The following is a 49,893-nucleotide window of genomic DNA, read 5'->3' as shown; positions in this document are numbered from 1 at the left end:
TAACTCCTAACTCCTAACTCCTAACTCCTAACTCCTAACTCCTAACTCCTAACTCCTAACTCCTAACTCATAATTATTTACCATGCCCAATTCCCAATTTTTGAATTATGTTTTCTATCGACGTTGAACAAAGACAGTACGAAACTTACATCTTGACTGACGAAAAGTCTCAGTCTCAATTGGAAGTGCTGCCCAAACGTGGCGGTATTATTACAAAATGGCGCATTAACGGTCAAGAAGTTTTTTATCTTGATGAAGAACGATTTAAGAACCCGGAAATGAGCATTCGCGGTGGAAATCCGATCTTGTTTCCGATTTGCGGCAATTTACCTGATGATAGCTACACTTTAAATGATCAGCAGTTTACGCTCAAACAACATGGTTTTGCTCGTAATTTACCTTGGTCTGTCAGCGAAGAAATTACTGTAGATAATGTTTGTCTTAAGTTGACTCTCGACAGCAACGAACAAACTAAAAAAGTTTATCCTTTTGAATTTCAAGTCAATTTTACCTACCAACTGCATGGTAATACGCTGACGATACTCCAGGAATTTACCAACAAGTCTTCCGAAGCAATGCCTTTTTCGGTGGGTTTTCATCCTTATTTCTTGACCCATGATAAAAGCCAGCTAGAGTTTGATATTCCGTCTGTTGAGTTCCAAAAGAAAGATAGCCAGGAAATCCACTCGTTTAACGGTAATTTCGATTTTAGTAGCGATGAAATTGACGTTGCATTTAACAAGTTGAGTGCAAAATCTGCCACCGTCACAGATAAGGGTCGTAATTTGAAAATGACGCTGGAATACGACGATAATTTTTCAACTTTGGTATTTTGGACGGTTAAGGGTAAAGATTTTTATTGCTTGGAGCCTTGGAGCGGACCGCGTAATGCCATGAATACAGGAGAACATCTAACTGTATTAGAACCTGGTGCGACTCAATCGGCAACAATTCGTCTCACGGCAAAATTTTCCTAGCACCCCCTTTACAAATGGCTAGGGTTATGTGCTATTATTCATAAGTCAGTCGCGCAAAAACGCGAAGGGTGGCTAACTCAATGGTAGAGTACTCGGCTTTTAACCGATTTGTTCTGGGTTCGAATCCCAGGCTACCCATGTAAAGATAATAACATAATTTCTTTATCGTTACTTCATTGTTTGGGACAAGAAGATAGATGATTGATAACTATGCCCCATGCCTTTTTACATAGAAATTTTTTTATATAGGTACACGCGAATAGTTATAATTTCCTATAAGTTGAGAATTATCTTAAGATTAACGTAAAGATGACGCTTGTCTTAAACGGATTAGCGAATAACCAAATTAGGAGGAATATCTATGGCGCTCGTACCAATGCGTCTGCTGCTTGACCACGCTGCTGAAAATGGCTATGGCATCCCGGCTTACAACGTTAACAACCTGGAGCAAATCCTGGCAATTATGGAGGCTGCTGTAGAAGCTAATAGCCCTGTGATTTTACAGGCTTCTCGCGGTGCGCGTAAGTATGCTGGAGAAAACTTTTTACGTCACCTGATTTTGGCAGCAGTGGAAACCCATCCAGATATTCCCATTGCGATGCACCAAGACCACGGTAACAGCCCTGCAACTTGCTACTCGGCAATCCGCAACGGTTTTACCAGTGTGATGATGGATGGTTCTCTTGAAGAAGATGCGAAGACCCCAGCTAGCTTTGAGTACAACGTGAATGTTACTGCTGAAGTAGTAAAAGTAGCTCACTCGGTTGGTGCTAGTGTGGAAGGAGAACTCGGTTGTTTGGGTTCTTTGGAAACCGGAATGGGTGAAGCTGAAGATGGACACGGTGCTGAAGGAAAACTCAGCAGAGAACAGCTTTTAACAGACCCTGATGAAGCTGTTGAGTTTGTAGAAAGAACTCAAGTTGATGCTCTAGCAGTTGCGATCGGAACCAGCCACGGTGCTTACAAGTTTACTCGTAAGCCTACTGGTGAAGTTTTGGCAATCAGCCGAATTGAAGAAATTCACAAGCGTTTACCCAATACTCACCTTGTAATGCACGGTTCTTCTTCCGTTCCTCAAGAGTGGTTGGATATGATCAACAAGTACGGTGGTAAGATTCCTGAAACCTACGGTGTACCTGTTGAAGAAATTCAGAAGGGTATCAAGAGTGGTGTACGTAAGGTAAATATTGACACCGACAATCGTTTAGCAATCACCGCTGCTTTCCGTGAAGCTGCTGCGAAAGACCCATCAAACTTTGACCCCCGTCACTTCCTCAAGCCTTCTATTAAGTACATGAAGCAGGTTTGTTTAGACCGCTATGAAGCGTTTGGTACTGCTGGTCATGCTAGCAAGATTAAGCAGATTCCTTTAGATGAGTTTGCGGCTAAATATGCTAGTGGTGAACTTACTGCGAAAACTAAGTCTGCTGCAAAAGTATAATTTTAATTAAATAAGCAAGTAAATAGGGACACGCACTTGATGGTGTCCCTAGGTTACTGAGGATTCTGCAAAAAATGACCAAACCGGGTAAGTATTGTTCCCCGGTTTTTTGTTGTGTAAATTGCTGTTTACTGGTGAAGAGAAGTTTGCTGCAATATGGCTCAAGGATTGGTTTCTATTCTATTTGTGAGGAAAAACCTTGAATTGGGGGATTCTCCCTCAAACCCCTGATTGGATGAAGTTGATCTGTTTTTATAGGAGTGGCAATTTTTCACCTGTAAGTACGTTAAATTATTTTTTTCCTATTCCCTATTACCAATTACCTATTCCCTCTTATACGCAAGAACCAAAACTATTGAAACGAACCGTTAGGAAAGTGGTTGAGGTTTGCTGAATTCTGTGATGTCGTCTGATGGTAGTGGAATAAACTCTTCTTCTTGGGGTACTTTACTAAAACGCTGTTCTTTCCAGTCGCGTTTTGCTTGTTCGATGCGTTCGGGACTGCTAGAAACAAAGTTCCACCATTTATAGCGATCGCCTACTGATTCACCACCAAATACTATACAGCGAGCTTCTGTGTTTGCACTAACTTTTACTTCGTCACCAGAATTTAGTACTGCTAATTGATGTTGTTCTAATGGTTGATCGTTAATAGATAAACCGGAAGTAATACTGTAAATTGCTCTTTGGCTGTATAAGTCAGGTAAAGTAAATTGTGTATTCGCTGCTAACTGTACGTCTAAGTAAAACATTGGCGATACAGTTTCAACTTTGGAAGCACGATTGTAAGCTTTACCGACAATTAGCGTCATTTTTACACCGTTTTCATCCCATACGGGTAAATTATCGGCTGGATAATGACGGAACCAAGGTTCGGTTTCTTCGTGTTCGTCGGGGAGAGCAACCCAAATTTGAATTGCGTGTAATGTTGCTTCGCGATTTCTCGAACTATCGGGGGAGCGTTCCGAATGAACTATACCCTTTCCCGCACTCATCCAGTTAACTGCACCTGGTTGAATTTCTTGGACGGTACCCACACTATCACGGTGCAACAATTCTCCTTCGAGCAAATAAGTTACGGTGGCTAAATTTATGTGAGGATGGGGTCTAACGTCTACACCTTTACCAACGGGGAAAACAGCAGGTCCCAAATGATCGAAAAAGATAAACGGACCGACCATTTGGCGTTCTTTATTGGGAAGACAGCGACGAGCTTCAAAACCGCCTAAATCTTTGAGATGAGGTTGGATAATTTGATTAATACCGGACATAGGATATAAATATTTATTGCTATAGATGCCTTAATTAGATTTTACGACGAGTTGTGACTCTTAATCTTTAACTAGTCAAGGTTCCATACCAGCATCACGCAATCGTTTTTCTAACTCTTCTAACCGTTTCAAAGCAGTTTCCTTGGCTTCTCTTTCTCGTTCCTTCGCTTGCCGTTCTTGCTGAACTAATTCACTTCCCCACAGTAGCAAGTGACCTGCTTCGTCCCACCACCGCAACCAGTAACCTTCGCGGTTTTCTCGTATACCTTGCCAAACCCCGATAAATAAATGCATCTCATTCAACCAGTAACGGTTGTTTTCATCGGAGGAACGCAAATCATATCCCGATTCATCTAAGTGATGTACTTCCAAAGAACCGCTTTCCGGCTCAAAAATAATATAGTTCGGTACTTGCAAAATTTGCTCGTAGTAAAACCACTTTCCGGGGGGATAAGTGCGTTTACTCGAATATTCTGTCCCTTCTGTATCCGAGAGAAATTCCATTACTACTACCGGAATTTCACCTTGTAGGTGGGGGGTATAGCTGCGTTTAACTTCTTCTCTCGTCACGCTAATTTGCGGTATATAAGCCCAATCGGGAGCTTTTACGACAACTTTGTCATTCACATTCGCGCAGATGCCGTAATTCGTCGTCACCAGAGCAGTGGACGGCAATCTTGTTGCTAATTCTAAGCTTTCGGTGAGTGCCGCAGCAATGGGGGGTTGATTGACATTATCCACTGGTTCATCGTCTAAAATGAAGTCTTCGGGGAGTAGTTCCCAAGTAATATTATAGGGATGAATGGTAGCAATCATAATAACTGCAAGTGAGTGAGGGATTGAGTTTTAGTATAGCGATATTATTAATTAGAAGCGGTACTAATAATTATTCAATCAAAAATTAAAAACCCAAAACTCATGGGAGCATCCCAATTGTTGAAAAATATTTGGTAGTGCGAGCATCTTGCTCGCTCGGGAGCGCCAGCGAGCAGGATGCTCGCACTACAAAATTAAAAATTTGGGATTCTCCCAAACTCATCAACTCCATACCACCTCAGTACCTTGTCCCCAGAAGCCATCATACTTAGTAACCCGGACATCTCCTAACACTTTTGTTTGACAAGATAAACGGCGATCGCTATTACCAGAATGAGGAGGAAGTCCTAATCTTGTTTTCTCGTTCCATTGAGGTTCTGAAACCGAACCAACTACTTTAACAGCACAGGTACCGCAAGTTCCCAGACCTCTACAGTTAATGGTTTTTGCATTGCCGTTATAAACGTCAATTCCATGCTCTAGCAAGACTTGACGCAGATTACTACCGGATTCACATTCAAAAGTTTTTCCTTGAGCAGTTACTTTAGGCATTGGTGATTCCCCTGGTTAAAAAAATATTTTTCACGTTAAGTAAAGTCTTTCGATATCTTCAATTGTAGAGGTTTATTTAATCAAAAATTCAAGATCGAATAATAGGTTTATGGGTAAGGAAGACCTACAGGATTACAGGTCATAGTAATTACAGTATATTTCTTTTGCAAGGCAATAACTTCTTCTCGTTGTTTTTCAACCGCTCCTTCTGGTGGTGGAGCACCTCCACAAAATTGTAAATCGAAGAAAACAATCTCTTTACTTTGAGTATCTACAAGCCGATTATTTTTGCAACTCGCTTGTAATTCTTTGAGCTTTTCAGAGATAGTAACTTTTTTTAATTTATTAGCTTCTTCTGATGTAGTTGCAACACCTTCTACTGAAACAATATCTGTTAACTGTCTTGATTCTGGTAAACAAGTTAGTAATGCTGATTCTTCTTGACGACAAGCACTCATAACAAGTAATGGTAAAAATACAAGTGTCAATATGGATAATCGGGAAACTAATCTATTTTTGCTGTCAAAGTTTTTCATTGTATTCTTAATTAATAACTGCTTCCACCGCACGACGAACATATTCAGACCACGATTCAGATGTCGGTGGAAATATTAACCCATAAAGCATCATTCCACTCATCACGTCAAATACAAAATTAGCATCTAAATCTGCTCGAACTTCATTTCTAAGTTTCGCTCTTTTAATAAAAAGACGTTGTACTGCAACGTCTCTACATTATTATCTATTTCCCAATTACCAATACCCAATTATCTATTTTTTCGTGACAAAATTAGCAAAACTATACTCATTGACGCGATTCCAGTTATAAAGCTGCTCTCGAAAACCTTGCCATTGTTCGTAAATTTTCTTAAAGGTTGCATCTTTACTTGCACTATCTTCTAATTCTTCAATGCTGGCTTTTTGCGCTGCTATTAATATATCGTTGCTATAAGCAACTAATTTGGTACCGCTTTTAGTTAACTCGGTTAATGCTTGTCCATTCAAAGCTTCATACCTTGCCAACATATCAATGTTTGCTTCATAAGCCGCAGCTTGAAAGATTTGCTTGTATTCTTCGGGTAGTTTTTGCCAAGCACCACGGTTAACTAATACATCTAAACTTGAACCGGGTTCCCACCAACCGGGATAATAATAAAATTGCGCGGCTTTATTTAAACCTAGTTTTTGATCGTCGTAAGGTCCAATCCATTCTGCTGCGTCGATCGCACCTCTTTCCAACGCTAAATATATTTCTCCTCCGGGTAAAACCTGTACGTTAACTCCCAAACGGGACATGACTTTCCCACCCAATCCGGGAATCCGCATTTTTAATCCTTTCAAGTCAGCAAGGGATTTGATCTCCCGTTTGAACCATCCCCCCATTTGAGTTCCACTATTACCAGCAGGGAAATAAATAATATTAAAATTATCATAAATTTCCTGTATTGCTTTTTGTCCCTCTCCGTGGTAAAGCCAAGCATTTTGTTGCTGTGCGGTTAAACCAAAAGGTACGGAAGTTGCAAAAGCTAAAGCGGGGTTTTTACCGATGTAAAAATAACTTGCTGTATGTCCGCACTGTACTGAACCTGTTTGCACTGCATCAAGCACTTCTGTAGCACCTGCTAATTCTCCAGCAGGAGAGGGAATTATAGTAAAACGTCCGTCGGTCATTTCTTTAACGCGCTTAGCGATTGTCTCCGGACCGCTGTAAATTATTAAAGACTGGGGCCAGCTAGTTGCCATTCTCCAACGCACATTAGGCAAACTCTTACCTACCGCAGGTCCCTTACTACTACAGGAAACAATAGTCGTAGCAGTTGCAGTTGCGATCGCGGTTTTCTTGATGATTTCTCGACGTTTCATATGATACTTGCTAAAAAAAACATTTCCAAAGTTGCTGTTGCATTTTAGAACAGATTTATATGGAAAATAAGCAATTTTTACACCTATCAAAATAAACGTTACAATTTCCGTTTCATGGTAAAACCTGAAGCAAATAAAGTTACAAGACCAAATATTAAACTTGGTTCAGGAATGGATTTTTGAGAAACTTTAGAAGCAATTGGAAGTTGACGAATTGCAAAGGAATTATAGAAATCGTTTCCTTCTAAATCGTCGGGAACGTTTAGGGAAAATGTGAAATCCACCGATTCACCGGGCGCTACGTTACCGCCAGACCAGTTAAGATTAAAAGAACCATCGGGGTTGACTTGGGAAAATTTCGACGAGGTAAGTTGAGCGTTATTAAAACTGGGAATTGCAAAGCCGCGAGGAACTAAAATTACCGCAGGGGATGCGAAGTTATCTCCACCTAAGCCACCATCTGATAAAAACCCAATTTCAAAATTAAAGCCGTCCCAAGTTGCTTGAGTACTATTTACAACTGTTTCACTCAGTAAATACTCTGTAGTTCCACCAGAAGCCTCAACAAATAATTTGGTGTCAATAGGAGCAATCTCGCGGAAAGTTTTAGGAGTACAGGATAAACCGGGATTGTTAATTTGGTTCCCACTACCGTTAGGAAAAGCTGTATCTACGGGAGTTTGCACCTGCGAACAAAACACATCCCCTTGACCAGTACCCCCTGGAGGGCTGATGCTGGTAATTATTCTGGCTTGTGCAATGCTGTTAAAGGTTAGGGAGATGGTTAAGGTGGTTGCGAGAGTTTTAATGATTTTTTTGATAGTTCCCATGAAGTTTATCTTTAAAATAGATTTGATTCTCATGGTATTCGCTGAGGCTAAAAATTACTAATATTTTCGGTATTTACTTAATAATTCGTTTATTTAACCGCAGAGACGCTGAGTACGCAGAGAAAAGAAAAGAGAGAGAAGAATGAATTTAGATCGATCGCTTACTGAAGAAAGCTTTAAGTTGGGTTTGAAAGAACTTGCTACCAAAGACGAAGATTTTGCGGAAATACTCGAAAAATGGGGAAATCCACCGAGATGGGAAGAAGATGCGGGTTTTTCGGGATTGGTGCGAACGATTTTAGGACAGCAGGTTTCGGTTGGTTCTGCAAATGCGACTATGAAGCGTTTGTGCGATCTGGGACCTCTGACACCGGAAAATTTACTCGAATTAGATGATACCCAGTTAAAAGCTTGTGGAATCAGCCGTCAAAAAATAGTTTATGTCAAAGAATTAGCTACAGCAATTACCAAACAAGAACTAGATTTACAACAATTAGCGATTGCTGACGACACAACTATTAGAAACCAACTCAAGCGGATCAAAGGAATCGGTGATTGGACGGTTGATATATATTTATTGATGTCTTTACAGCGTCCGGATGCGTTTCCTAAAGGTGATTTGGGAGTAATTGCTGCTTATCAAAAATTAAAAAATTTATCAACACGTCCCACCCCAGATGAGCTTGAAATTATCGCCGAAAAATGGCGACCTTGGAGAGCGATCGCTGCTAGGATTTTATGGCACTATTATTTGAATAGGTAATTGGTAATTGTTAATTGGTAATTGGTAATTGATAACTCCTAACTCTTATACTGATAAATGATAACTGCTAACTGCTCACTGATAACTGATGATAATTAATCCTGAAGAAGTACCAATTCAACAAAGTACAAATTACCCAGAGGAATTCAAATCGATAGTTGCGGGAAGATTTCGTCAGCGGTTGGGAAATTTTGCCGGATTGAAGAATTTTGGCGTAAATCTAGTAAAGTTATCACCTGGAAGCGCTTCTGCATTAAGACATTGGCATTCACATGAAGATGAATTTATTTATGTTTTAGAAGGGGAATTAACTATAATTACCGACACGGGGGAAGAATTTTTAACATCGGGAATGGCTGCTGGTTTTCCAGCAAATGAAGCCAACGGACATCATTTAGTCAACCGTTCTGAGCAAGTTGCAGTTTATTTAGAAATTGGCGATCGCGTTGATAATGACACTGTATATTATCCCGATAATGATTTAATTGCTAAACCTGGTGATGGTAAATCAATATTTACTCGTAAAGATGGGACGAGTCATGGTTAGTTATTAGTTTATCATTTATCAGATTTATGCTTTTTAAATAATAAATCAGATTTGGTTGATTTAGTTTTAGTTTTTTTAAAAAGTCCTTTTTGTTGATAACGCTGTGTCAAAAAATGTGATGCTACTTTCCACGCAATAATACCAACAATTATACTTATCGAAAAAGAAAGTATAAAATGCAAAACGTCAAAAGGTATGTCAATATATTTTTTTATAAAATTTAAGAAAATCCTTTGTTTTCCTGAAAAAGCACCTGCTTCATAACTAGACGCAAAATTTCCCGCAAAAGCAATACCAATACCCAAGCTCGTAATTGTAGTTTGTAGTTCTCGTTCTCTATTTGCCTGTTCAATTGCTATCTGTCCTCGGAGTGCATCAACTACATTATCAACCAAATCAATACCGTGTTGAAAATATGCTAACTCCGCTGCAATTTGGTCTTTGAAGGAACGACAAGCTCTTTCTCCAAAAAAAATTAAAAATCCTAAACTTTCATTAGGAAAAAAGCTTTTCATCTCCCGGATTTTATCAGTATAGTTTCGAGTATTATCAACTATAGTATTTTGATGGTCTTCTATATCTCTCAAAACATTTGCATATCTAACTGACATTTGGGTCAATTCGATTAAGTCCTGAGATATTTCTATTAAATTAAAATTGTTTAGTCCTTTTTTTAGAGATGAATTTGTAATCATTCCTTCTAACTTTTTTTCTATTTTAAGATTTCTAATTTTTGCTTTGTTAGTATGCATCCTTGTTTCTTTATAAGCATTAATTATTTTAGTCCTAAACAAAAACAAATCTAATAAATTACTATAACTTTTTTCCACAATGTTTTTTTCATCTTTATCGTTAATTAACCAAATTAAAACATGGATATAATTATCTAACTGCCTAAAAATACCATATTCAAAAATTGGTCTACCTAATAACTTTCCGGCTCTATTAAATGCCGATTTTCTAAATCTAGTATCCTCGCAGAATAAAGCTTCTAGATATTGGTCGGCAATATTATTTTTTAACCATTCTAAAGATTTATTTCTATCCTTCCCGGTTAATTTAGCTGTAATTAGTATTGTCTGACCTAAAAATGGATTGCTATTTTCTTGAGATAAAAACAAACAGTTATCTGGATTTAGTTTATATTGTTTAATTTCTTCAATAGTAATTTTTGTGTTTTCCAATTTTTGTATTGGATAAAAACTTAAACCTAATGCGTAACTTTCATAAAGCTTTAATGGGTAGATTTCTGCTTGAATCTCCTGTTTTTGCTTAATAGAGATTGGAAAATAATTATCAATATCATAACTGTATATTTTTTTATCTACAGGAATATCAATAAAATCTGGCTTTTCTGTATGAGATAATTTCTGGTTAATGAGAATTTCTGTTACTAATTTTGTATTTTCTTGCTGCAAAAAATCTTTCAGGTTGAATTTATAAGATAATTTTCTTTGAACAATGCGATCGCACTGTTTCCATAACCAATCAGTATCTATATTTTCTACGTTTCCTAATAATTTATCTGATTTGGGAACGCGGGAATATGCAAATAGGTGAATTGTGGGAAGATAAATTTTACAACTCATTTTTTATGATGATTAAACGATAATATAAAATATTAGATACAACCTTGATACATGACTCAAGCAATTAGATAACTGAGGTTACAATTAAACTGGTTAAAGACTATGTATTATTGGCATTACGTTACATTAGTAAATGAATAAACTTATTATTACTTAACTGGTAGTAATTACTTTGTATAAAGCCACACTTCTATAATATTTATCACGATATTTTTATAATTGTCTTACCTTAGATAAAATAAATCCTTAACCGCTCATGACTTATCCTCCCGCACCTTGGACGCTCAAAGGCTATGCAGTTCAGACTTTACAGTTAGTTAATATCGAGCAAGCTTCCAAATTTATTCCCTCGGAGTTAAAAATTATTTCCTTTTTACCGGGAAAAACTTTGGGAGGTATCTATATATCTTGCTATGACGGCTCGTTATTAACATACAACGAATTGATAGTGGTTCCAGGATTTGTAAGCTATCAAGGAAATATTGGTGCTTGGATTTCCCACATTTATGTTGATAATCAAGATTCAGTCGCTGGAGGTAGAGAAATTTGGGGTTTACCTAAAGAAATGGCAGAGTTTTCTTGGAATGACGGTAGTGTCAGGGTTAGTCAAAATAATCGTGAATTATGCACTTTACGCTATCAAAAAGGTTTGTTAAACTTATCTATTTGGTGGCAACAAGGATTAAATGCTAGCAGCTTTAGCGGTTTGGGTTCTGAATTACTCTTATTTGAAAATCAGTTTAAAACACAAGTTGGTTTGCTTAAAGGTAATTTAGAAATTCCTCAAGCAAGCCCTTTTGCATCTTTGAAATTGGATAAACCTTTATGTACTTTAGACTTACAAAAACTAGAATTAATTGCTGGTGTTCCAAAGGTTGTAGGAGCAAAACAGCCAAATATAAGTTATAACTGATAATCAAATCTCCAGCAAACAAATTATGAAAGTAAAACACCCAATTAACTTACATAAAGGTTCAACATTTATATTTATTGTCGCGTTAATGGTAATCTATCAAAATTTTACTATTGGTACTTGGGTATATTTAGCGCTTCACGGTACTTATGGGATATTGTGGCTATTGAAAGACCGAATTTATCCCGATAAACAGTGGGAACAAGAAATTCCTTTACCTGTTGGGATATTAGGCTTTTTATTCATCAATCTATATTGGATAGCACCATTCATTTTAATTAGTAGCGGTTCGGTTCCTACTCCACCTTTGATTGCTGCGGCAATTTCGATTAATATCTTCGGAATATTTCTGCATTATAGTAGCGATGCTCAGAAATATTATACCCTCAAATACAAATCTGGGTTAATAACAGAAGGCTTTTTTGCTCGCTGTCGTAATACTAATTATTTGGGAGAAATCTGTATTTATTTTAGTTTTGCTTTGTTAGTTCAACATTGGCTACCATTTGCAATTTTAGGATTATTTGCAGCCATACTTTTCGTTCCTAATATGCTCAAAAAAGATAAATCTTTGTCTCGTTATCCAGAGTTTGCAGAATATCAAGCTAATTCTGGATTGTTATTACCTAAATTGTGGGGAAATACTCAAGTAGATACAGCACAGGTTAAAAGCAATTAGTCAGTCAGGTACTCAAAGTCCCTATCTAATAGCTAAAGTCCTCTCAAGAGGACTACAAAAAAAGAAAAAAATATTAAATAATTTAATCCAAAATACACAGTTTTGAGATATGAATTTACTTTGTTGTTAATGCTTAAAATAGTTTTATGAATCTCAGAAATAATTTAGATATTACCGTACCAGAAACTCTAATTCAACGCTTACAACAAACCAAAGAAGCTGTAAAAGAAAATTTTAATGATTTTACCGATGATTGGAAGCAAACAGCAATTCAAGGTACGCAAAATGCTATGGATAGATTTAATAACACTATAGAAAACACAAAAGCTTCTTTAGAACAAAATTTACCACAGGTTGGAATACAAAATGTTCTTACTTCTTCGGTCTCAGATTGGTACGATCAACATCCGGCATTTTCAAAAGTTATCACATTATTTAACTGGTCAATAAGTCATCCTATTATTAGTTTCATTCTAATTGTATTTAGCTTAGCTATTTTTTGGAGCCTAATCAAAGCAATTGGTCGTTTAATTGAATCTGCGAGTTTATCGATACTACAAATACCTTTAAAGTTATTCCAAGCTCTAATTAAATATATTTGGCGATCGCTAAGTAAGTTTAGCAATTTCACAACTCAAAAAAATACCGATACAAAAATACTAGAGAAAACTTCCAAACATCAAATACAAAATATTACTGCTTATCAAATAGTTCCCTGTAGCAAACAGCAAAGATTAAAAGATATTTCTGCAAGGTTAGAAGATATTCAACGGGAACAGCAAGAACTTTTACAAGAAGCCGCAGACATCTTGGATTCGGAAAGAATTAATAGTTCGGTTAATTAGCCGTTGGTTACAATGTTCCCAAGTTGAGAATTTGGGAACGAGGAACGAAAGTCATGAGTAATGCCGTATTTTCAGTTGTGATCGCGCTTGTTTCTTAGAGTTAAGCTACCTGTATTATGTACTACAATAATAATACACAAATATATTTACATCTTTTATGGCAGAAATTACCAAAGAACAAATTGAAGCAACTTGGGGGGTGCATCCAGCACGAATAATTACTTTTAACGAACTGTATCAAGGACTTTTAGAAAATGTCAAAGCCAGAAATATTATCCGTATTATTGATGGTAATTTAGAGCTTTTTAACTATACCACCCACGCACAATATAATGCCAATTGGAATGTTTTTACGCTGATTGCGAGGGGATTAATTATTGATGTAAAAAAGCAAACGGTAATTGCAACTCCTTTCCCTAAATTTTTTAATTTTGGTGAAGCAAAAGTTTGGGATACTGACAAAGTTCCTGGGGAAATTCTGGTTTCTCAAAAGTATGATGGTTCTTTGGGTATTATCTTTTTTGATAACGAAAAATGGCGAGTAGTAACGCGAGGTTCGTTTAATTCTGACCCTGCTATTTGGGGGCAAAAATGGTTAGATGAAAATGTAGATACTCGTGTATTAGAAGTTGGAAATACCTACCTCTTTGAAATTATTTATTTAGGAAATCGAGTTGTCGTACCTTATGATTTCCAGGGAATGGTTTTACTCGGTGCTTATAATATAAATGGATGCGAATATAGTAGAGAGCAAGTCGAGATATTAGCGGATAAACTGAAAATAAAAGTTGCAGAAGTAGAGATATTTGAATCAGTTAATAAGTTGATGCAATCAGCCCAAACCTTGGATCGATACAGCGAAGGATGGGTAATTCGATTTGCAAACGGACATCGTTTGAAGGTCAAAGGTGCTGAATATTGTCGTCTCCATCGTGTAGCATCCCAAGTAACACCGTTAGCATTGTGGGAAGTATTGATGGAGGGTGACGATCTCGAAGCGATACGAATGGAACTACCCGAAGAACATTTGCAGCAATTTGATCGAATCTGCTCGATTTTATCAGCTAAGTTAGAATCGCTAATTGAACAGATTGCAGATAATTGTCAGCGTACACAGCATATTTCGGATAAAGAGGTCGGTTTGGCTTTAAATAAAGGTAAATGGGAGGATGGTACCCCGGTTAGTGAAATAGAAAGAAAGTTTCTATTTGCAGTTAGAAAACAAGACTTCTTTAATAACGTTCGTCAAAGGGGACATCGCTGTCGTAAAATGGCGTTTGAAATCTTCCGTCCTGCTGGAAATCAATTAAATTAAATGACTATCTAATAGAAAATATTATTTAGATATAGATAAAATAGGAATTTACTACCTTAAAATTGGTCAATACGCTTAAGAAATCCAGATTATCGTCTTTTACAATGTAAAAAGCGTTTTTTTTAAATCTGGTAATTTTGTGCAGATTTTGGGAAACCTAAATATATGACTTCTTAATATAGTATGTTTTTGCTTTATTTAATACAAGGTTAAGAGTAAGAGGTTAAAGCCTTTTAAATATATCCAGTTATATTGGTAAAGCAAATGAGTAATTTTTCTTAGTGTTCCCAGTTTTGAGGCTGTTCGCTGATGATTCAGATTAATTTTAATAAATTTTTAACTCAAAAAGATATTACTTATCTGATAACAAATATTTTCGCAACCGATGGAACATCTTTCTATATTATTAATACCGATGGGAAAGTCCTCTATGGTACGTATCAAGAGCAATTAACCGAAAGATATCCGGTTGAATTTTCTGATCGTATTTGTGCTTGGGTGGTTGGTGATTCTAAGGCTTTATCAGTTTCGCAATTGCTTTCTTTTTTAGTTAAACAAGAATGTGAAAAAAAGTCATTAGCAAAGGAATTATTAGAAAGATATGAAGAAATAGATTTATTTGATGAGCTATCTACCCAAATTACTAATAGTTTAGATATCAATCAAATTGCTCAATTAGTTTTAGAAAGAATTAGTACAATAATTAAATGTAATGTTGGTGTTTTTTTATTATTAGATTCTCCAACGGGTCAGCTTCAACCTTTATCTAAATTTGGTGATGTTAGCTGTTTACAATTTCCGATAACTTTAGGTAAAGGTATTTTAGGTGAGATAATTGCAAGAGGAAAGGGAGAGATAGTTAATAATATTTGTGATAGTTTAAATTGTGTTGATAATGATAAATCAACTCAAACCATCGCTTCATTAATTTGCGTTCCTTTGAAGAGTAAAGATCGGGTAATTGCCGCGATCGCAGTTGGTAGTCAAACACAAATTAACTATACTACCGAAGAGTTTAAAGTATTAAATATCTTTGCTACTCAAGCAGCGATCGCCATTGAGAAAGCGCTACTATACGAACAAAGTGTAAATGCGGCAAAATGCGCTCAGGAACAGACTAAACAGCTACAGCATACTTTAGATAAATTGCAGCAAACTCAAGCTCAGTTAGTACATAGTGAGAAAATGTCTAGCCTGGGACAAATGGTAGCTGGGATTGCTCATGAAATCAACAATCCTGTCAATTTTATTAAAGGTAATATTGGATATGGTTTCAATTATGCTCAAGATTTAATTGAATTGATAAATCTATATCAAGAAAATTATCCGCAACCTATACCAGAAATTGAAGAAAAAATAGAAGAGATTAACTTTGATTTTATTAAAGTAGATTTTCTACAACTACTTAACTCTATGAAAGTAGGAGTTAATCGAATTAAAGATATTGTCCGTTCTTTAGGAATTTTCTCGCACCTTGACAAAGCAGAAATTAAACCTGTTGATATTCATGAAGGGATTGATGGAACTTTGTTGATTTTACGTCATCGTTTGAATGCGAATGAAAAAAGACAATCTATTGAAATAGTTAAGGAATATGGTGAAATACCTGTAGTAAACTGTTATGCAGGACAGTTGAATCAAGTATTTATGAATATTCTTAGCAATGCGATCGATGCTTTACAAGAAAAGGGAGATTTGATCGTAATTCGCACTCAGATAATGAGTGATAATTGGGTAAATATCTCTATTATTGATAACGGACCGGGAATAGCTGAAGATATTCAAAAAAAACTATACGACCCCTTTTTTACCACAAAAGAAGTTGGTAAAGGTACGGGTTTAGGTATGGCAATTAGCTATCAAATTATAGTAGAAAAACATGGTGGAGTGTTGAAATGTTTATCGGAATTAGGTAAAGGAACAGAATTCAGTATTCAGATACCAATTGAGCCTAATTAAGAGATATATTATTCCGAACTTCAGAAAAATAAAATATTTTTTGCATTCTCGTGTTATTTCCGGAAAGTTAATGGGAAAACTATTAACAAGTACTTTTAATATAAAAAACATGAGTTCAAATAGTTTATTAACCCTAAAATCGCTGCAAAAGCCAAACTACAGATGGTTAAAAAGTCTGAAAGTAAATCATAAAATTGCCCTGGGATATGCAGTTGCTTTAGGAATCTCCTTTTTTGGAACTATTTCCGGAATAATAATTGGCAATTATTTGGAAAGAGAGGCTTTAGAAAAACAAGAATACGCTTTAAATAAAACTATTGAATTCCATCGTCTGCAAACAGGAATTTTACAGATTAGAACCCATCAACAACAGTTAATCCCATTAACCAAGCAGTCAGAAGATTTTAAGCAAGAGTATGGTCATATTATCAAGCATTCACAAGCAATTCAAGAAAGTTGGTCGAAAATCAAATCTATAACGGAAGAAGACAAATATTATCACTCGATCACAGAAATAATAAAATTAAATAATTTCATTCAATCCTACGAAGGTGTTCCAAGAAAATATTTACAATCGTTAAATCAACTGGTTCAGGAAATTACTGTCCTTAATTTAGATTCAACAGAAAATATTACAACTGCTCAAAATGAGCTTTTAAAATTTACTAATAGCAGTTTGGCAATTAAATTTGATGGAATTTCCGACGATTTGACCGAAATCATCCATTTTTTCTATCAGGAAGCAGAAGAAGCAAAAAAAGATTTACAATATTCAATTTACTTCCGTAATCTGATTGCTTTAAGCGGTGTTTTTATATCTATTATTATTGCCATTTTGTTAGCTAGACGTATCAGTCGAGCTATATCATCCCCGATTATTGAATTAACAGATTTTGCTAAAAAAGTAACTGAATTAGAAGATTTTAATTTACAAACTTCAATTAGTACAGAGGATGAAATTGGCAGTTTAGCATCTTCTTTCAACCATTTAATTAACCGAGTCAACCAACTGATTGCAGAACAAAAATCAACTACAGCAAGCTTAAGAGCTATTATTAACAATCTACCGGATGGTTTATTAGTCAGCGATAGCAACGGTAAGATAATCAAGTACAATCCTGCTGTCACCAAGATGTTTGGGTTAGGAACTGAAGATGTAGATATTAGAGGAATTTACTGTGAAGAATTTATTCCTGAAATAGTAGAACTAGTAAACAAAGTTCAGCAAAATCCTACAGTTGTGCTGACAACAGAATTAAAATTAAATGATAATCAAATTGTTAAAGCATCTGTTACCACAATTGTAGAGACTGATTGTCAAGGTTCACATTGTAAATGTTTGGGTTCAATTATTTTGTTCAGAGATATTACTTTGGAAAAAGAAATTGATGCAATGAAAACAGATTTTATTTCCACCGTTTCTCACGAATTGCGAACCCCCCTAACTTCTGTACTAGGATTTGCATCTATTATTCAAGAAAAGTTAAATGAAGATATTTTTCCTTTACTACCTACTGAAGAACGTAAAACTCAAAAAACTATTAGAAGAGTCAAGGACAATATTAATATTATTATTTCTGAAGCCGAACGTCTTACCGCTTTAATTAATGATGTATTAGATATTGCTAAAATGGAAGCAGGAAAGCTTGATTGGAAGCGAGAAAAGCTGAGTATTGAAAAAATAATTAACCGTTCTTTAGAAGCTATCTCATCTTTATTTATAGCCAAAAATTTAGAGCTGATTAAAGATATCGATCCAGAACTACCCCAAATTGATGGTGATGAGAACCGTCTTATTCAAGTATTAATTAATCTCATATCAAATGCTATTAAGTTTACTGATGAAGGTTCTATTATTTTTAGTGCTAAAGCCATGAATAACAATATAGTTGTGAGTGTCATTGATACGGGTTATGGTATATCTCAAGAAGACCAACCTAAAGTATTTGACAAATTCAAACAAGTAGGAGAAACTCTGACTGATAAACCCCAGGGTACGGGTTTAGGACTACCAATTTGTAAACAAATTATTGAACATCACGGTGGTAATATTTGGGTAGAAAGTGAATTAGGTAAGGGTAGTAATTTTTCGTTTTCTATCCCAATTTCTACAGTTACTGCAATTAATGAATTTGACAAAATCATTAATTTAGATAGTCTTGTCAAACAGTTAGAGGAACATTCTTACAAAAACACTCCTATTTCTAACGCACAAAAAACTATCCTAGTTGTTGATGACGATGCTAACATCCGTGAACTACTCAAGCAGTGTTTACAAGCTCAAGATTACACGGTTAGAGAAGCTAAAAATGGTTTAGATGCAATCAATCAAATCAAAACTGAAAAGCCAGACTTAATTATACTTGATGTCATGATGCCTCAAATTAATGGTTTTGATACTGCTGCTATAATTAAAAATGACCCGATAACAATGGATATTCCCATTATTATGTTATCTATTTTTGAAGATAAAGAAAGGGGATATCAGTTGGGTATTGATAGATATATGACTAAACCAATTAATAGTAATAATTTAATTCAAGAAATTGGTTTGTTGCTATCTCAAGGAGCATCAGCTAAAAAAGTTTTAGTAGTAGATACAACAGCTTCTACCTTATTAACTTTATCTGCAATACTTAAGGCTCAAGGTTATAACGTTGTAGAAGCATCTAACGGTGAAGAATGTATCGAAAAGGCTTTATCTATTAAACCTGATATGATTATCGTTGATTCCGTTTTATCTCAAGAGCATGATTTAGTTAAAACATTACGCTTTGAGAAAGGGTTAGAGAACTTCTTTTTTATTCTATTAGGTGATAGTGAAAAATCTAATTAGTTATGAATATTATTAATCAAGTTTAGACATAATTATACTAATAGGACTTACGCAACTGGCACATTTTTTTGTAGGGTGCTGTGACACTTTGATTGATTTTTAACGGAATAATCAGGTTTTTAGTGTCACGCACCATCCGAGTCTTGTGACAATCGCGTAAGTCCTGACTAAATCAAAATAAGAGGTAACTATGGATAAGAAAATTTTAATTGCAGACGACGAAGCGAATATTCGGATTTTAATGGAACAAGTTTTAGAAAAATTAGAAGATGAAGGTGTTGAATTACTGCTTGCCGAAAATGGACAACTAGCTTTAGAAACAATCAAAGATGAAAAGCCAGATTTAGTCTTTTTAGATATGATGATGCCAAAAATGAACGGTTTAGACGTATGTCGGACTGTCAAAAAAGAATTAAAGATTCCAAATATTTATATTATTATGTTGACAGCTAAAGGACAGGAGAACGATAAAGAAAAAGGTTTAGAAGTTGGTGCGGATTTATATATGACTAAACCTTTTCGTCCCAAAGCTATTTTGGAAAAATCACGGGAAATATTGGGAATATAGCCAGTTAGTTAAGTATTCATTTTTACCATAATACTTTTATTTCTCTCATTTAAATATAATGATTGATTTGTAGGGTGTGTTAGCGATCGCAGTAGCAAAGCTGAACCCGTAATGCACAATCGATTTATATTTTCATGCTGTCATTATCCGTGTTTCCACTAATTGATGAATATAAAATTGCTGAATAAGCTGGTAAATAACGAACAATATAGATTTATTTATTAACTAATTTTTATATGAACGATAAAAATGTTTCTATTTCCTTAGATTGCGATGATGATGTAGTGCTTTTTGAAAAAGATACTTTTAAAGTCAGTCGATTGAAAGAGTTGACTATCAGAGAAGTAAGAAAAAAGATTATAATCCAAATCCATGATTCCACAAACAAATCTGGCAGAGAAGGTATTAAATCTTTTTTAAAAACAATCACTATAGGAGAAGAAAATTTAACTTTCAATTACATCCAATTTGAAACTATTAAAGATTGTCAAATTCTTCAAGTTAATGGTAAAGGTTGGCAGAAAGGAAAACTTAATATTGAAATATGTATATCACCTGATACTAATAAACCCGATAAAGTGAATTTAGAATTCTTCCCCGAACAACCTATTAAACCAGAATCACCTTTAGATGATATTCGTAAGATGATACAAGTAATAGATGGTGCGTGACGCTACAAATCTTATAACCACAATTAATATTTATCGCAGCGTCACACACTAGGCTGTTGACTTTGTGGGTTTTTTTGGGCTAAAAGTTCATACAGTTTTTGTGTTGGCTTTTGACGGTCGGCAGAGCCGACTGTCATGGGTTCCCAGCCGGAGGCTGGGAACCAGTTAATGCATGAGCCAAAAACGGGTAAATTCTATCAAAGTCAACACCCTAGTCACACACCCTACAAGATTATAAATTAACTAAGGATTTACAACCCGCGCAGGCGGGTTTTGTTTGTGTAGCAGTGGTTTCAACCGCCAGGTCAAGCTTTTAATTAGTTAGAAATAACATGACATCACCTTCTTTAACAATATAATTTTTTCCTTCAGCGCGGACTAAGCCTTTTTCTTTTGCAGAACCTATCGAACCAGAAGCAACCAAATCCTCATAACTCACAGTTTCTGCACGAATAAATCCTTTTTCAAAATCGCTGTGAATTACACCTGCTGCTTGCGGTGCTGACATTCCAGCTTTGATTGTCCAAGCACGAGTTTCTTTTTCACCAGAAGTAAAATAAGTCCGTAAACCTAATAAGTCATAAGTAGTGCGAATCAAGGATTTCAAACCACCTTCTTTTACACCCAAAGAGTCGAGAAAATCACCTCTTTCTTCGTCCGATAATTCGACCAATTCCGATTCTACCTGTGCGGAAACTACGACTACCTGAGCATCTTCTTTTGATGCAATTTCTCGCACTTCTTCTACATATTTATTCCCAGTTGCCAAATCATCTTCAGAAACATTTGCAGCGTAAATAATTTTTTTCGCACTCAATAGTGTCAAAGGCTTAATTATTTCTGCTTCTTCTTCACTTAACTCGATTTGACGAACCGATTTACCTTCATTCAATTCTGCTGCAACCTTTTCCAACACCGACATCTCGAACTGAGCATCTTTATTCGATCGCGCTTGCTTGCGAGTCCGATCCATGCGACGCTCAACTTGGGTCAAATCTGCTAAAACAAGCTCCAAATTAATAACTTCAATATCTCTAGCAGGGCCAACCGAACCAGAAACGTGAATTACGTCATCATCTTCAAAACAACGCACCACATGAATGATCGCGTCAGTTTCCCGAATGTTGGACAAAAACTGGTTTCCCAATCCCTCACCCTTACTCGCACCCTTGACCAAACCAGCAATATCTACAAACTCTACCCGTGCTGGAACAATTTGCTTTGCAGAAGAAATCTTTGCTAAAACTTCTAAGCGTTCATCCGGTACCGAAACAATACCGACATTCGGCTCAATGGTGCAAAAAGGAAAATTAGCAGCTTCAGCCTTAGCATTAGCTACCACAGCATTGAATAAAGTAGATTTTCCCACATTAGGAAGTCCGACAATCCCGGCTCTTAGCATTTTGAATTTTAGATTTTGGATTTATAACTCACAGGTTATCTTAAATCCAACAGCAAATTGTTTCAAACAGGTTGGGGAATTGGTTGCGGTTCTGGACTGGGAACTGGTTCGGGTACGGGACTCGGTATCGGTTCCGGCATCGGTGGTGGTGCGGGTGCTGGTGTTGGATTTGGTCCGGGTATAGCAATTAGTTGAGGAAAAGTCATTGTCAGTTCAAATTAAGTTATTCTACCTTCTTAACTTAAATAGCGATCGCGCTTATTGACATCCTCCTAAAGGTTATGTCGAATTAGGGAATTGAGGATGGGGCATGGGATATTAATAAATGATATTTATATTTGATGTACTTTCACCTAAAAATGGTTAAATAATTGCTAAAACTGCTTACCAGTTTCTGTCGCATATGGAAGCACGACCCAGGGAAATTCTACGTTATATTACAATCGATGGCAAAGTTCCTTTTACCGAGTGGCTTGATAAACTTAAGGATAAGAAAGCCAAAGCTAAAATAAAAGAGAGACTTACAAGAGTTAGTCTTGGTAATTTAGGAGATTATAAATCAGTCGGAGAGAACGTTTTTGAACTAAGAATTGATTACGGTTCAGGCTATCGGGTTTACTTTGGTATGAGCGGTTCGACAATTGTGCTTTTACTTTTGGGTGGAGATAAAAGTACTCAAGACAAAGATATTCTTAGAGCAAGGGAGTATTGGGTAGACTATGAAGAAACTGAAAATGGCAACGAGTGATAGTTACCAAAATTATTTAGTAGAATCTCTCAAGGATAGCGAAGAAGCTGCTGCTTATATTGAAGCAATATTAGAAGTAGAAAACCCCGAACCTCAATTACTATCATCAGCACTCAATGATGTGATTGATGCACGCTTAAGGATGAACAATCTTTCCGAAGCCGCAAAACTTAATTGGGAAACACTTAAGCAACTATTGGTTTTGAGCGGTGGTGCGGAAATTTATCAATTGGTAGCGCTATTAAATACACTCGGTTTTTCATTGGTAGTAAATTTTCAAGAAGAAGAGAGTTGATAAAATTTACATTGATAATTGCTACTCCCTTCCCGCTTTATAATTACCTATGTCTCTTTCCTCTGCGCTCTCTGCGTCTCTGCGGTTTTTTTATCGGTAATCTTCTACGGGGAAGTAATTGATTCAATATGCTAGATCAAAATCAAACTCCTCTACTCGATGCTCTAATAACTAACGTTAAACGTCCCCACGCACCCTTCTATACCCCCGGACACAAGCAGGGAAAAGGAATTTCGCCAAAACTCGCCAAAACTTTCGGTAAAGCTGTATTCCGCGCCGATTTAACCGAATTAACCGAATTAGATTGTCTTTTCACACCCCACGGAGTTATTCAACAAGCCCAACAACTTGCAGCCGAAGCATTTGGTGCATCACAAACTTGGTTTCTTGTCAATGGTTCCACTTGCGGAATAGAAGCGGCAATTCTGGCAACCTGTGGCGATCGCGATAAAATCATTCTCCCCCGCAACGTTCATTCTTCGGTAATTTCGGGTTTAATTCTCTCCGGTGCGATACCAATTTTTATCAATCCCGAATACGATCCAATTTTAGATATAGCTCACAGCATCACGGTTCAAAGTTTAGCAAAAGCATTGCAACAACATCCCGACACCAAAGCGGTGATGATGGTTTACCCGACATATTACGGAGTATGTGGAGAGATTCGAGAAATTGCCAAACTTACCCATGAATACAATATTCCCCTATTAGTAGACGAAGCCCACGGCGCACATTTCGCATTCCATCCCGAATTACCCATTTCAGCTTTAAATGCAGGTGCCGATTTAACCGTACAGTCCACCCATAAAACCCTCGGTGCCATGACTCAAGCTTCAATGCTGCACGTACAAGGGGAGAGAATAAATATTGACCGTATCAACAAAGCCTTACAACTTTTACAGTCTACCAGTCCCAGCTATTTACTACTAGCTTCATTAGATGCAGCACGGCAACAAATAGCACTCCACGGCAAAAAATTACTTACCGAAACTTTGCAGCTTGCAGATCGAGCCAGAAATAAAATTAGTCAAATACCCGGATTATCAGTTTTTGAATATTTTAATTTAGACAAAACCCGCTTAAGCGTAACCGTTTCCGAGTTGGGAATAACAGGATTTCAAGCAGAAGATATTTTAGAAGAACTTAACGTTATTCCTGAATTTGCTTCACTGCAACATCTGACATTTATTATTAGCTTGGGTAACACAGCAGCAGATATAGAACAATTAGTAAAAGCTCTTACTACCTTAGCGAAAGAATATAGTAAAAACCTCACCCCCTTCCCCTCTCCTTGTCAAGGAGAGGGGTGTCTGACAGCACGGGATGAGGTTATTTTCCAGGCAGAAATTACAGAGCGATCGCCACGTCAAGCATTTTTCGCTCCTACAGAAACCATATCTATCGAACAAACAATAAACCGTACCTGTGCCGAAATCGTCTGTCCCTACCCACCAGGAATTCCTGTATTAATGCCAGGAGAAATCATTACCACCACAGCATTAGAATATTTACAAAAAGTACAGGCGATGGGTGGTTTTATCAGTAATTGTGCGGATACTACTTTGCGTACTTTGAAAGTAGTTAAGGAGGGGTAATTGGTAATGGGTGATAGCGAGCAATAAATTTATAAATCCTTTCTTCTCACTTCGATAACTCTTTTCCAATTCCCAATTACCAATTACCAATTACCAATTCCTATTTCTTCAAAACTACTTGAAAAGAATTCAAATATCCTCGAATGCTTTTACCAAGGTATTTTTCTTGTTCTTTAGTAGTAATTACCATTGCTTGATATAAACGTCCTTCGGCGAAAAACATCCGGTTTCTGGTGATTTTACCGGCGGAGTTGACGTATTCGATTTCTTTACCGGGCTGATTATTAGAACTACGAATGTTTTGCTGACTGACTAATTTGGATTGCGTGGTTTCTAATGCCATATCTCGCGCATTGTTCAACACGACATCAGGATTTGCTAAACTGCCGTAACTATGGGGAAAGTCGTTGTATGCGACCACATAGGCTACTTGCTGTTTGGGAGGTTGAGCGAGAAAGATGTTTAAATTAATCTCTCCCATGAAGGTTTTTTTGGTTTCACTCATTGATTTGGGCATTCCCGGCATCAATACCTTAAAGCTACCGTCTGGGGAATTAAATACTTTCCATTGTGACTTGGTTGCTTGAGCTACGGCTGTTTGCTGTATTCTTACTTCCACTGCTGCAAGGCTACTAAATACCAAACCGGCGGCAATTAGGGGTAAAAAAGCTTTGTTTGTCATAGTTATTGCTTAAGAAGATGCTGATATTACTTATGCTGTTCGCTCCCGTTATAACCTAGAAGCATTAATTGCAGCACCTATTAAACCAACTTGGGAATTAAGAATTATATGTACGGGTATGTCTTGCAGGATGCTTCGCATTCTACCTTTGCTACTGAAATTCAATAAAAAGTTGCCGTTTTGTATCAAAGGCAGGATTTTTGGTCCAATTCCACCAGCGATATACAAACCACCGTAGGGTAGTAGTTTAAGGGCAAGATTCCCCGCTTCCGCACCGTATGCTTCCACGAATAATTGCATAGTTTGTTCGCTAAGGCGATCGCGACTTTCCAGAGCAGCCATACCAATTGCGGCACCGGGGTCTACAGTTTTTTCTTGTCCTGCTTCTCTTTCCCAAGTCGTCACCACCTGAGCAACTTCTGGAGATTCTACGGCAATTTTGCGATCGCGTAAAAATTGATAAATTGAGACGATTCCCATCCCTGAAACAACTCTTTCTACCGATACCCGCTGGATATCGTGTTTATCAAGGAGATACTTCAACAGTTGAAATTCCAATTCGGTACGAGGAGCAAAGTCAGAATGTCCCCCTTCAGAAGGGAATACTTGATGAGCAGTTCCAGCTTTAATTAAAAATCCTTGTCCCAAACCAGTACCCGCACCAATGATACCAATAGGAGCTTCCGGGTCAGGTTTACCTGCTTGTAAAGTTAAAATATCTTGCTTTTCCAAACCCAAAATACCATAGCCCACAGCAGCAAAATCGTTGATTAAAGTAACGTGAGCAATACCTAATTCTTCTTGCAAACGCGAACTATCGAGAAACCAAGCCAGATTAGTTAACTTAGCAGTATTGTTGACAACCGGACCCGCGATCGCAAAACAAGCCTTTTGAGGTGTAGCTGAGTTCGCTGCAGCTAAAAACTGCTTCACAATCGGCACTAAATCGGGAAAATTCTTACTGTCATAACGTTCTTCATGCAAAGTACGTAATACAGGCTTAGATGACGCTTCAACCAGACGCAAAATAGTTTTTGTACCGCCGATATCACCCGCTAATAACAATGTCATAATAATTTTGGATTACTTGTTAGTTGCTATTTCTCATCCTACGCGAGCATCTGACTCACACTTCAATCATTCGTAACAAGGCTACGGTTAAGAGTTCTTAATAACTATTTAATTAACAAAACTACAGCATAAGCACAAATCCCTTTCTCTTCACCAACAGGGCCTAATTTTTCATTAGTAGTAGCTTTGACACCAACTTGATTTGGTTCGATTTGCAAAACAGCGGCTAAGCGATCGCGCATTTTTTCAATGTAAGGTTTTAACTTAGGACGTTCTGCTACCACAACAGAATCAATATTACCAACACGCCAACCTTGTTCTTGAATTAAATGATTAACTTGATCTAAAAGCATCAAACTATCAGCACCAGCCCATCGAGCATCGCTAGGGGGAAAATAATGTCCGATATCCCCCAAAGAAAGCGCTCCCAACATCGCGTCCATAATCGCATGAGTCAGCACATCAGCATCGCTATGTCCCAACAAACCTAGAGAATGAGCAATTTCCACACCACCCAAAATCAACCGACGTTCGGTAGTTAAGCGATGGATATCGTAGCCGTTTCCAATACGAACATTCATAGTATTTTGGATTTTGGATTTTGGATTTTAGATACTTCGGCAAGCTCAGCACAAGTTTTAGATTTTGGATTGAGAATAGTGAAAAGTTAGGAGTTGTAAATTATTTCTCTCCTTGTCCCCCCATCACCCCATCACCCCATCACCTCATCTCCCCATCTCCCCATCTCCCCATCTCCCCATCACCCCATCACCCCATCTCCCCATCACCCCATCTCCCCATCCCCTCTCCCCCTTTCCTCCTCCCAGGCTTTATATAAATCGGGACGACGTTTGCGGGTTCTGGCGACTTGTTGTTCGTAACGCCATTGTGCAATTGCAGCATGGTTGCCGGATAATAAGACATCGGGGACTTTGCGATCGCGAAATACGGCGGGACGGGTGTATTGGGGATAATCAAGTAATCCTTCTTCAAAGCTTTCTAATTTTAAAGATTCCGTTTTACCTACCGTTCCGGGAAGCAAACGTACTACACCATTCATTAAAGCCATAGAAGGAATTTCACCCCCGGTAAGAATAAAGTCTCCTAGGGAAACTTCGCGGGTGACTAAATCTAATACTCGCTCGTCCACTCCTTCATAATGACCGCAGATGATGACTAATTGGTCGTAATTGCTCGCCAATTCTTTTAATAAAGGCTGATTGATGGTTTGTCCTTGGGGACTCATCATAATTACTTCTCTTCGACTCATGACTGGTAGCGATTCCACAGCGGAAAATATGGGACCGGGCTTCATTAACATTCCGACACCTCCACCGTAAGGTTCGTCATCGACCTTTCGATGTTTGTCAGTGGTGAAGTCTCGCGGGTTGACAAAATGCACGCTAGCAATTTGTTTGGCGAGCGCTTTACCAATTAGTCCCGAACCCAAAACGGAAGTAAAACAATCAGGAAATAGCGTAACTATATCAAAACGCACAGTATTTCGTATTGAAGGACACTAATCTTAAAATGAAACCAGCTTCTAGATGCAGAAGTCTTGGTGAACTAAATTACATACAAACTTAATTAGGGTATATGAAAGTACACCCTTGTCGAAACTTTTCTGTGAAAACGAAAGTTTTTCTAATTACTTAATTTATGTTTAAATATTGTCACATCTAACTTTAAATTAAAATTCTAACCAAGTTAACAACATGCTCGGGATGCATCCTGTATTGCCACACAATTACTTTTAGATCGGTACTCGATCCCAAACACTTTGCCTCGGCGGGTGCAGGAAAGAAAAAAATGAATTGTGAAATATACTCTGCGCTGGCTTGATAAGATGACAAGGGGCGTTATGTCTCCGGGACGCTGCTGACGATGAGGCTTTAAATAAAAAGCACGAGCCGTACAACGAAAGTTAGAGCCTCGCAATTGCCATAAACCTTCAACGGTAGGACATTAAAACATACTTAAAATGTCCCCATTATCATACTTTTGCGAACTGTCCGCGAAGTAAAACTCACCTTCCGGTTGTTGACAGGAGAAAAACAATGCGGCAACTAAAAGCTAAATGGCTGGAAATGACCACACCCCAAGCAACTAAAACCGCCGTTCTGGTTATTGGAGGCGCAGAAGACAAAGTTCACGGACGAGAAATTCTGCGGACTTTTTTAGACCGTGCTGGTGCAAAAGATGCCCATATTACTATAATTCCCTCTGCTTCTCGGGAACCGAGTATTATCGGCGCTCGCTACGTAAATATTTTTGAAGAAATGGGAGTAAAAAAAGTTGAAATTTTAGATATTCGAGAACGCGACCACGCTCACGACCGTTATTACAAAGAATCCCTCGAACAATGTACCGGAGTTTTTTTGACTGGAGGAGACCAATTACGCCTTTGTGGTGTGCTGGCTGATACACCAGTAATGGATATTATCCGAGCAAGAGTGAAAACGGGAGAATTAACCTTGGCGGGTACCAGCGCTGGTGCTGCGGTTATGGGACATCATATGATTGCTGGAGGCGGTAGTGGGGAATCTCCCAACCGTTCCTTAGTAGACATGGCAACCGGCTTGGGATTTATTCCAGAGTTGATTGTTGACCAGCATTTTCACAACCGCAATCGTATAGGACGTTTAATGAGTGCCATAGCTTCTCATCCTGATCGCTTAGGTATAGGCATTGACGAAGATACTTGTGCCATGTTTGAAAAAGATGGTTGGCTCGAAGTTATGGGCAAAGGAGCGGTGACAATTATCGATTCAAGCGAACTAACTCATACCAACGAACCTCGTGTTGGAGCGACAGAACCTCTTAGCCTGCACAACTTACGAGTACATATTCTCGGTCATGGCGATCGCTACCATCTTTACGGGCGTACCGTGTTGCCATCTGTGGGGCGAATATCGAGCTGAACGAAAAAATTTTAGATTTTAGATTTTGGATTGGATATGAATGGTTTGGAGCAAAAACGTTTGAACTCGGTCATAAATTTAAATACGTCCGAAAAACAAGCGTTATGACCGGATATCGGGTAACGTGGCTTCATTAATTTCAGTATTTTCAACAATCTAAAATCGTAAATCCAAAATCCAAAATTGAGTGACGGGAATACGTATGTGTGGTTACACTGGGTTGACCGCGATATTTGACGGTTGCGGCAAGTAAGTCACAACAAATTGATTACGATGTAAGAATAAAAAACTGTTATCCAAAAACAGTTATGCGGTCAATTCCAGTAAGAAACTATAAATTTGGTTCCGAATCTCCATCTACCCTTAATCATGAGAATCCTCAAGATCCAGACTTTACGCGGCCCAAACTACTGGAGCATTCGACGCCACAAATTAATCGTCATGCGCCTCGATTTAGAAAACCTCGCCGAGACACCTTCTAATGAAATCCCCGGTTTTTACGAAGGATTGGTAGAAGCGTTACCAACTTTAGAAGGACATTACTGTTCCCCTGGCTGTCGTGGTGGTTTTCTGATGCGCGTGCGAGAAGGCACTATGATTGGTCATATTGTTGAACACGTAGCGCTAGAACTTCAGGAATTATCTGGAATGCGGGCGGGTTTCGGTCGCACCCGCGAAACTTCAACTCCAGGAATTTATCAAGTAGTTTTCGAGTATTTAAATGAAGAAGCCGGACGTTACGCTGCAAGGGCTGCGGTACGGTTATGTCAAAGCATTGTCGATCGAGGTCGCTATCCCAAGGCTGAGTTAGAGCAAGATTTGCAGGATATCAAAGACCACTGGCGTGATGCTTCTTTGGGTCCTTCTACAGAATCAATCGTTGACGAAGCCACAAGAAGAGGTATCCCCTGGATGCCTTTGGGTTCGAGATATTTGATTCAACTCGGTTATGGAGTCCAGCAAAAGCGCATTCAAGCCACAATGACAGCTAATACCGGCATTTTAGGCGTAGAACTTGCTTGTGATAAAGAAGCTACCAAACGCATTCTTGAAGCTTCTGGTGTCCCAGTACCCAGAGGTATGACAATCAATTTTTTCGATGAGTTGGAAGACGCAGTTAATCATATTGGCGGCTATCCTATCGTCATCAAGCCCCTCGATGGCAACCACGGACGCGGTATTACTATTGATATCAGAAACCGGGAAGAAGCTGAAGCCGCCTATGATGTTGCCAGAGCCGTTTCTCGCTCGGTAATTGTTGAGAAATATTATGTCGGACGCGACCATCGCGTATTAGTCGTGGATGGTAAAGTTGTTGCAGTCGCCGAGCGCGTACCGGCTCATGTAGTGGGGAACGGTAAATCTACTGTTGCCGAACTACTTGAAGAAACCAACAATGACCCAAATCGCGGCGACGGTCACGATAACGTTCTAACTCGGATTGTGTTAGACCGTAACAGTTATGAGCTAATGGAAAGACAAGGCTATACCCTTGATAGCGTTTTAAATAAAAATGAAATTTGTTATTTACGAGCAACGGCGAATTTATCTACAGGCGGTATAGCTGTAGACCGTACCGATGAAATTCATCCAGAAAATGCTTGGTTGGCTCAACGGATAGTTAAAATCATTGGCTTGGATATTGCCGGAATTGATATTGTTACCACCGATATTACTCGTCCGTTGCGAGAAGTTGATGCCGTCGTTGTTGAGGTGAATGCCGCTCCGGGATTCCGGATGCACGTTGCTCCTAGTAAGGGGATTCCCCGCAATGTCGCCTCGGCTGTGATGGATATGCTATTCCCGAATGATAAAACTCATCGCGTCCCCGTGCTTAGTATTACCGGAACTAACGGTAAAACTACTACTACTAGGTTGCTTGCTCATATTTTTAAACAAACGGGTAAGGTCATCGGGTATACGACCACAGATGGAACTTATATCGGAGAATACTTAGTAGAAGCGGGAGATAACACCGGACCCCAAAGCGCTCAATTAATATTACAAGACCCGACAGTAGAAGTTGCCGTGTTGGAAACAGCGCGGGGAGGTATCCTGCGTTCGGGATTAGCTTTTGAAGCGACTAATGTAGGTGTGGTATTAAATGTAGCTGCCGACCATTTGGGATTAGGCGATATTGATACTATTGACCAACTGTCGCATTTGAAGAGTGTAGTTGCAGAAGCAGTATATCCCGACGGTTATGCAGTTTTAAACGCCGACGATCGACGAGTTGCCGCAATGGCGGAAAGAACAAAAGCCAATATTGCTTACTTCACCATGAATCCGGAATCGGAACTAGTCAAGGGGCATATCCAAAAAGGTGGAGTGGCGGCGATTTATGAAAATGGCTTTTTGTCAATATTAAAAGGAGATTGGACTCATCGCATAGAAAAAGTCGATAATATCCCTTTGACAATGGGCGGACGTGCGCCGTTTATGATTGCTAACGCTTTAGCAGCATCTTTAGCTGCTTTCGTGCAGAACGTTTCTATAGAAGAAATTCGAGCAGGTTTAAATACTTTCCGGGCTTCGGTGAATCAAACACCCGGACGGATGAATTTATTTAACTTGGGTAAACATCACGCTTTGATCGATTATGCTCACAACCCGGCTTCTTATGAAGCATTGGGGCAATTCGTGCGTAACTGGACATCCGGACAGCGTATCGGTGTAATTGGGGGACCTGGCGATCGCCGCGATGAAGATTTTGTGATGTTGGGTAAATTAGCTTCTTCGATTTTCGAGTGCATCATCATTAAGGAAGATGACGACACGCGAGGCAGACAACGAGGTTCTGCTGCGGATTTAATTACTCAAGGTATTAGGGAAGCAAACCCCAATTGCCTGCATGAAACAGTTTTAGACGAAAGCGAAGCAATTAATAAAGCTTTGGATTTAGCAACCGATGATAGTTTGGTGGTAATTTTACCAGAAAGCGTTAATCGTGCAATTAAATTAATTAAAGCTAGGGGTGTAATAGAAGAAGAAAACCCTCCAATGTACGATAGCGCCACTCCTAAAGATAAACAAGTAGGAGAAATATCTTCAGTGTTAAATTCTTTATGAAAAGTTAGGGATGATGAGTAAAGAGTTATGGATTGCGTCGAAACGCTTTATTAATAACTTTTTACCCATCATGTTTATTTATAGGTATTATTGCTGTTCTTCGTTATTTTCGCGATCGCTTTCATTGCGATTATCTTTAAGTTCTTCCTTAAAACCCCGCAGAGTCTTTCCCAACGCGCTCCCTAATTCGGGAATTTTTTTTGGTCCAAAAATCAAAATCGCCACAACCACAATTACAGCCATTTCCGGAAAACCCAATCCAAACATAGCGCCTCTTTAAATCAAGATTCTTTTATCTATAGTAGAGTGCGAGTGTAGATGCAGGGGAGAAGAATTAACTAGGTGATCTTAGAAGATATTGGGAGCGATCGCCATAACTTGGGATATGGAAAGCAACAATCCCGATGATTATCACAATCGCCAATTATTTATTCAAACTTTAGCTGATAAAAGAATTTTAGAAGATCGGAGATTGTAAGTTAATTATTTTGCTGGGATATGCCAATTGTTATATGCTGAAACTATAGCGCTATAGTTTTTAGTGGATGATGGTTGGAACAACAGAAGCTGCAAAATTACTCAAAATTTGTACTCAACGAGTACGACGATTACTCAAAGAAGGCAGAATCAAAGGAGCGAGAAAAGATGGTCGATTTTGGAAGATTCCTTTATTTAATGGAAAACCCAAAGTTACAAAAGGTCGTAGAGGTCCGAAGCCTAATTGGCGAAAGCGGATTTCAAAGGCATTAACTCGCATTTGCGTGAACCAGCACACTATCAGAAGTAATAGTAAGCATGGTACGAATAAGCCTGTAGTTAGGGTTGAATCAGGAAAAAGCACTCGTTATTATCACGATATTGAAATAATTGGAAATTGTCGGGTCGTTTATCGTCCGAACAATCCCCTCACTTGCGGTGCGAAGGTTTGGATGGAAGTGGAATCGGATGGGATGGTTATTTGTTTGCAAGAAACGTAATCCTAACCATAGAACAATATCGTCCGAACACCCAATAGCGATCGCCAATGCTGCTGTCTTTGCTCAATCTAAATTCACGGGTAAGTTCAACCAATCGCTCAACTCCGCAGCTAACCATTTGAGTTCGGATTCGTTCGCGATCGCACCACCATCTTGAAGTTTATATTTGCGTACTCCTGTACTAATAATTAATTGAGCGAGAACCTGAGTTTTTTCTCCGTTCGCATCTTTGACGAAGTGTTTGGGAATATAAGTTAATTTATGAATATCTCTTTTATGTGATGCAGCAGGACGTTGATATTTAAATCCAAATATTTCGTAAAATTTAGCAATTCGCTCTTTGTTTATAGATAATCGAATCTTTCCCCATAAAGAAAAGATAAAACTGTAGGTGAGCAGTAAACCAGAACCCCAAAATGGTAGAGAAAGAATCGCAAATAGTAAATTGATCGGGAAAACACCGCTATTAACAGCACCAACCGTCCATAGTAAAGTTAGTGAATTCCAAGCAGTTGTAAACAGACCCAAAAATATCAGCGATGGATGAAAACCAATTGGTGGAATCAATATTTCTAAATTATCTTCGCTTTTATGAAGTGTAATTCTGCTTCCAGATGGTTGGTTAAGGTTAATTCCGTTAGGATTAGATTTATTTTGCAAGCTGTTGACTAACAACTCCTGATTTTTGGGAATCCAATTTTGACCATCCCAAGACCAATCACCTCGTTTAGAAAAGGAATTTAAAAAATAATTTGGATTTAATTTTGGCTGCTGTAATGCAGTTAATGCTTGAGTAGCAGATGATAGACGCTTTTCTAAAGTGGGTTCGGTAATAGCTTTTAACCAATTAGTAAATTCATGGCTCAAAGAAGTAAAATGCTCAAACTCAATCCGTCCATCTTTTTGAGGTAAATCTGCTGGATGAATACCCGTTACCAAATAAATTAACGTCGCACCCAAACTGTAAATATCCGAAGCTGGTACAGCGCGATCGCCAAACTGTTCGAGAGCCATATATCCATAGGTTCCCACCACGGTGCGGGTGCCAAATTCTCTGACAGCAGCGTTTTGTACCGACCCAAAGTCAATTAAATGCACTTCTCCAACATAATTCCCAGACCGATTTCCTAATAAAACATTACTCGGCTTAATGTCGCGGTGAATTACGGGTGGAATCTTAGAATGTAAATAAATTAAAATATCTAACAGCTTGGTTGCGATTTGTTTTACTTCCGATTCCGTAAAAGTACGTCCAGATTTGATCGATTCTTCTAAAGTTGGTGCCGGAATATAAATTTGTACTAAAGCAAATCCAGATAATGTTTCGACTTCAAAATAATCGATATAGCTTGGAATCGAGGTATGTGATAAATTTTGTAAAGTCCGAGCTTCCCGTTCAAACAACTTGAGGTCATCCCATTGAAAATCGTTGTCAAAAGAAAGTAACTTAATTACAGCTAGCTCAAGAGTGTGTAAATCTCGGACTAAAAAAGTTTTTCGCCCATTTTTTTTCCCCAACAGAGAAAGTATGTGGTAGCGATTAGCCAATACTTCACCAATCATCTGGATGCACCTCCGCTTGAGCTTTAATAATCATTTTCGCTATAAACGGCTTTTCTCGCCAAATTTTTACAGCATCAAACAAGTTATTATCAGTAGTCAAAGAAAATTATTTATATTTTATTATGACGAATAAACCGTGGTCTTAGCGGGAATACCCTTGAGTCAGCGAGAAATCCGATCATTACTAATTTCCCAACTGCGACTGCAACCAGAAGATGTACTATGGAATATTGGTGCGGGTACAGGTACAATTGCCAGCGTTTTGGAGTAGAAAACCTAATTGAAGTACCAAGCTATGCATTGTCAATTAAACTCGCAAAAAGCATTCCTCCCGCCGCCTCCATAGGGGTAGGACGGGGGACTCCTGCCAGTTGATGTTGAAGGAGGACGCTTTGTTACGGAAATCCTACAAACAGTGTGGAAGTACTTGCCTTATCATGGTCGAATGGTAGCAACATCTGCTAATGTGGAAAGTCTGTATGCTATTCCCCAAAGCTTCCCCATGCAAGCGAGAAACGTTGAAGTTGTGCAATAGAGCGGTTAATCGTCTCTAAACACGGGGTTTTAGCCAAATCTTCACTGCCCTAAACCCAATTTTTATCCTCACCGGCGAAAAATTAGATTGATTGGGAATTGAGAAATGTTCTAACAATTGTTGCTACTCATGTATTTGTAAAATCTGGTGCAGGAAATGGGGGGAAGAACATTTACACCACCTTTAAGCAAAATCTAAAATCCAAAATCTAAAATCTAAAATTCTATTGTCTATGTCTTTGTCTCGGATTTTAAGTGGAATTATTGCGATCGCTCTAGCTTTAGGTGCCACTATGCTGGGAGGATGGTATTTCACATTTTTATATGTCATCATCATCTTTTTAGGGCAGCGAGAATATTTTAATTTAGTACGAGCCAAAGGCATAGCTCCAGCAGCGAAGATTACAATGGTTGTCAGCCAAGTTTTGCTCGTAATTTGTACACTAAATAGCAATTTAGCTGACGCTGTAATGCCTGTAGCCGGTACATTTATTTGCTTTTATCTGTTGTTTCAGCCGAAGATGGCATCAATTGCCGATATTTCCGCTTCAATCCTCGGCTTGTTCTATACGGGATATTTGCCTAGCTACTGGGTACGCTTGCGAGCGATCGATACGGCAAATTTCAGCAATATACCTTTAGGAGGTTACATTCCATCTTCCCTTACGGCATTTATCGGGAGAGACAATTTTTCCGCTTTACCATTAGGTTTAGGTGCAACTTTACTTACTTTTATGTGTATCTGGGCTGCCGATATCGGCGCTTATTTCGTAGGTAAATATTTTGGTAAAACACCTTTATCTGGTATTAGTCCGAAGAAAACTGTAGAGGGAGCAATTTTTGGAATTACGGCAAGTATTGTAGTCGGAATTGCAGCAGCTTACTACATTGATTTACCGAAATTTTATCTGACGGGTGCCGCATTAGGTTCGCTCATTGGTATCGCCAGTCTTTTAGGTGACTTAACTGAATCCATGCTCAAACGTGATGCAGGTGTTAAAGACTCAGGAGACCTGATTCCCGGTCATGGAGGAATTCTAGACCGTACCGACAGCTATATTTTTACTGCTCCATTAGTTTATTACTTTATCACCCTGCTATTACCGCTACTGAATTAAAGGGATGGGGAGATAGGCAGAAATTAATTACGAATTATTTTTTATACCCAATTCCCAAATTTAATATTTTTGTTTATTATGGATTCACATTTATCTTTCCTCGGCAAATAATTTTTCCGGGGATAAGTTGTAGTTCTTGAATTTCTACGTCAGACCCTAAGTTAATATATTCCCCGTTATGGCTTTCATGTAGGACTTTTGTATTGCTTGTAACAATTAGGGGTGCAATGATCAACTCATGGTGACTGAGTAATTTTAATCCAAGACAAATATCTAAGGGTTGGGGATTGTTTTCTTCATCTATGATGCCGAAGATTTCAAGTATTCCATCTTTAATCGTGACTTTTTGCCAACTAGTTGACTTGGAAAGTGAACCATATTCTGGTAGAAGTTTAATCAGTACATCATTTAAAGCAGTTGATAGTAATTTACTAGACAAAGAAGCAGATAAGTCAGCTTCAAGTTGATTTAATTCTCCAGATACTGGTACTTTTTCTAACAACCGCAACTGTTGTCCTTTGAGAATAGAACTGATATTAATACGAATATTTTTTGCGAGCAAATTTACAAAAGATAAATGAAGACCTTGGTATACCGCGCTTTGTGCAACAATAGATACGGATGGTATGCTGCCAGAAATGATTTGGCGATCGCCACCAATAATCTCGACTTGAAGTTGCTCAACGTGACTTACTTGTGTTCTTAGCCACAATTTGATTGCTGCGGTTAGAACGTTTGTAATCAATCTAAACTTATTTTTTTTCAGCATTTGGTCGCTAGAAGCATAGTGAGGTTAATTGAAAATTGATAATTGAATGAATAAACAATTATTAACTGTATCAAAACAGCTTTTCAATTACAAAATATCAATACTATATTTTTATTTAAGTGTGAACTGATGGGATATCAGTAAATATACATGGAGGCTCGGGTACAAAAAATTATTTCACAATGGGGTATTGCCTCACGTCGTCAAGCGGAAGAAATGATTAAACTTGAACGGGTGAGGGTAAATGGTGTATTAGCACACTTAGGGCAGAAAGTAGACCCCGAAACAGACAATATTACCGTTGATGGGAAAACAATTTCTGCTTCAAAGCGTCCGGTGTTAATTTATTTGTTAATGAATAAACCGCGTGGGGTAGTTTCTACTTGTTACGATCCCCAAGCAAGACCAACTGTATTAGATTTACTACCAGAAGAACTGCGTTCCGGTACAGGTATTCACCCAGTTGGTCGTTTAGATGCTGACTCTACGGGAGCATTGATATTAACAAATGATGGAGACTTAACGTTTAGACTTACCCATCCACGTCATAACATCCCTAAAACGTATCGCGTTTTAGTTAAAGGACATCCACCTCAACAAACTTTGCAGATGTGGCGGGAGGGTGTTTTTTTAGACAACCGAAAAACCCGGGCTGCTCAAGTGCAGTTAATCGAAAAATTAGCAGAACAAAGCGAACTAGAAATCATTCTTAAGGAGGGAAGAAACCGCCAAATTCGCCGTGTAGCCCAAAAACTGGGGTATCCGGTAATTGAATTACATCGCATGGCTATTGGTCAGTTACAACTGCAATTACCCAAAGAAGAATATTTATCGTCAGGTAGTTTTCGCTACCTAACAGATGAGGAAGTTCTCTATTTACACAAAGAATTACAAAAAATCCCCGATTAATGATTCAGCTGGTTTAAGGAGCGTAAAAAAAGATGAAGTGGTTTAAAAACAAAGAAAAAGCAATAGTAAATCCTACAGCTTCGCTAGAAGAGCAAAGAACAGAAAAGTTAACCCAAATGGGCGCACAATTGAAAGCTACACGGGAACAATATGGTTTTTCGTTGGAACAAGTGGTAATGCATACCAGGATTCCCCGACGGCTAGTAAAGGGTATAGAGGAAGCCAATTTTGAGGATTTACCAGAACCAGTCTATATTAAAAGTTTGGTTCGTCAATATGCTGATGCTTTAGGTTTCAACGGAGTTGAATTTACTAGTACATTTCCTGTTGGTACAAACAAAGTTGTTCTCAAACCCGTTTGGAAAAATCCCTCATTTGCTCAATTACGTCCCATCCATCTTTATTTACTATACGTATTCTTAATTTTAGGTGCTGTGAGTGGCTTATCTAATTGGTTGAGTGATGCGACAATCGCAACTGATACTCAATCGCAGCAGAAGCCAGATATATCCGCTAACAACCCCAAATCCGAATCGATCGCTAAAATAGATACCATTAATCAAGATAAAAAAGAAGTTCAAGTGGGAGTGACTTTAAAAGAATCCTCTTGGATTCAAGTAATAGCTGACGGTAAAACAACTTTCGAGGGTAACTTAGAGCAAGGAAGCAAACGTACTTGGAAAGCTCAAAAAGAACTTACCGTCAAAGCAGGTAACGCTGGAGGAGTTTTGGTCAGCGTTAACCACCAAGAAGCTAAAGAAATGGGTAAACCTGGAAAAGCCGAACAACTTAGAATTGCGTTGAATTAAGTTAGGAGTGAGGAGTTGAAAAAAGTATAGGGAGCAAAGGAAACATAGATAGATAATTTTTCCTTACTTTTAATTACTCTTAACTTCTAACTTAAATTTTGCACCAGTTGCAATAACCGCTTTGGAATAAATTCCCCCCGCTCAAAGTCAAAGTCTGATAAATCAGACTAGTAGTCTGTCACATTAATTTTGAGGGGTCATGTATTCGTAGTGGGAGCGTCTCGCTCCGTGGTGGTAACGAGCGAGCGGGACGCTTGCGCTTCCCTGCGGGAACACCTTGCGGTGAACGCGCACACTTCGTGAGTCTGCGCTTACGCACACGCACTACGTTAACCCCTCATAACTTATGCGGTTAACCACTAAGTAAGGCTTTTAGTACGTTTTAAAATACTTTGTTTATTAGCCGTATCAATTGATTTCAAGGCAAGAATTCGGGGTTAACGAGAATGGTGCAAGATCTAAGTTAATTCTTAATTCCTAACTCCTAACTTCTAACTCTTTATTGGCGATCGCCCGAAAAATTCGACAAAGTATTTCATCCGTTGGGATAATTCGGAATTCATCGCTTCATGTCGATAACGCCATTCCCAGTTACCTTCTCCTTTACTAGGAATGTTCATTCTGGCATTAGCACCCAATCCTAAAATATCCTGTAAGGGAAAAATTGCGACATTTGCAACGGAAGCCATCGCTAAACGAATCATATCCCAATGTACGCCGTCGGGACTTATAGAACCCAAATAGAAAGATAAATTGCGTTTTTCATCATCAGTGGCGCTTTCATACCAACCGACAGTAGTATTATTATCGTGAGTCCCCGTATAAATGACACAATTATTCTCTTGAACATTGAAAGGTAAATAAGGATTGCTGGCATCTCCACCAAAAGCAAATAGCAAAACCTTCATACCGGGAAATTCAAACTTATCGCGTAATGCTTCTACTTCTGGGGTGATAGTTCCTAAGTCTTCAGCTAATACAGGTAAAGTCCCAAGCTGTTTTTTAATAGCTTCAAATAACTTATCACCAGGAGCTTCAATCCACTCGCCATTTTCCGCAGTTTCTTCACCCAAAGGTACAGCCCAAAAAGATTCAAATCCCCGAAAATGGTCAATACGAATAATATCTACATAATCGAGCATCGCTTCAAAACGCTTTACCCACCACTTAAAATTTTGCTTTTCCAACTGCTTCCAATCGTAAACTGGATTACCCCACAATTGACCAGTAGCGCTAAAGTAATCTGGTGGTACACCAGCCATTAACGCAGCTTCTCCAGTTTCTTTATCCAAACAAAAATTTTCCGGATTTCCCCATACATCAGCGCTATCGTGAGCTACATAAATCGGAATATCGCCGATAATTTTGACACCGCATTCATTCGCGTATTGTCTTAAATCCGACCATTGATTATGAAATTCAAACTGAAGAAACTTGTGATAAAAAACTTCGTCTTCTAATTCTTTTTTCGCCTTTTCTATGGCTTCAGGTTTGCGTTTGGCAATATCTTCATCCCAACTATTCCAGCTTGCGCCGTTAGTACTGTGTTTGAGCGCCATAAATAAGCTATAATCATCCAGCCAATAAGCCTTGGAACTGGAAAATTCTTCAAAGGCTTGTTGCTGTTCCTGAGTTATATTCGCTTTGAAATTAGAGCAAGCTTTTTTCAACAAAGGAATTTTAGTTGATTCTACCTGCTGATAATCCACATTATCCAGCGGGAATTCAGGTAAGTTAGCAAAATCGTCATCAGAAAGTAAACCGCGATCGCGCAATTTCTCCGGACTAATCAACAGCGGATTACCCGCTAAAGCCGAATAGCACATATAAGGAGAATTACCAAAACCAGTCGGACCTAAAGGTAGAATTTGCCAATAATGTTGAGAACTATCTTTGAGAAAATCAATAAAACGGTAAGCTTCATTCCCCAAATCCCCAATACCAAAACGACTGGGAAAACTAGTAGGATGAAGTAAAATACCGCTGCTTCTAGGAAAAGACATAAAGAATCCTGACTATAGAAAAAGCATATCCAATCGAATTTATCACAATGTTAGTTGTTAAAAATAGGGCATGGGTCAAAGGTTAGAGGTTAAAGGTTAGAGGTTAAAGGTTAAAGGTGTAATAACTCCTTCCCTCTCTCCCCCCTCTCCAAGCTTCTAACTCTTTTAATCCAAAATCCAAAATTTAAAATCTAAAATTTCATGACTTATCGCAATCCGGCTCCGACAGTAGATATCATCATCGAGTTAATTGATAAACCACATCGACCAATAGTATTAATCGAACGCCATAACGAACCTCTCGGTTGGGCTATTCCTGGAGGTTTTGTGGATTATGGGGAAGCTGTGGAAACCGCAGCCAGAAGGGAAGCTTTGGAAGAAATCGGTTTAGAAGTAGAGTTAATCGAGCAGTTTCACGTATATTCAGATCCCAAACGCGATCCACGCAAGCATACGATAAGTATTGTGTTTATTGCTACCGCTAAAGGTGAACCGCAAGCGGGTGATGATGCTAAAGATGCAGCGGTTTTTGAATCTTGGAACGTTCCTGGTAACTTATGTTTTGACCACGATCGCATTTTGCAAGATTATTGGCGATATCGGCATTATGGGATAAGACCAAGGGCTTGGGATTTTAGATTTTAGATTTTGGATTGTTTGTAGCGTATTTTAATTTACCCGGCGGTTAAAACCGCGTCTACACAGGCAAAACCCACCTGCGTGGGTTTAAATATAGGGGTTTGTCCTCGTCATCTCGTTCATCTCGTTCCCAGACTCCGGCTGGGAATGCATTTCAAGAGGCTCCGCCTCTTTTTTTGTCCTCTGGAGGCAGAGCCTCCTAGGATGGGTTCCCAGCCAGAGGCTAGGAACCAGTTATGTATATTTATCTTTTATACAGCTACCTTTAATACAAAATAACGAGATTATACTGGATAAATTGTATTCTAAGGTGCATGATGAACGCTGAAGAATTTTTAAAAAAATATAAAGCAGGCGATCGAAAGTTTAAGAATGTAAATCTGAGAGGATTGGATTTAAAAGGTGCGGATTTGAACGGAATCAATCTAGAATCAGCTGATTTGACTGGATGTGATTTAAGTCAAGTCAATTTAACTAAAGCAAATCTGAATTCTGCAAATTTGAGTAGAGCATCTTTAGTAGAAGCCAATTTAAGCCAAATAGAAGCTTATAATGCAAATTTTACTTTAGCTGAACTTAATGGTGCTGATTTGAGTAAAGCTGAGATGGGCTATGCTGAATTAGCTAACGCGAATTTGGATAATGCTAACCTTAGTAATGCTCAATTAAATGATATGGAGTTTACGAGAACATCATTATTTAAAGCGAATCTTACGGGGGCTAAATTATATAATTCAAGTTTTATTCAAGTAAATTTAGCTGAAACTGATTTAAGTCAAGCTGATTTAAGCGACGCATCATTTAAAAATACTAATCTTCAAAAATGTAAACTCAGAGGAGCGGATTTGAAGCAATGCGATTTATCAGGAGTGAATTTAGCTGATGCTGATTTGGTAGGAGTATATCTGAATGATGCAAACCTGACAAAAGCCTGTTTACAAAATGCCAACCTCCAGGGAGCCGATTTACAAAACGCTAACCTCACCAAAGCTAACTTAAATAATGCCAACCTAAAAAAAGCAGATTTAACCAACGCGAATATTTACGGCGCTACATTTGAAAATGCAGACCTAACAGGTGCGATAATGCCAGATGGGGAAATCTATCAGGCACAGATGGAATCTTATTTAATGGTGGAATCTATGACTCGTAAAGTGATTAAAACTGATAACGCACCCGCACCAGTGGGACCTTACAACCAAGCGATCGCCGCATCCGGTCAAATGATTTTTGTTGCGGGACAAATTGCGATCGATCCTAGAGCAGGAAATGTTGTTTACACTGACGATGTAACGAAGCAAACGGAACGGGTAATGTCTAATCTGGAAGCTATTTTAACGGCTGCTGGTGCGACATTTTTAAATGTTGTAAAGACAACCGTATTTTTAAAAGATATGGGTGATTTTGCGGCGGTCAATGCAGTTTACGGCAAATACTTTGATGAAGCATCGGCTCCAGCACGAGCTTGTGTTGAGGTTTCGCGCTTACCAAAGGATGTTTTAGTCGAAATTGAATGTATTGCAATGGTGTAAAATTTAGTTTAGATATTTAATTAAATGTCGTTTTTAAGACATGAAATAGTAACCGTCTTTTTCCGAAATAGGCTTATTCAAAGTTGATTCTATAAGCAAGTAGATTTAACGAATATATTTTTTAGGTGGGTCTTGCTCACCTTTTTTATTTAGAACTTTGCTTCAACCAAGTAAAACGAAACGTACTACCTCGATCTACTTGCGATTCCACGTAAATTTTGCCACCTTCAGTTTCAATTATTTTTTTAACAATAGCTAAACCAATTCCAGTACTGTCAGTTTTATTATTTGATTCAAGAGTTTGGAAGATAGCAAAAATTTTATCGTGATATTGCGGGGGTATTCCCGGACCGTCGTCAGTTACGCTAAATTCATAGAATTGTTCTAAATCTCGAATTGTAATTTCGATTTTTCCATTGGGACGATGATGATGCTTGATCGCATTACTAATCAAGTTAGCGAAAACTTGTTGTAAAAGTATCCTTCTACCTTTGAAAGTGGGCATTTTTGGACTGATGATTATATCAAATTCCGATGATGCTCCTAAAGAATCAATTACTTCATCAAGCAAATCTTTTACAGATATAGCTTTGATCGCGACCTGACTTCTTCCTACCCGCGAGTAATTTAGCAGACTATCGATCAAATTTTGCATATGTCCCAATCGCGATCGCAATATATTAAAATAATTTTGGGTTTCTGGTTCGACTTTTTCCCCCAGATCTTCCTCAATCCAAGTCGATATATTGCCTATTGCTCGCAATGGTGCTTTCAAATCGTGAGAAACTATATAAGCAAATTGGTCAAGTTCTTGATTGCGCTGCTTATATTGATTTGTCATTTCTAACAAACTAGTATTTATTTGTAGCAGACTTTCTTTACTTTCACGTAATGCTGCTTCCGAACGTTTGCGTTCGCTTAATTCTTGCTTAAGTTGATCATATAATTCTGCTTGTTGAATAGCTATACTAACTTGAGTCGCTAACTGTTCGAGTAGTTCGATTTCTATTTGTTGCCATTTTCGGACTGTGGAACAATGATGAGCAATTAATAAACCCCACAAATCTTTATCTAACAAAATTGGTACAACTAAATTGGCTTTCACCTGAAATTCAGCTAACATATCAACGTAACATTGACTGAGTTTTCCGTTATCAAGGTCTGATACAACTCTTACACGTCCTTGTTGATAGCGGTGAATATAACTTTGACCAAAGCAAGGGTCGTACATTTCTTTTAATAATATAGAAATATATTCGGGAGCTACAGATTCACTAATCGCTTTACCGCTCCAATCTTGATTAAAACGAAAAACTACTACGCGGTCGGTTTGCAAAAATCGTCTGACTTCATGTACTGTAGTATCAAGAATTTTATCTAATTCCAGAGACTGACGAATTTGTTGAGTAATTTGCATTACCAAACGTTCGCGCTGGGCTTGCTGTTCAATTTTAGCTTGTAAAGCAGCGGTTTGAATTGCATTATCTACAGCAAATCGTAAGACTTCAGATGTAATTCTTCCCTTAACAAGATAATCTTGCGCTCCTCCTTTGATGGCTTTGACAGCGATCGTTTCATCGCCGTGACCTGTAAGTAGGATAATTGGTAAATCACTTAAATTAGGCTGTGTTTTTAATTCTGCCAGAAGTTCCAAACCATCAAAGTCTGGTAGCATGAAATCCAGTAAAATCGCATCTGGTTTTTGTTTTGATAACTCTAACCCTTCTTCCCCCGTCTCAGCTTCTAAAAGGGTATAGCTATATTTAGTATCTTTCTCAAGGTATCTTCGATAAATCTCTCGGTCTTCTACGCTATCATCTATAACAAGCAGAATACGACGCTGATTTTGCAACATAACTGAATTTCATAACTATTGTCTTTACTCCATGCAAATTGTTGCGTATCTTCAGGTAGCCAATATAATACCCGAAATAGAATTCGGAACTTTAACAATGCAATAGCAGAAGAGTAGAAGACGTGACGCTGACAAGACTTTCATCATATCTTGTCTGTTATAAAATAATTCATTTTAAAAACAAATTTTAGAAGGGGAAAGGCTATGATTAATGTCTCAAGTTCTATATTTGTTTAAAATCATACCTGATGAAAAACGTCAATACTCTTGTGCAAATAATAAATCTTCTAATAAAGTAATTTTTTAGATAAATTATTTATAATACTATAATACATTAAACTTTTTGTAATCAAGAGTATTTACGCATACTTAAGGTAAAAAATGACAGATATCTAAGCATGGAAAGTTTGTTACGCACAAAAATGTGAAGAATTTTGGACATGATTAACGATAATATTCAACCTTGGCAACAAAATAAAATAGTACGTCATAGCCAAATATTAATGTCGAGCTTCGAGTGCTGGACTGGTGGTACCTTAGTGAATTGTCCGGGTTCCCCTGAAGAAGTAGCTCAAACGTTGTTTGAAGCTGAATTTGCCTTGGTATCTCACGGTATAGAAGCCGACCCAATTTTTAATTACGGTAATCGCAAAGCTTTGCAACTATGGGAGCTTGACTGGGAAGATTTTACTTCGATGGCTTCACGACAATCCGCAGAGGAAATAGTTCAAGAAGAACGCGATCGCCTTTTAGCTGAAACTGCTGCTAAAGGTTTTAGCCATTTTTCCGGGGTTCGCATTTCTAGCAGCAGCAAGCGTTTTTACATAGAAGACGGTACGATCTGGAACCTTTTAGACGAAGAAAATAAATATTTTGGTCAAGCTGCTATCTATTCTAATTACAAATTTCTCGATTAATTTTCGACCAAAGTAGCATCAACACCATACTTTTTCAGCTTTCTTAATAACAATTGTCCTTGATGCTTATATATAGGATAATCTAGCGTACCGGGTAAATTATCCATTAATTTTCGCGCCATTTTTCTGTTACAGCCACAAATAAAAGCGATAATTGCGGCTGCTTTGAGTATCACATCTTGCGATGGTGCTTCTTTAACCCTTAATTTACAATCGGGAAGTTGGCGATCGCCGATTTCGATTTTTTGCAGACTATCGAAGTTTGCCAGGATAACAATTCTGTCTCCGGATTCTAAAGGTGATTTATCCCAATAGCTAGGCATAATTTTAGGACGAACTTGCTTGTATGTTTGGTAAAGAATAGGTACGACTTCATACCCATAAGCAATTTCAAACAAGAAACATCCATTTAAAGTATCTCCTGGTTTGATAGTGTATTCTGCAACCAAAATAGTTTGCTCATTCATCCGCAGCATATTACGGATATGTTTCCCAAAAGCGTTACTTACAAAGACTTCTGCGGAAAGTTCGTAATCATTAATAACTTTTGCATAAGGTAAATATTCTTTAATTTCGTTGGTTTTGTAATGGTCAAAAGTGCGAATAATTAAAGTACAATTGGGATTTGCTTTATAAGCTTTTAAACCAATATCAATATTGTCATCTTCATTATCGGTAACAACAACAACACTTTTAGCATTTGCAACATCAATTTTTTGCAGGTTATCAATGAAATTACCAATTAATAACTGCATCTGCGGTAAAACACGACCCTTGACCTTCTTATCGTTGATTGCAAATACTGGCTGTTGCCATTTTTGTAAAAAGTCGGCAATTTTCTCACCCAGACTACTCAAACCAACTACCACAATATGGTTGCGTTTGGGATAAGCAAATAGCTGCTGAAATTTTTCGTTTAACACCCATTGAGTTAACCAAGCTTGCAATACACCCATTAACAGGATACCGCTAAGCATATAGATAAAATTCATCAACCGCTGCAATTCTACAACCTTACTCTCTGCTTCTATATAAACATCATCATATCCCCCCAAAAGCATTACAGCAGAACTATAAAAAGCTTTCCAGAGAGGTAATTTGAATCCAAAAGTTAGAATTACAACACCAATAACAAACAGAATCAGCCAAGTCAAAAATACGATGCGAATAATCGGTTGATTGAGTTGATGTTTAATCCATTCTTTGAAAGCAAGGGCTTTTTTCTCTCGCTTAAATTTGGATAAAAAATCAATAATTTTCTGTTTAAACCCTTTATTTTTCCATTCAGAAGATAAACAATCTGATTCACCATACCAATGAACTAAATTGCGATCAATTTCAATATAAACAACTTCGTCATTAGGATACAAAATTAAATTCGGTTTCCATTTGTGGAATAAAGTCGGAAGCTGTTTTCTCGCGGGAATATGACAGAGTATTCGGCATTCTTTGGTATTAATTTGATGTAGTTGACGATTCCGCCATTTATGATGGGGATGAATTTTAACTTTAAGTACTCCTAACCATTCATCTTCTAATTTAAAAAAACCGCGATTTTCATCTCCTAAAGCACGGGTTGCAAATACTTGTGCAGGCAATTCTGTTGGATCGCAAACTACTACGTTATCAATATTTAACTTACTTTTTTCATGTAAATCCTTTTTTGATGAGCGAATAATCATCCGAGCTTGAGGATTTAGTTTATTTATTTCATCAGCTACTTTTACATTTACTATTTCATCATTTGTAACTATTAATATTGCTCGACATTCTTTGATATTAGCCTTTACTAAAACTTCCGAATCTTGAATATCTCCAACTAAATAATTCTTTTTAATCGAATTCGGGATACCATCAACTTCCCATTTTATCTTTTCTTGTTTATCAATGGCAATTACAGGTACACCAAAATCTTTAAGTAGCTTGATACAATGTTGACCCAAACTACCCAAACCACAAACTATAAAATGCGAGTTCAGAGCCGATTGATTCTGTTGTTCAGATGACGACATTTAGGAAACCTATGTAATTGTAGCTTCTGATAAATAATTAATAGAAATACATATAACTAACGTAGAGACATTGCAGTGCAACATCTTCTTAGATCTAGATTCGCACGAATAATTTAATTAAACGGTATAAATAATTTATAAAAAGAATATTTATTGTTATTAAATGTTAGAAATATAGTCAGCGCACAAAAAATATTATATATAAATAATTTTCAAATATTTGAAGTTTGAGCTACGTAGATTAAATAAAAATTAAATAAAATATTGTCTAATTATAGAGTGATACAAATGACAATTTTATGGTGTTTTTATGCAATGAAAGTAACGTATCCTAAAAATTAGGACTTACGCAACTGGCACATTTTTTTGTAGTAGGGTGCTAGTACACAGACTAATTATCAACCTAGTAATAAGACGGTGAGTGTACGGCACCATCTGAGTCTTGTGACAATCGCGTAAGTCCTGAAAATATCTAAATTTATTTAATAATCAATCCAGATTACAATATCTAAAACATTATATTTGTAGTAATAAAAAATATTCTTAATCATAAATTAAATTAGATTTTATTCAGCCTTTAATAAGTATTAACAGCGAGATGCGATCGCAATATAAAAAAACCCGGCTTTTGGGGAAAACCGAGTTTAATCGTATTGTTATATATATTCTAAAATTCCGAAAACTATGATTTAATTCTCATTGCGATCGCATTGAATCTGGATTACTGAAATCCAAACTCTTCTTGAGTTGTAGCTGGAATTTCCGGTTCGGAAGATGGTGGTTGTGTATTCTCAGGTACTTCTGGGGAAAACTCAACTTCACTATTATCTGAAGGTTGTTCCGCTTCATTATTGCTAGGAATCACCACGGACGACTCAGGAGCAGCTTCAATTGCTGGTTGTTTAGTTTGAGATGAAACAATTTCTTGCATCAACTGCTCAATTACTTGTGTTTGTTCAACATTACCTTGTTTGCGATATTCTTTATGAGCGCGTTTGAGAACTTGCTGAGCTTTCTTAAATTCCCCTTGTTTATAAAAAGCTACTCCCAAATTGTAATAAGCAGAAGGATTATCTGGAACGCGACGAATAGCTTGGATGTAAGTCTCAATCGCTTCGGGAGTTTGACCGCGAACCGCTAGTAAACCACCCAAATTATTGTATGCTGTAATGCTCTGAGGATTTAATATCAACACTTCGCGGTAAGCAGAGATAGCTTTAGCTGTGTCTCCTTGTTCCTGCAAAGCTATTCCCAGATTAAAATAAGCATTGGCATTATCTTTATCTAGATGAATTGATTGCTCGTAAGCGGCGATCGCCTCTTCTTTTCGTCCTTGTTGATACAGAGCTAATCCGAGATTATATTGAGCATTCGCCATTGTCGGTTCAACTACTAATGCTTGACGGTAAGCAGTAATTGCGGCTTCGTTTTGTTCTTGCTTTTGCAGTGCTAAACCCAAATTATAGTAAGCTTCCGCTAAATCTGGATTAAGACGAATTGCTTCTCCATACTCCTGTATAGCTGCATCCAAACGATTTTGCTTTAAAAAAATATTACCTAAATAATTCCGTGCTACACCAAGATTAGAATCGCGACTCAAAGCAGCCCGTAAAGCCGATTCAGCCCCCTGGAAATCGTTACGGTTATAGCGCATAACTCCCTGCTGAAACAAACCAGCAGCTTCCAAATCTTGAGTGACAGCGGTTTGTGCTAAAAGTTTATTTCCAGGTAAGGTGGCAAATCCCACGAACGTAGCACAGGAGTAAAATAGTAAAGGAACACAAGCGCGAATAATCCGCCGCACATTTGCAAATTTTTGAGACATTTTAAGCTTTTCCTGCACTTAATACTGATGCTGTTTAAGTTAGAATGCCCATCATGGAGAGGAAAATTGAAGTTTATTCGATAAATTTTTCAAGAAGCAGTGAGCAGTTAGGAGTTAGGAGTTAGGAGTTAGGAGTGAGGAGTTAGGAGTGAGGAGTTAGGAGTTAGGAGTGAGGAGTTAGGAGTGAGGAGTTAGGAGTTAGGAGTGAGGAGT

The 49,893-nt window shown here is 37.9% G+C and carries 45 protein-coding genes, 1 tRNA gene and 1 pseudogene; 27 read left to right on the top strand and 20 right to left on the bottom strand.

The genetic code is table 11. The features are described from left to right. Positions 1-107 precede the first annotated feature (107 nt). The 3 genes from VB797_RS04635 to fba all read left to right on the top strand — a co-directional run bounded on the left by VB797_RS04635 (position 108) and on the right by fba (position 2,418). A complete protein-coding gene (locus tag VB797_RS04635) occupies positions 108-977 on the top strand; it encodes an aldose epimerase (RefSeq protein ID WP_323236474.1) in 870 nt (289 codons plus the stop codon). Positions 978-1,043: 66 nt separating this feature from the next. Continuing rightward, positions 1,044-1,115 (top strand) — tRNA-Lys (locus VB797_RS04630). Between the two features lie 223 nt (positions 1,116-1,338). After that, entirely contained in the window at positions 1,339-2,418 is a 1,080-nt protein-coding gene (gene fba / locus VB797_RS04625; protein ID WP_323236473.1) for a class II fructose-bisphosphate aldolase, read from the top strand. Positions 2,419-2,786: 368 nt separating this feature from the next. On the opposite strand, the gene VB797_RS04620 is transcribed toward fba, so the two are convergent. The 7 genes from VB797_RS04620 to VB797_RS04590 all read right to left on the bottom strand — a co-directional run bounded on the left by VB797_RS04620 (position 2,787) and on the right by VB797_RS04590 (position 7,783). Next, on the bottom strand, positions 2,787-3,689 hold the full coding sequence (locus VB797_RS04620) for a pirin family protein (RefSeq protein WP_323236472.1): 903 nt from the start codon (positions 3,687-3,689) through the stop codon (positions 2,787-2,789). Between the two features lie 75 nt (positions 3,690-3,764). Continuing rightward, positions 3,765-4,505: a Uma2 family endonuclease gene (locus VB797_RS04615; protein ID WP_323236471.1), complete on the bottom strand. Its 741-nt coding sequence runs from the start codon at positions 4,503-4,505 to the stop codon at positions 3,765-3,767. A gap of 222 nt (positions 4,506-4,727) precedes the next feature. Continuing rightward, a complete protein-coding gene (locus tag VB797_RS04610) occupies positions 4,728-5,057 on the bottom strand; it encodes a 2Fe-2S iron-sulfur cluster-binding protein (RefSeq protein WP_323236470.1) in 330 nt (109 codons plus the stop codon). A gap of 107 nt (positions 5,058-5,164) precedes the next feature. Continuing rightward, positions 5,165-5,593, bottom strand: a complete 429-nt coding sequence (locus tag VB797_RS04605) for a hypothetical protein (RefSeq protein ID WP_323236469.1) — start codon at positions 5,591-5,593, stop codon at positions 5,165-5,167. 7 nt (positions 5,594-5,600) lie between these two features. After that, a complete protein-coding gene (locus VB797_RS04600; RefSeq protein WP_323236552.1) occupies positions 5,601-5,762 on the bottom strand; it encodes a TetR-like C-terminal domain-containing protein in 162 nt (53 codons plus the stop codon). A gap of 66 nt (positions 5,763-5,828) precedes the next feature. Further along, positions 5,829-6,920: a TRAP transporter substrate-binding protein gene (locus tag VB797_RS04595; RefSeq protein ID WP_323236467.1), complete on the bottom strand. Its 1,092-nt coding sequence runs from the start codon at positions 6,918-6,920 to the stop codon at positions 5,829-5,831. 98 nt (positions 6,921-7,018) lie between these two features. Then, a complete protein-coding gene (locus VB797_RS04590; RefSeq protein WP_323236465.1) occupies positions 7,019-7,783 on the bottom strand; it encodes a PEP-CTERM sorting domain-containing protein in 765 nt (254 codons plus the stop codon). 109 nt (positions 7,784-7,892) lie between these two features. Here VB797_RS04590 and VB797_RS04585 point away from each other — a divergent pair, with 109 nt between their 5' ends. Both VB797_RS04585 and VB797_RS04580 read left to right on the top strand, forming a co-directional pair. Further along, a complete protein-coding gene (locus VB797_RS04585; RefSeq protein WP_323236464.1) occupies positions 7,893-8,513 on the top strand; it encodes a DNA-3-methyladenine glycosylase 2 family protein in 621 nt (206 codons plus the stop codon). 88 nt (positions 8,514-8,601) lie between these two features. Continuing rightward, on the top strand, positions 8,602-9,060 hold the full coding sequence (locus tag VB797_RS04580; protein WP_323236462.1) for a cupin domain-containing protein: 459 nt from the start codon (positions 8,602-8,604) through the stop codon (positions 9,058-9,060). An 11-nt stretch (positions 9,061-9,071) separates the two neighbouring features. On the opposite strand, the gene VB797_RS04575 is transcribed toward VB797_RS04580, so the two are convergent. Continuing rightward, positions 9,072-10,649: a hypothetical protein gene (locus tag VB797_RS04575; RefSeq protein WP_323236461.1), complete on the bottom strand. Its 1,578-nt coding sequence runs from the start codon at positions 10,647-10,649 to the stop codon at positions 9,072-9,074. A gap of 256 nt (positions 10,650-10,905) precedes the next feature. Between VB797_RS04575 and VB797_RS04570 the strand changes: the two genes are divergently transcribed. From VB797_RS04570 to VB797_RS04535, 8 genes are all read left to right on the top strand, one after another. Then, on the top strand, positions 10,906-11,562 hold the full coding sequence (locus VB797_RS04570) for an acetoacetate decarboxylase family protein (protein WP_323236460.1): 657 nt from the start codon (positions 10,906-10,908) through the stop codon (positions 11,560-11,562). A 25-nt stretch (positions 11,563-11,587) separates the two neighbouring features. Next, entirely contained in the window at positions 11,588-12,241 is a 654-nt protein-coding gene (locus tag VB797_RS04565; protein WP_323236459.1) for a methyltransferase family protein, read from the top strand. Between the two features lie 146 nt (positions 12,242-12,387). Further along, entirely contained in the window at positions 12,388-13,086 is a 699-nt protein-coding gene (locus VB797_RS04560; RefSeq protein WP_323236458.1) for a hypothetical protein, read from the top strand. A gap of 157 nt (positions 13,087-13,243) precedes the next feature. After that, positions 13,244-14,401 (top strand): T4 RnlA family RNA ligase, encoded by a 1,158-nt coding sequence (locus tag VB797_RS04555; protein ID WP_323236457.1) that lies wholly within the window; start codon positions 13,244-13,246, stop codon positions 14,399-14,401. 309 nt (positions 14,402-14,710) lie between these two features. Further along, positions 14,711-16,360, top strand: a complete 1,650-nt coding sequence (locus VB797_RS04550; RefSeq protein ID WP_323236456.1) for an ATP-binding protein — start codon at positions 14,711-14,713, stop codon at positions 16,358-16,360. 109 nt (positions 16,361-16,469) lie between these two features. Continuing rightward, the gene (locus VB797_RS04545; RefSeq protein WP_323236455.1) at positions 16,470-19,196 is read left to right on the top strand and encodes a response regulator; all 2,727 of its coding nucleotides are present in this window, start codon (positions 16,470-16,472) and stop codon (positions 19,194-19,196) included. A 190-nt stretch (positions 19,197-19,386) separates the two neighbouring features. Beyond that, the gene (locus tag VB797_RS04540; RefSeq protein WP_323236454.1) at positions 19,387-19,764 is read left to right on the top strand and encodes a response regulator; all 378 of its coding nucleotides are present in this window, start codon (positions 19,387-19,389) and stop codon (positions 19,762-19,764) included. 236 nt (positions 19,765-20,000) lie between these two features. Further along, positions 20,001-20,435 carry a KGK domain-containing protein gene (locus VB797_RS04535; protein WP_323236452.1) on the top strand — a complete coding sequence of 145 codons (435 nt, stop codon included), beginning with the start codon at positions 20,001-20,003 and terminating at the stop codon, positions 20,433-20,435. 313 nt (positions 20,436-20,748) lie between these two features. On the opposite strand, the gene ychF is transcribed toward VB797_RS04535, so the two are convergent. Beyond that, on the bottom strand, positions 20,749-21,837 hold the full coding sequence (gene ychF / locus VB797_RS04530) for a redox-regulated ATPase YchF (protein WP_323236451.1): 1,089 nt from the start codon (positions 21,835-21,837) through the stop codon (positions 20,749-20,751). A gap of 57 nt (positions 21,838-21,894) precedes the next feature. Here ychF and VB797_RS04525 point away from each other — a divergent pair, with 57 nt between their 5' ends. From VB797_RS04525 to VB797_RS04510, 4 genes are all read left to right on the top strand, one after another. Further along, positions 21,895-22,032 carry a hypothetical protein gene (locus VB797_RS04525; protein WP_323236450.1) on the top strand — a complete coding sequence of 46 codons (138 nt, stop codon included), beginning with the start codon at positions 21,895-21,897 and terminating at the stop codon, positions 22,030-22,032. A gap of 208 nt (positions 22,033-22,240) precedes the next feature. Further along, entirely contained in the window at positions 22,241-22,585 is a 345-nt protein-coding gene (locus VB797_RS04520) for a type II toxin-antitoxin system RelE/ParE family toxin (protein WP_323236449.1), read from the top strand. Further along, entirely contained in the window at positions 22,572-22,880 is a 309-nt protein-coding gene (locus VB797_RS04515; protein ID WP_323236447.1) for a transcriptional regulator, read from the top strand. The genes VB797_RS04520 and VB797_RS04515 overlap by 14 nt, the downstream gene beginning before the upstream one ends. 128 nt (positions 22,881-23,008) lie before the next feature. Further along, positions 23,009-24,475, top strand: coding sequence for an aminotransferase class I/II-fold pyridoxal phosphate-dependent enzyme (locus tag VB797_RS04510; RefSeq protein WP_323236446.1), 1,467 nt, complete (start codon positions 23,009-23,011; stop codon positions 24,473-24,475). Positions 24,476-24,575: 100 nt separating this feature from the next. Here the strand turns inward: VB797_RS04510 and VB797_RS04505 are convergent, their stop codons facing one another. The 4 genes from VB797_RS04505 to trmD form a co-directional block, all read right to left on the bottom strand. Next, on the bottom strand, positions 24,576-25,157 hold the full coding sequence (locus VB797_RS04505; RefSeq protein ID WP_323236445.1) for a hypothetical protein: 582 nt from the start codon (positions 25,155-25,157) through the stop codon (positions 24,576-24,578). Between the two features lie 48 nt (positions 25,158-25,205). Further along, a complete protein-coding gene (locus tag VB797_RS04500) occupies positions 25,206-26,228 on the bottom strand; it encodes a glucokinase (RefSeq protein ID WP_323236444.1) in 1,023 nt (340 codons plus the stop codon). Between the two features lie 104 nt (positions 26,229-26,332). Further along, positions 26,333-26,809: a 2-C-methyl-D-erythritol 2,4-cyclodiphosphate synthase gene (gene ispF, locus VB797_RS04495; RefSeq protein ID WP_323236443.1), complete on the bottom strand. Its 477-nt coding sequence runs from the start codon at positions 26,807-26,809 to the stop codon at positions 26,333-26,335. Between the two features lie 203 nt (positions 26,810-27,012). Further along, positions 27,013-27,726, bottom strand: coding sequence for a tRNA (guanosine(37)-N1)-methyltransferase TrmD (gene trmD / locus VB797_RS04490; RefSeq protein ID WP_323236442.1), 714 nt, complete (start codon positions 27,724-27,726; stop codon positions 27,013-27,015). Between the two features lie 559 nt (positions 27,727-28,285). Between trmD and VB797_RS04485 the strand changes: the two genes are divergently transcribed. Both VB797_RS04485 and cphA read left to right on the top strand, forming a co-directional pair. After that, a complete protein-coding gene (locus VB797_RS04485) occupies positions 28,286-29,149 on the top strand; it encodes a cyanophycinase (protein WP_323236441.1) in 864 nt (287 codons plus the stop codon). Between the two features lie 369 nt (positions 29,150-29,518). Then, positions 29,519-32,218 carry a cyanophycin synthetase gene (cphA, locus tag VB797_RS04480; protein WP_323236440.1) on the top strand — a complete coding sequence of 900 codons (2,700 nt, stop codon included), beginning with the start codon at positions 29,519-29,521 and terminating at the stop codon, positions 32,216-32,218. A gap of 87 nt (positions 32,219-32,305) precedes the next feature. On the opposite strand, the gene VB797_RS04475 is transcribed toward cphA, so the two are convergent. Continuing rightward, on the bottom strand, positions 32,306-32,485 hold the full coding sequence (locus VB797_RS04475; protein WP_323236439.1) for a TatA/E family twin arginine-targeting protein translocase: 180 nt from the start codon (positions 32,483-32,485) through the stop codon (positions 32,306-32,308). A gap of 278 nt (positions 32,486-32,763) precedes the next feature. On the opposite strand from VB797_RS04475, the gene VB797_RS04470 reads away from it, so the two are divergent. Next, positions 32,764-33,195, top strand: a complete 432-nt coding sequence (locus VB797_RS04470; protein WP_323236438.1) for a helix-turn-helix domain-containing protein — start codon at positions 32,764-32,766, stop codon at positions 33,193-33,195. 63 nt (positions 33,196-33,258) lie between these two features. Here the strand turns inward: VB797_RS04470 and VB797_RS04465 are convergent, their stop codons facing one another. Beyond that, complete coding sequence (locus tag VB797_RS04465; RefSeq protein WP_323236437.1) at positions 33,259-34,758, bottom strand: serine/threonine-protein kinase; 1,500 nt, start codon at positions 34,756-34,758, stop codon at positions 33,259-33,261. A gap of 136 nt (positions 34,759-34,894) precedes the next feature. Here VB797_RS04465 and VB797_RS04460 point away from each other — a divergent pair. Together VB797_RS04460 and VB797_RS04455 are read left to right on the top strand one after the other, a co-directional pair. Next, a pseudogene (locus VB797_RS04460) lies at positions 34,895-35,384 on the top strand (precorrin-6B methylase). A 141-nt stretch (positions 35,385-35,525) separates the two neighbouring features. Beyond that, on the top strand, positions 35,526-36,410 hold the full coding sequence (locus tag VB797_RS04455) for a phosphatidate cytidylyltransferase (protein WP_323236436.1): 885 nt from the start codon (positions 35,526-35,528) through the stop codon (positions 36,408-36,410). A 76-nt stretch (positions 36,411-36,486) separates the two neighbouring features. Here VB797_RS04455 and VB797_RS04450 read toward each other — a convergent pair whose 3' ends face one another. After that, complete coding sequence (locus VB797_RS04450; protein WP_323236435.1) at positions 36,487-37,179, bottom strand: DUF2993 domain-containing protein; 693 nt, start codon at positions 37,177-37,179, stop codon at positions 36,487-36,489. Between the two features lie 150 nt (positions 37,180-37,329). Between VB797_RS04450 and VB797_RS04445 the strand changes: the two genes are divergently transcribed. Both VB797_RS04445 and VB797_RS04440 read left to right on the top strand, forming a co-directional pair. Continuing rightward, a complete protein-coding gene (locus VB797_RS04445) occupies positions 37,330-38,088 on the top strand; it encodes a pseudouridine synthase (RefSeq protein ID WP_323236434.1) in 759 nt (252 codons plus the stop codon). A 32-nt stretch (positions 38,089-38,120) separates the two neighbouring features. Next, on the top strand, positions 38,121-38,897 hold the full coding sequence (locus VB797_RS04440; protein WP_323236433.1) for a helix-turn-helix domain-containing protein: 777 nt from the start codon (positions 38,121-38,123) through the stop codon (positions 38,895-38,897). Positions 38,898-39,388: 491 nt separating this feature from the next. Here the strand turns inward: VB797_RS04440 and malQ are convergent, their stop codons facing one another. Further along, the gene (gene malQ / locus VB797_RS04435) at positions 39,389-40,900 is read right to left on the bottom strand and encodes a 4-alpha-glucanotransferase (RefSeq protein WP_323236432.1); all 1,512 of its coding nucleotides are present in this window, start codon (positions 40,898-40,900) and stop codon (positions 39,389-39,391) included. 201 nt (positions 40,901-41,101) lie between these two features. Between malQ and VB797_RS04430 the strand changes: the two genes are divergently transcribed. Continuing rightward, positions 41,102-41,545, top strand: a complete 444-nt coding sequence (locus tag VB797_RS04430) for an NUDIX hydrolase (RefSeq protein ID WP_323236431.1) — start codon at positions 41,102-41,104, stop codon at positions 41,543-41,545. 311 nt (positions 41,546-41,856) lie between these two features. Continuing rightward, positions 41,857-43,071, top strand: a complete 1,215-nt coding sequence (locus VB797_RS04425) for a Rid family detoxifying hydrolase (protein WP_416350837.1) — start codon at positions 41,857-41,859, stop codon at positions 43,069-43,071. 145 nt (positions 43,072-43,216) lie between these two features. Here the strand turns inward: VB797_RS04425 and VB797_RS04420 are convergent, their stop codons facing one another. Next, positions 43,217-44,926, bottom strand: a complete 1,710-nt coding sequence (locus tag VB797_RS04420; protein ID WP_323236429.1) for an ATP-binding protein — start codon at positions 44,924-44,926, stop codon at positions 43,217-43,219. A gap of 440 nt (positions 44,927-45,366) precedes the next feature. Here VB797_RS04420 and VB797_RS04415 point away from each other — a divergent pair, with 440 nt between their 5' ends. After that, positions 45,367-45,843 (top strand): MEKHLA domain-containing protein, encoded by a 477-nt coding sequence (locus VB797_RS04415; RefSeq protein WP_323236428.1) that lies wholly within the window; start codon positions 45,367-45,369, stop codon positions 45,841-45,843. Here the strand turns inward: VB797_RS04415 and VB797_RS04410 are convergent. Together VB797_RS04410 and VB797_RS04405 are read right to left on the bottom strand one after the other, a co-directional pair. After that, positions 45,840-47,855 carry an NAD-binding protein gene (locus tag VB797_RS04410; RefSeq protein WP_323236427.1) on the bottom strand — a complete coding sequence of 672 codons (2,016 nt, stop codon included), beginning with the start codon at positions 47,853-47,855 and terminating at the stop codon, positions 45,840-45,842. The two genes, VB797_RS04415 and VB797_RS04410, sit on opposite strands and share 4 nt — an antisense overlap. A 721-nt stretch (positions 47,856-48,576) precedes the next feature. Further along, positions 48,577-49,680: a tetratricopeptide repeat protein gene (locus VB797_RS04405; protein WP_323236426.1), complete on the bottom strand. Its 1,104-nt coding sequence runs from the start codon at positions 49,678-49,680 to the stop codon at positions 48,577-48,579. Positions 49,681-49,893: the final 213 nt, after the last annotated feature.

The organism is Rivularia sp. UHCC 0363, from assembly GCF_034931125.1.
Taxonomy (GTDB): Bacteria; Cyanobacteriota; Cyanobacteriia; order Cyanobacteriales; family Nostocaceae; genus Rivularia.
The sequence above is the reverse complement of the archived record's forward strand: the minus strand, read 5'-3'. Positions and strand labels throughout refer to the sequence as shown.

Bases quoted from the DNA above. Each gene is read 5' to 3' on its own strand.
- VB797_RS04635 (WP_323236474.1), top strand. From the start codon at position 108: ATGTTTTCTATCGACGTTGAACAAAGACAGTACGAAACTTACATCTTG.
- fba (WP_323236473.1), top strand. From the start codon at position 1,339: ATGGCGCTCGTACCAATGCGTCTGCTGCTTGACCACGCTGCTGAAAAT.
- VB797_RS04620 (WP_323236472.1), bottom strand. From the start codon at position 3,689: ATGTCCGGTATTAATCAAATTATCCAACCTCATCTCAAAGATTTAGGC.
- VB797_RS04615 (WP_323236471.1), bottom strand. From the start codon at position 4,505: ATGATTGCTACCATTCATCCCTATAATATTACTTGGGAACTACTCCCC.
- VB797_RS04610 (WP_323236470.1), bottom strand. From the start codon at position 5,057: ATGCCTAAAGTAACTGCTCAAGGAAAAACTTTTGAATGTGAATCCGGT.
- VB797_RS04605 (WP_323236469.1), bottom strand. From the start codon at position 5,593: ATGAAAAACTTTGACAGCAAAAATAGATTAGTTTCCCGATTATCCATA.
- VB797_RS04595 (WP_323236467.1), bottom strand. From the start codon at position 6,920: ATGAAACGTCGAGAAATCATCAAGAAAACCGCGATCGCAACTGCAACT.
- VB797_RS04590 (WP_323236465.1), bottom strand. From the start codon at position 7,783: ATGAGAATCAAATCTATTTTAAAGATAAACTTCATGGGAACTATCAAA.
- VB797_RS04585 (WP_323236464.1), top strand. From the start codon at position 7,893: ATGAATTTAGATCGATCGCTTACTGAAGAAAGCTTTAAGTTGGGTTTG.
- VB797_RS04580 (WP_323236462.1), top strand. From the start codon at position 8,602: ATGATAATTAATCCTGAAGAAGTACCAATTCAACAAAGTACAAATTAC.
- VB797_RS04575 (WP_323236461.1), bottom strand. From the start codon at position 10,649: ATGAGTTGTAAAATTTATCTTCCCACAATTCACCTATTTGCATATTCC.
- VB797_RS04570 (WP_323236460.1), top strand. From the start codon at position 10,906: ATGACTTATCCTCCCGCACCTTGGACGCTCAAAGGCTATGCAGTTCAG.
- VB797_RS04565 (WP_323236459.1), top strand. From the start codon at position 11,588: ATGAAAGTAAAACACCCAATTAACTTACATAAAGGTTCAACATTTATA.
- VB797_RS04560 (WP_323236458.1), top strand. From the start codon at position 12,388: ATGAATCTCAGAAATAATTTAGATATTACCGTACCAGAAACTCTAATT.
- VB797_RS04555 (WP_323236457.1), top strand. From the start codon at position 13,244: ATGGCAGAAATTACCAAAGAACAAATTGAAGCAACTTGGGGGGTGCAT.
- VB797_RS04550 (WP_323236456.1), top strand. From the start codon at position 14,711: ATGATTCAGATTAATTTTAATAAATTTTTAACTCAAAAAGATATTACT.
- VB797_RS04545 (WP_323236455.1), top strand. From the start codon at position 16,470: ATGAGTTCAAATAGTTTATTAACCCTAAAATCGCTGCAAAAGCCAAAC.
- VB797_RS04540 (WP_323236454.1), top strand. From the start codon at position 19,387: ATGGATAAGAAAATTTTAATTGCAGACGACGAAGCGAATATTCGGATT.
- VB797_RS04535 (WP_323236452.1), top strand. From the start codon at position 20,001: ATGAACGATAAAAATGTTTCTATTTCCTTAGATTGCGATGATGATGTA.
- ychF (WP_323236451.1), bottom strand. From the start codon at position 21,837: ATGCTAAGAGCCGGGATTGTCGGACTTCCTAATGTGGGAAAATCTACT.
- VB797_RS04520 (WP_323236449.1), top strand. From the start codon at position 22,241: ATGGAAGCACGACCCAGGGAAATTCTACGTTATATTACAATCGATGGC.
- VB797_RS04515 (WP_323236447.1), top strand. From the start codon at position 22,572: ATGGCAACGAGTGATAGTTACCAAAATTATTTAGTAGAATCTCTCAAG.
- VB797_RS04510 (WP_323236446.1), top strand. From the start codon at position 23,009: ATGCTAGATCAAAATCAAACTCCTCTACTCGATGCTCTAATAACTAAC.
- VB797_RS04505 (WP_323236445.1), bottom strand. From the start codon at position 25,157: ATGACAAACAAAGCTTTTTTACCCCTAATTGCCGCCGGTTTGGTATTT.
- VB797_RS04500 (WP_323236444.1), bottom strand. From the start codon at position 26,228: ATGACATTGTTATTAGCGGGTGATATCGGCGGTACAAAAACTATTTTG.
- ispF (WP_323236443.1), bottom strand. From the start codon at position 26,809: ATGAATGTTCGTATTGGAAACGGCTACGATATCCATCGCTTAACTACC.
- VB797_RS04485 (WP_323236441.1), top strand. From the start codon at position 28,286: ATGCGGCAACTAAAAGCTAAATGGCTGGAAATGACCACACCCCAAGCA.
- cphA (WP_323236440.1), top strand. From the start codon at position 29,519: ATGAGAATCCTCAAGATCCAGACTTTACGCGGCCCAAACTACTGGAGC.
- VB797_RS04475 (WP_323236439.1), bottom strand. From the start codon at position 32,485: ATGTTTGGATTGGGTTTTCCGGAAATGGCTGTAATTGTGGTTGTGGCG.
- VB797_RS04470 (WP_323236438.1), top strand. From the start codon at position 32,764: ATGATGGTTGGAACAACAGAAGCTGCAAAATTACTCAAAATTTGTACT.
- VB797_RS04465 (WP_323236437.1), bottom strand. From the start codon at position 34,758: ATGATTGGTGAAGTATTGGCTAATCGCTACCACATACTTTCTCTGTTG.
- VB797_RS04455 (WP_323236436.1), top strand. From the start codon at position 35,526: ATGTCTTTGTCTCGGATTTTAAGTGGAATTATTGCGATCGCTCTAGCT.
- VB797_RS04450 (WP_323236435.1), bottom strand. From the start codon at position 37,179: ATGCTGAAAAAAAATAAGTTTAGATTGATTACAAACGTTCTAACCGCA.
- VB797_RS04445 (WP_323236434.1), top strand. From the start codon at position 37,330: ATGGAGGCTCGGGTACAAAAAATTATTTCACAATGGGGTATTGCCTCA.
- VB797_RS04440 (WP_323236433.1), top strand. From the start codon at position 38,121: ATGAAGTGGTTTAAAAACAAAGAAAAAGCAATAGTAAATCCTACAGCT.
- malQ (WP_323236432.1), bottom strand. From the start codon at position 40,900: ATGTCTTTTCCTAGAAGCAGCGGTATTTTACTTCATCCTACTAGTTTT.
- VB797_RS04430 (WP_323236431.1), top strand. From the start codon at position 41,102: ATGACTTATCGCAATCCGGCTCCGACAGTAGATATCATCATCGAGTTA.
- VB797_RS04425 (WP_416350837.1), top strand. From the start codon at position 41,857: ATGAACGCTGAAGAATTTTTAAAAAAATATAAAGCAGGCGATCGAAAG.
- VB797_RS04420 (WP_323236429.1), bottom strand. From the start codon at position 44,926: ATGTTGCAAAATCAGCGTCGTATTCTGCTTGTTATAGATGATAGCGTA.
- VB797_RS04415 (WP_323236428.1), top strand. From the start codon at position 45,367: ATGATTAACGATAATATTCAACCTTGGCAACAAAATAAAATAGTACGT.
- VB797_RS04410 (WP_323236427.1), bottom strand. From the start codon at position 47,855: ATGTCGTCATCTGAACAACAGAATCAATCGGCTCTGAACTCGCATTTT.
- VB797_RS04405 (WP_323236426.1), bottom strand. From the start codon at position 49,680: ATGTCTCAAAAATTTGCAAATGTGCGGCGGATTATTCGCGCTTGTGTT.